General features: G+C 70.7%; 52 protein-coding genes, 3 tRNA genes and 1 pseudogene (1 of these 56 cut by a window edge). 36 read left to right on the top strand and 20 right to left on the bottom strand.

The genetic code is table 11. The annotated features are described in order from the left end of the window. Window positions 1-217 precede the first annotated feature (217 nt). The 8 genes and pseudogenes from ACFWGJ_RS02740 to ACFWGJ_RS02775 all read left to right on the top strand — a co-directional run bounded on the left by ACFWGJ_RS02740 (window position 218) and on the right by ACFWGJ_RS02775 (window position 9,015). The gene (locus ACFWGJ_RS02740) at window positions 218-1,549 is read left to right on the top strand and encodes an acyl-CoA dehydrogenase family protein (RefSeq protein WP_387320427.1); all 1,332 of its coding nucleotides are present in this window, start codon (window positions 218-220) and stop codon (window positions 1,547-1,549) included. A 29-nt stretch (window positions 1,550-1,578) separates the two neighbouring features. Further along, complete coding sequence (locus ACFWGJ_RS02745) at window positions 1,579-2,631, top strand: bifunctional MaoC family dehydratase N-terminal/OB-fold nucleic acid binding domain-containing protein (protein ID WP_387320520.1); 1,053 nt, start codon at window positions 1,579-1,581, stop codon at window positions 2,629-2,631. Beyond that, window positions 2,631-3,671, top strand: coding sequence for an acyl-CoA dehydrogenase family protein (locus ACFWGJ_RS02750; RefSeq protein WP_387320429.1), 1,041 nt, complete (start codon window positions 2,631-2,633; stop codon window positions 3,669-3,671). The genes ACFWGJ_RS02745 and ACFWGJ_RS02750 overlap by 1 nt, the downstream gene beginning before the upstream one ends. Window positions 3,672-3,709: 38 nt before the next feature. Further along, window positions 3,710-4,087, top strand: a pseudogene (locus ACFWGJ_RS02755) (MaoC/PaaZ C-terminal domain-containing protein); the annotation flags it as partial. 131 nt (window positions 4,088-4,218) lie between these two features. After that, entirely contained in the window at window positions 4,219-5,391 is a 1,173-nt protein-coding gene (locus tag ACFWGJ_RS02760) for a lipid-transfer protein (RefSeq protein WP_387320431.1), read from the top strand. A 139-nt stretch (window positions 5,392-5,530) separates the two neighbouring features. Further along, complete coding sequence (locus tag ACFWGJ_RS02765; RefSeq protein ID WP_387320433.1) at window positions 5,531-6,397, top strand: DUF1906 domain-containing protein; 867 nt, start codon at window positions 5,531-5,533, stop codon at window positions 6,395-6,397. 247 nt (window positions 6,398-6,644) lie between these two features. Continuing rightward, the gene (locus ACFWGJ_RS02770) at window positions 6,645-7,190 is read left to right on the top strand and encodes a SigE family RNA polymerase sigma factor (protein ID WP_387320435.1); all 546 of its coding nucleotides are present in this window, start codon (window positions 6,645-6,647) and stop codon (window positions 7,188-7,190) included. 178 nt (window positions 7,191-7,368) lie between these two features. Then, complete coding sequence (locus tag ACFWGJ_RS02775) at window positions 7,369-9,015, top strand: long-chain fatty acid--CoA ligase (RefSeq protein WP_387320522.1); 1,647 nt, start codon at window positions 7,369-7,371, stop codon at window positions 9,013-9,015. Between the two features lie 143 nt (window positions 9,016-9,158). On the opposite strand, the gene ACFWGJ_RS02780 is transcribed toward ACFWGJ_RS02775, so the two are convergent. Beyond that, on the bottom strand, window positions 9,159-13,646 hold the full coding sequence (locus tag ACFWGJ_RS02780; protein WP_387320437.1) for a PAS domain-containing protein: 4,488 nt from the start codon (window positions 13,644-13,646) through the stop codon (window positions 9,159-9,161). A gap of 275 nt (window positions 13,647-13,921) precedes the next feature. Then, window positions 13,922-14,380 carry an SSI family serine proteinase inhibitor gene (locus ACFWGJ_RS02785; protein ID WP_381834366.1) on the bottom strand — a complete coding sequence of 153 codons (459 nt, stop codon included), beginning with the start codon at window positions 14,378-14,380 and terminating at the stop codon, window positions 13,922-13,924. Window positions 14,381-14,591: 211 nt separating this feature from the next. Between ACFWGJ_RS02785 and ACFWGJ_RS02790 the strand changes: the two genes are divergently transcribed. The 11 genes from ACFWGJ_RS02790 (at window position 14,592) to ACFWGJ_RS02840 (ending at window position 26,717) form a co-directional block, all read left to right on the top strand. Further along, window positions 14,592-14,682: transfer RNA gene (locus tag ACFWGJ_RS02790), tRNA-Ser, on the top strand. 240 nt (window positions 14,683-14,922) lie between these two features. After that, window positions 14,923-14,995 (top strand) — tRNA-Arg (locus ACFWGJ_RS02795). Between the two features lie 86 nt (window positions 14,996-15,081). Then, a complete protein-coding gene (locus ACFWGJ_RS02800) occupies window positions 15,082-15,981 on the top strand; it encodes a DUF2797 domain-containing protein (protein ID WP_387320439.1) in 900 nt (299 codons plus the stop codon). 148 nt (window positions 15,982-16,129) lie between these two features. Then, window positions 16,130-16,528 (top strand): antibiotic biosynthesis monooxygenase family protein, encoded by a 399-nt coding sequence (locus ACFWGJ_RS02805; protein ID WP_387320441.1) that lies wholly within the window; start codon window positions 16,130-16,132, stop codon window positions 16,526-16,528. Then, the gene (locus ACFWGJ_RS02810; RefSeq protein WP_387320442.1) at window positions 16,521-17,561 is read left to right on the top strand and encodes an amidohydrolase family protein; all 1,041 of its coding nucleotides are present in this window, start codon (window positions 16,521-16,523) and stop codon (window positions 17,559-17,561) included. The genes ACFWGJ_RS02805 and ACFWGJ_RS02810 overlap by 8 nt, the downstream gene beginning before the upstream one ends. 528 nt (window positions 17,562-18,089) lie before the next feature. Then, window positions 18,090-18,830, top strand: a complete 741-nt coding sequence (locus tag ACFWGJ_RS02815; protein ID WP_210881354.1) for a response regulator transcription factor — start codon at window positions 18,090-18,092, stop codon at window positions 18,828-18,830. Continuing rightward, window positions 18,827-20,500: a sensor histidine kinase gene (locus ACFWGJ_RS02820; RefSeq protein WP_387320445.1), complete on the top strand. Its 1,674-nt coding sequence runs from the start codon at window positions 18,827-18,829 to the stop codon at window positions 20,498-20,500. Before ACFWGJ_RS02815 ends, ACFWGJ_RS02820 begins: the two co-directional genes overlap by 4 nt. 14 nt (window positions 20,501-20,514) lie before the next feature. Next, window positions 20,515-21,993 carry a glycosyltransferase gene (locus ACFWGJ_RS02825; RefSeq protein WP_387320446.1) on the top strand — a complete coding sequence of 493 codons (1,479 nt, stop codon included), beginning with the start codon at window positions 20,515-20,517 and terminating at the stop codon, window positions 21,991-21,993. Next, window positions 21,990-24,224 carry an ArnT family glycosyltransferase gene (locus ACFWGJ_RS02830; protein ID WP_387320447.1) on the top strand — a complete coding sequence of 745 codons (2,235 nt, stop codon included), beginning with the start codon at window positions 21,990-21,992 and terminating at the stop codon, window positions 24,222-24,224. The genes ACFWGJ_RS02825 and ACFWGJ_RS02830 overlap by 4 nt, the downstream gene beginning before the upstream one ends. Before the next feature lie 124 nt (window positions 24,225-24,348). Continuing rightward, entirely contained in the window at window positions 24,349-25,854 is a 1,506-nt protein-coding gene (locus ACFWGJ_RS02835) for an MFS transporter (RefSeq protein ID WP_387320449.1), read from the top strand. 83 nt (window positions 25,855-25,937) lie between these two features. Then, a complete protein-coding gene (locus tag ACFWGJ_RS02840) occupies window positions 25,938-26,717 on the top strand; it encodes a TetR/AcrR family transcriptional regulator (protein WP_387320452.1) in 780 nt (259 codons plus the stop codon). A gap of 141 nt (window positions 26,718-26,858) precedes the next feature. Here ACFWGJ_RS02840 and ACFWGJ_RS02845 read toward each other — a convergent pair whose 3' ends face one another. The 4 genes from ACFWGJ_RS02845 to ACFWGJ_RS02860 all read right to left on the bottom strand — a co-directional run bounded on the left by ACFWGJ_RS02845 (window position 26,859) and on the right by ACFWGJ_RS02860 (window position 31,458). After that, on the bottom strand, window positions 26,859-27,320 hold the full coding sequence (locus ACFWGJ_RS02845; RefSeq protein WP_387320456.1) for a PPOX class F420-dependent oxidoreductase: 462 nt from the start codon (window positions 27,318-27,320) through the stop codon (window positions 26,859-26,861). An 80-nt stretch (window positions 27,321-27,400) separates the two neighbouring features. After that, the gene (locus ACFWGJ_RS02850) at window positions 27,401-28,225 is read right to left on the bottom strand and encodes a YceI family protein (RefSeq protein ID WP_387320458.1); all 825 of its coding nucleotides are present in this window, start codon (window positions 28,223-28,225) and stop codon (window positions 27,401-27,403) included. Window positions 28,226-28,333: 108 nt separating this feature from the next. Further along, a complete protein-coding gene (locus ACFWGJ_RS02855; protein ID WP_387320461.1) occupies window positions 28,334-30,919 on the bottom strand; it encodes an MFS transporter in 2,586 nt (861 codons plus the stop codon). A 23-nt stretch (window positions 30,920-30,942) separates the two neighbouring features. After that, entirely contained in the window at window positions 30,943-31,458 is a 516-nt protein-coding gene (locus ACFWGJ_RS02860) for a MarR family winged helix-turn-helix transcriptional regulator (RefSeq protein ID WP_381833474.1), read from the bottom strand. Between the two features lie 712 nt (window positions 31,459-32,170). Between ACFWGJ_RS02860 and ACFWGJ_RS02865 the strand changes: the two genes are divergently transcribed. Continuing rightward, window positions 32,171-32,368 carry a hypothetical protein gene (locus ACFWGJ_RS02865; RefSeq protein WP_387320464.1) on the top strand — a complete coding sequence of 66 codons (198 nt, stop codon included), beginning with the start codon at window positions 32,171-32,173 and terminating at the stop codon, window positions 32,366-32,368. Between the two features lie 94 nt (window positions 32,369-32,462). On the opposite strand, the gene ACFWGJ_RS02870 is transcribed toward ACFWGJ_RS02865, so the two are convergent. The 7 genes from ACFWGJ_RS02870 to ACFWGJ_RS02900 all read right to left on the bottom strand — a co-directional run bounded on the left by ACFWGJ_RS02870 (window position 32,463) and on the right by ACFWGJ_RS02900 (window position 38,232). Continuing rightward, window positions 32,463-33,284 carry a hypothetical protein gene (locus tag ACFWGJ_RS02870; protein WP_387320467.1) on the bottom strand — a complete coding sequence of 274 codons (822 nt, stop codon included), beginning with the start codon at window positions 33,282-33,284 and terminating at the stop codon, window positions 32,463-32,465. Window positions 33,285-33,345: 61 nt separating this feature from the next. After that, window positions 33,346-34,245, bottom strand: a complete 900-nt coding sequence (locus ACFWGJ_RS02875) for an RNA polymerase sigma factor SigF (RefSeq protein WP_107020512.1) — start codon at window positions 34,243-34,245, stop codon at window positions 33,346-33,348. Window positions 34,246-34,489: 244 nt separating this feature from the next. Continuing rightward, window positions 34,490-35,362: an RNA polymerase sigma factor SigF gene (locus ACFWGJ_RS02880; RefSeq protein WP_387320468.1), complete on the bottom strand. Its 873-nt coding sequence runs from the start codon at window positions 35,360-35,362 to the stop codon at window positions 34,490-34,492. Between the two features lie 238 nt (window positions 35,363-35,600). After that, window positions 35,601-35,894 carry a Dabb family protein gene (locus ACFWGJ_RS02885; RefSeq protein ID WP_387320469.1) on the bottom strand — a complete coding sequence of 98 codons (294 nt, stop codon included), beginning with the start codon at window positions 35,892-35,894 and terminating at the stop codon, window positions 35,601-35,603. Between the two features lie 114 nt (window positions 35,895-36,008). Next, entirely contained in the window at window positions 36,009-36,188 is a 180-nt protein-coding gene (locus tag ACFWGJ_RS02890) for a hypothetical protein (protein ID WP_387320470.1), read from the bottom strand. A gap of 386 nt (window positions 36,189-36,574) precedes the next feature. Further along, a complete protein-coding gene (locus ACFWGJ_RS02895; RefSeq protein ID WP_387320471.1) occupies window positions 36,575-37,384 on the bottom strand; it encodes a protein phosphatase 2C domain-containing protein in 810 nt (269 codons plus the stop codon). Between the two features lie 2 nt (window positions 37,385-37,386). Next, entirely contained in the window at window positions 37,387-38,232 is an 846-nt protein-coding gene (locus tag ACFWGJ_RS02900) for a sigma factor-like helix-turn-helix DNA-binding protein (RefSeq protein ID WP_387320472.1), read from the bottom strand. A 576-nt stretch (window positions 38,233-38,808) separates the two neighbouring features. Here ACFWGJ_RS02900 and ACFWGJ_RS02905 point away from each other — a divergent pair. The 14 genes from ACFWGJ_RS02905 (at window position 38,809) to ACFWGJ_RS02970 (ending at window position 49,101) form a co-directional block, all read left to right on the top strand. Next, the gene (locus ACFWGJ_RS02905; protein ID WP_381834520.1) at window positions 38,809-39,075 is read left to right on the top strand and encodes a DUF6284 family protein; all 267 of its coding nucleotides are present in this window, start codon (window positions 38,809-38,811) and stop codon (window positions 39,073-39,075) included. After that, window positions 39,072-39,515 (top strand): Pycsar system effector family protein, encoded by a 444-nt coding sequence (locus ACFWGJ_RS02910; protein ID WP_381834522.1) that lies wholly within the window; start codon window positions 39,072-39,074, stop codon window positions 39,513-39,515. The genes ACFWGJ_RS02905 and ACFWGJ_RS02910 overlap by 4 nt, the downstream gene beginning before the upstream one ends. Further along, window positions 39,512-39,811, top strand: a complete 300-nt coding sequence (locus ACFWGJ_RS02915; protein WP_387320475.1) for a hypothetical protein — start codon at window positions 39,512-39,514, stop codon at window positions 39,809-39,811. The genes ACFWGJ_RS02910 and ACFWGJ_RS02915 overlap by 4 nt, the downstream gene beginning before the upstream one ends. Next, entirely contained in the window at window positions 39,808-40,698 is an 891-nt protein-coding gene (locus tag ACFWGJ_RS02920) for a DUF2637 domain-containing protein (RefSeq protein WP_387320477.1), read from the top strand. Before ACFWGJ_RS02915 ends, ACFWGJ_RS02920 begins: the two co-directional genes overlap by 4 nt. After that, window positions 40,695-41,087 (top strand): RRQRL motif-containing zinc-binding protein, encoded by a 393-nt coding sequence (locus ACFWGJ_RS02925; RefSeq protein WP_387320479.1) that lies wholly within the window; start codon window positions 40,695-40,697, stop codon window positions 41,085-41,087. The genes ACFWGJ_RS02920 and ACFWGJ_RS02925 overlap by 4 nt, the downstream gene beginning before the upstream one ends. Continuing rightward, a complete protein-coding gene (locus ACFWGJ_RS02930) occupies window positions 41,087-41,404 on the top strand; it encodes a hypothetical protein (RefSeq protein ID WP_387320482.1) in 318 nt (105 codons plus the stop codon). The genes ACFWGJ_RS02925 and ACFWGJ_RS02930 overlap by 1 nt, the downstream gene beginning before the upstream one ends. 113 nt (window positions 41,405-41,517) lie before the next feature. Further along, window positions 41,518-43,635, top strand: coding sequence for an FtsK/SpoIIIE domain-containing protein (locus tag ACFWGJ_RS02935; RefSeq protein WP_387320484.1), 2,118 nt, complete (start codon window positions 41,518-41,520; stop codon window positions 43,633-43,635). A 204-nt stretch (window positions 43,636-43,839) separates the two neighbouring features. Continuing rightward, a complete protein-coding gene (locus tag ACFWGJ_RS02940; RefSeq protein ID WP_387320486.1) occupies window positions 43,840-44,298 on the top strand; it encodes a hypothetical protein in 459 nt (152 codons plus the stop codon). Window positions 44,299-44,383: 85 nt separating this feature from the next. Further along, window positions 44,384-45,112 carry a DNA methylase gene (locus ACFWGJ_RS02945; protein ID WP_387320488.1) on the top strand — a complete coding sequence of 243 codons (729 nt, stop codon included), beginning with the start codon at window positions 44,384-44,386 and terminating at the stop codon, window positions 45,110-45,112. Then, complete coding sequence (locus ACFWGJ_RS02950) at window positions 45,109-46,005, top strand: bifunctional DNA primase/polymerase (protein ID WP_381833008.1); 897 nt, start codon at window positions 45,109-45,111, stop codon at window positions 46,003-46,005. Before ACFWGJ_RS02945 ends, ACFWGJ_RS02950 begins: the two co-directional genes overlap by 4 nt. Beyond that, complete coding sequence (locus ACFWGJ_RS02955; RefSeq protein WP_381833011.1) at window positions 46,002-46,220, top strand: hypothetical protein; 219 nt, start codon at window positions 46,002-46,004, stop codon at window positions 46,218-46,220. The genes ACFWGJ_RS02950 and ACFWGJ_RS02955 overlap by 4 nt, the downstream gene beginning before the upstream one ends. Beyond that, a complete protein-coding gene (locus ACFWGJ_RS02960) occupies window positions 46,217-47,362 on the top strand; it encodes a DUF3631 domain-containing protein (RefSeq protein ID WP_387320490.1) in 1,146 nt (381 codons plus the stop codon). Before ACFWGJ_RS02955 ends, ACFWGJ_RS02960 begins: the two co-directional genes overlap by 4 nt. A gap of 170 nt (window positions 47,363-47,532) precedes the next feature. Next, a complete protein-coding gene (locus tag ACFWGJ_RS02965) occupies window positions 47,533-47,766 on the top strand; it encodes a helix-turn-helix domain-containing protein (protein WP_387320492.1) in 234 nt (77 codons plus the stop codon). A 78-nt stretch (window positions 47,767-47,844) separates the two neighbouring features. Further along, a complete protein-coding gene (locus ACFWGJ_RS02970; RefSeq protein WP_387320494.1) occupies window positions 47,845-49,101 on the top strand; it encodes a tyrosine-type recombinase/integrase in 1,257 nt (418 codons plus the stop codon). Window positions 49,102-49,548: 447 nt separating this feature from the next. Here ACFWGJ_RS02970 and ACFWGJ_RS02975 read toward each other — a convergent pair whose 3' ends face one another. The 5 genes from ACFWGJ_RS02975 to ACFWGJ_RS02995 form a co-directional block, all read right to left on the bottom strand. Then, window positions 49,549-49,779: a hypothetical protein gene (locus tag ACFWGJ_RS02975; RefSeq protein WP_387320496.1), complete on the bottom strand. Its 231-nt coding sequence runs from the start codon at window positions 49,777-49,779 to the stop codon at window positions 49,549-49,551. A gap of 183 nt (window positions 49,780-49,962) precedes the next feature. After that, a tRNA-Ser gene (locus ACFWGJ_RS02980) sits at window positions 49,963-50,047 on the bottom strand. 43 nt (window positions 50,048-50,090) lie between these two features. Next, on the bottom strand, window positions 50,091-50,522 hold the full coding sequence (tadA, locus tag ACFWGJ_RS02985; protein ID WP_387320497.1) for a tRNA adenosine(34) deaminase TadA: 432 nt from the start codon (window positions 50,520-50,522) through the stop codon (window positions 50,091-50,093). Between the two features lie 143 nt (window positions 50,523-50,665). Then, window positions 50,666-51,217, bottom strand: a complete 552-nt coding sequence (locus ACFWGJ_RS02990; RefSeq protein ID WP_387320499.1) for a hypothetical protein — start codon at window positions 51,215-51,217, stop codon at window positions 50,666-50,668. 1,190 nt (window positions 51,218-52,407) lie between these two features. Then, complete coding sequence (locus ACFWGJ_RS02995; protein WP_107020608.1) at window positions 52,408-52,590, bottom strand: hypothetical protein; 183 nt, start codon at window positions 52,588-52,590, stop codon at window positions 52,408-52,410. A 151-nt stretch (window positions 52,591-52,741) separates the two neighbouring features. Between ACFWGJ_RS02995 and upp the strand changes: the two genes are divergently transcribed. Further along, complete coding sequence (gene upp / locus ACFWGJ_RS03000) at window positions 52,742-53,377, top strand: uracil phosphoribosyltransferase (RefSeq protein WP_314416236.1); 636 nt, start codon at window positions 52,742-52,744, stop codon at window positions 53,375-53,377. Window positions 53,378-53,448: 71 nt separating this feature from the next. Here upp and ACFWGJ_RS03005 read toward each other — a convergent pair whose 3' ends face one another. Both ACFWGJ_RS03005 and ACFWGJ_RS03010 read right to left on the bottom strand, forming a co-directional pair. Beyond that, window positions 53,449-54,087, bottom strand: coding sequence for a LytR C-terminal domain-containing protein (locus ACFWGJ_RS03005; protein ID WP_381833096.1), 639 nt, complete (start codon window positions 54,085-54,087; stop codon window positions 53,449-53,451). A gap of 133 nt (window positions 54,088-54,220) precedes the next feature. Then, window positions 54,221-54,517, bottom strand: coding sequence for a type II toxin-antitoxin system VapB family antitoxin (locus tag ACFWGJ_RS03010; protein WP_003999914.1), 297 nt, complete (start codon window positions 54,515-54,517; stop codon window positions 54,221-54,223). Window positions 54,518-54,795: 278 nt separating this feature from the next. On the opposite strand from ACFWGJ_RS03010, the gene ACFWGJ_RS03015 reads away from it, so the two are divergent. Continuing rightward, window positions 54,796-55,477, top strand: partial view of a helicase HerA-like domain-containing protein gene (locus ACFWGJ_RS03015; RefSeq protein ID WP_387320525.1) — the 5' end (the start) only. 950 nt of this gene lie beyond the right edge of the window; only the first 682 of its 1,632 coding nucleotides appear in the window; its start codon is at window positions 54,796-54,798; its stop codon lies off the right edge, out of view.

Here is a 55,477-nt window from a genome sequence, read left to right on the forward strand (position 1 = left end):
CCTAGATCTACACAAATAATATCTTCTAACACGTCAGATCTTCTTTACATAGACATCGCCGCGCAGACGTTTCTGCACGTGGCGGGTGTGGGGTGGGTGCGTGGCCGGTGCGGGATCCGGGCGTGGCCGAGCGACCTTGAGCCTTGACAGAGAAATGTATCTGACGGACAGTCAGAAATCATTGCTCGTACGTACGAGGTCCGGGAGGGACGTCGTCGTGCATCTCGCCCCCACCGAACGCCTGCGACGGCTGCGTGCCGAACTCCGCGTGTACTTCCGGGACCTGATGCCGGAGGGGCCACCTCCTGCCGGTACAGGTGCCGACATGCGCGCCGACACGCGTGCCGGTATGCGTGCCGGTTCCGCGGGGCAGCGGGCACTGCTGCGGCGCATCGGCGCCGACGGCTGGCTCGGTATCGGCTGGCCGGAGGCCTATGGGGGCCAAGGGCGGGGCGCCGACGAGCAGTTCGTCTTCTTCGACGAGGCCTGCCGGGCGGGCGCCCCGATCTCCATGGTCACGCTGAACACGGTCGGACCGACGCTCATGAAGTACGGGACCGAGGAGCAGAAGGATTACTTCCTGCCGCGGATCCTGCGCGGAGAGCTCGTGTTCGCGATCGGGTACAGCGAGCCGTCGGCCGGTACGGATCTGGCCTCGCTGCGGACCCGGGCCGTGCGGGTCGGCGGCCCGGAGGGGCATGCAGGCCAAGAGGGGCGTGGGGGACAAGAGGGATGTGAGGGGCAAGAGGGACGCGGGGGGCAAGAAGAGCGCGCGGGGCTCGACGAAGGGCCCGGCGTGGGGCCCGGCGGCGGGTGGATCGTCGACGGGCAGAAGGTGTTCACCTCCAACGCCCAGCACGCCGACTGGATCTGGCTCGCCTGCCGTACGGATCCCGACGCGCCCAAGCACAAGGGCATCTCGATCCTGCTGGTGCCCACGGACGCGCCCGGGTTCTCGTGGACACCGATCGAAACGGTGGGCGGGCTGACCACGACGGCCACGTACTACGACGGGATCCGGGTCCCGGCCTCCCGCCTGGTCGGTGAGGAGAACGCCGGCTGGGGGCTCATCACCAACCAGCTGAACCACGAACGCGTCGCGCTCGCCGCCCTCGGCATGCAGGCCGAGGACTTCTATCTGGCCGCGCTGGCCGCCGCCCGCGTCCCCGATCGGGTGACCGGGCGGCGCAGGGTTGACGAGCCGTGGGTGCGTTCGAGGCTGGCCGAGGTGCATGCCCGGCTGGCGGCAACACGCCTGCTCAACTGGCGTTTGGTGGGTGATGTGGCGGCCGGCCGGCTGGCACCCGGCGATGCGAGCGGCGTGAAAGTCGTGGGAACCGAATCGGCCGTCGCGGTGTACCGAATGTGTCAGGAAATCGTCGGATCGGACGCGCTGATCCGGGCCGGCTCGCCGGGGGTGTTCGGGGACGGCGAGCTGGAGCGGATGAACAGGGCGGCACAGATCAACACGTTCGGGGGCGGGGTGAGCGAGGTGCAGCGGGAGATCGTGGCGACGATGCGGCTCGGGATGACGAGGGGGCGGCGGTGAGCGGGAGGAGCGTGCCGGGCGAGGGGGCGGTGTCCGTAAGCGTGACCGAGGGCGGATACGAGGACATCCACGCGCGGTTGAAGACGTACGAAGGGCTGACGGCCGTCGGAGGCGTGGGCAAGGACCTGGTCAACGAACCGATGATCCGGCACTGGTGCGAGGCGATGGGAGACACCAGTCCGGCGTATGCGGGAGCGGACGCCGTCGCGCCGGCCACCATGCTCCAGGCCTGGACGATGGGGGGACTCTCCGGCCACGGGGGCCGCTCGGAGGCGTACGTCGAGATGCTCGGGCTGCTCGACGCCGCCGGGTACACCTCGGTGGTCGCCACCGACTGCGAGCAGGAGTATCTGCGGTTGCTTCGGCCGGGGGACCGGATCACCTTCGACTCGGTGATCGAGTCGGTCTCCGAGCGCAAGACGACCAAGCTGGGCACGGGGTACTTCATCACGACGCGGACGGATGTACGGGCGGGGGGCGAGCTAGCGGGGACGCATAGGTTCCGGATCCTCAAGTACGTACCTGCGGGGCGGCGCCGGACAGACGGCGCGACGGGCAGGGCAGCGACCGCGCCTGAGGCCGAGGAGACCGTGACGGACGCCGGGGAGGCTCTGGCGCCCGCCACGAAGGCCGTGGCGTCCACCGGAGAAGCCGCCTCGGCCTCCCGTCCCAAGCGGCCCCGCCCCGTCGTCAATCGCGACAACGCCGGCTTCTGGGAGGGCGTGTCCCGGCACCGGCTGCTCATCCAGCGCTGCGAGAAGTGCGCGACCCTGCGCTTCCCCTGGCTGCCGGGGTGCAACTCCTGCGGCTGCCTGGAGTGGGACACGGTCGAGGCGGCCGGTGAGGGGACCGTCTACTCGTACGTGGTGATGCACCACCCGCCCTTCCCGGCCTTCGACCCTCCGTACGCCGTGGGACTGGTCGAACTCGCCGAGGGCGTCCGGATGATCAGCAATGTGGTGGGGGTGCCGCACGACCGCGTACGGATCGGGATGCCGGTGCGGCTGGAGTTCGAGCGGGTGGACGAGGAGCTGGAACTGCCGGTCTTCCGTGCCGTCGCCGCCGAGGGGAGCGGGGGCTGATGGACTTCACGCCGACGGAGGAGCAGACGGCGGCCCGCGAGCTGGCCGCGCGGATCTTCGGCGACCTGTCGACGCACGAGCGGCTGACCGCCGTGGGGACGGGCAGCGACGGGGAGTTGTGGAAGGCGCTGTGCGAGGCGGGGCTGCCGGCCGCCGTCGAGGACATCGGGCTCCTCGGGCTGGTCCTCCTCCTGGAGGAGCAGGGGCGGACGACGGCCCAGGTGCCGTTCGCCGCGAGCTGTGTCCACGGGCTGCTGGCGGTGTCGGCGCACGGTTCGGCTGCACAGCGGGAGCGACTGCTGCCGGGGATCGCGGACGGTTCGCTCGTGATGACCGGCGTCCTGTCCGACACGGCGGTACGGGCAGGCGAGCGGGGCGAGTTGAGCGGGGTGGCCCCCGTGGTGCCGTGGCTCCGCGACGCCACGCATGTGCTGGTCGCCGACGAGGAGCACCGGTTGTGGCTCGTCCGGGCCGCCGACGCCCGGTGCGAGCCCGTCGAGACGACGGCTCCCTGGTCGGCCGGACGGCTGACCCTGGACGCCACACCGGCCGAACCACTCGGTGGCGTCGACGCGTACGACGACGTGCTGGCCACCGCGCGGACGGCCTTCGCGGGGCTGCAGGCGGGAGTGTGCGCGGGCTCGGTCGCCAGGGCCGTCGCGTACACCAACACCCGTGAGCAGTTCGGACAGCCGCTCGCGGCCAAGCAGGGGGTCCAACTCCGCGCGGCGGACGCTCACATGGACACCGAGGCGATACGGGTCACGGCGTACGAGGCGGCCTGGCGGAGGGACGAGGGGCTGGACTACGCCACGCATGCGCTGACCGCCGCCTGGTGGGCGTCTGAGGCGGGGCAGCGGGTCGTTCACGCGGGCCAGCATCTGCACGGCGGTATGGGGGCCGACCTGGAGCATCCCGTGCACCGGCACTTCCTGTGGGGACGGCAGCTGGACGCGTATCTGGGGTGCGGGAGCGAACTGCTGCAGGAACTGGGGGAGTCGATCGTGCACGGCGAGGGAGAGGGTGAGGGGGACGCATGACCACCGAAGCCGGGCGCTTGACCACCGGGATCGGGCCGGTGCGGGCCGGCGATGTGCTGGCACCGCTGGAGATCGAGATCACCCGCACGCTCGTCGTCGCCGGGGCGATCGCGTCGCGCGACTACCAGGACGTGCACCACGACGCCGAGGCGGCGCGGCAGAAGGGTTCGCCGGACATCTTCATGAACATCCTGACGACCAACGGACTGGTCGGGCGCTACATCACCGACCACTTCGGCCCCGAGGCCGTGCTGCGCAGAGTCGCGATCAGACTGGGCGCTCCCAACCACCCGGGCGACACCATGGTGCTGACCGGGGAGGTGGAGGACGTCCGGGGCGACACGGCGACGGTGCGGGTCGTCGGCGCCAACAGCCTCGGCAACCACGTCACCGGCACGGTGACGGTCACGGTGCCGGCACCGATGCCGCGGACGACGACGGACACCACCCCGGAGGTGACTGCGATCAGCCCCGAGGAGACCACGCTCAGCCCGGAGGTAGCCGCGACCGACCCGGGAGCGACCGCGACCACGCCGGAGGCCCGGTCATGAGCGTGCGGACGAGGGACAGCCTCGGGGGACGGGCGGCCGTCGTCGGGATAGGGGCCACCGAGTTCTCCAAGGACTCGGGGCGCAGCGAGCTGCGGCTCGCGGTGGAGGCGGTGCGGGCCGCGCTGGACGACGCGGGGCTCACACCCGGCGATGTGGACGGGCTGGTGACGTTCACGATGGACACGAGCCCCGAGATCACCGTCGCCCAGGCGGCCGGCATGGGCGAGCTGTCGTTCTTCTCCCGGATCCACTACGGCGGCGGGGCGGCCTGCGCGACCGTCCAGCAGGCGGCGCTGGCGGTGGCCTCGGGTGTGGCCGAGGTGGTGGTCTGCTATCGGGCGTTCAACGAGCGGTCGGGGCGGCGATTCGGTTCCGGGGTCCAGCGCCGGATGCCGTCCGCCGAGGGTGCGGCGCTCGGCTGGGCGCTGCCCTTCGGACTGCTCACACCCGCGTCCTGGGTGGCGATGGCGGCCCAGCGCTATCTGCACACGTACGGGCTGACCTCCGAGGCGTTCGGGCACGTCGCGGTCGTCGACCGGAAGTACGCGGCGACCAATCCTGCGGCGTACTTCCACGGCAGACCGATCTCGCTCGCGGATCATGCGGCGTCCCGCTGGATCGTCGAGCCGCTGAGGCTGCTCGACTGCTGCCAGGAGACCGACGGCGGACAGGCCCTGGTCGTCACCTCGGTGGAGCGGGCACGCGACCTTCCGCGTCCGCCGGCCGTGATCGTGGCCGCCGCCCAGGGTGCGGGGCGGGCCCAGGAGCAGATGACCAGTTTCTACCGGGACGATCTGACGGGGCTGCCGGAGATGAGTGTGGTGGCGCGGCAGCTGTGGCGTACGTCGGGGCTGACGCCGGCCGAGATCGACGTCGGGATTCTCTACGACCACTTCACGCCGTTCGTGCTGACGCAGCTGGAGGAGTTCGGGTTCTGCAAGCCGGGTGAGGCCGCGGACTTCGTGGCGGAGGAGCGGTTGCCGTTGAACACCCACGGAGGACAGCTCGGGGAGGCGTATCTGCACGGGATGAACGGAGTGGCGGAAGGGGTCAGACAACTGCGCGGTTCGGCCGTGAACCAGATACCCGGAGCCCGCAGGGTGCTGGTGACGGCGGGGACGGGCGTTCCGACCTCGGGATTGATCCTGGGATCGGACGACCGGGGCTGATCCAGGGATCAGCCCCGATCCCGGGTTCGGACGATCGGGGCTGATTGCGGGGCGGACGGATGAACGTGGCGCGTGTCCGGGCCCGCCGGCGCGGGCGGGGCCGTTGACTCGGCCTATGCGTTGGCTGCGATGTCACAAGATGATCGTCGGATTCGGGTTCGTGCTGCTCCTGCTGGGGCTCACGGCGGCACCACCGGCTCAGGCGGGGCCCTGGTCGCCGGGTGCCACCGCTCCGGTGGATTCCCCGGACCGGGAGCCGGGTGTCCGGGAATCCGGCGCGAGACCCAAGGCGCTCACGTTCAAGGGCCGTGCGTTCGACACCTGCCGGGCGCCGTCCGCGGACACGATGCGGCGATGGCGGGCGTCCCCCTACCGGGCGGTGGGTGTCTACTTCGGCGGTCGCGGCCGGGCCTGCCGGTCACAGCCCCATCTGAGTCACCGCTGGATGCGGACGGTGCGGGACCAGGGCTGGCGGGTGCTGCCGCTGTACGTGGGCTCGCAGTCGACCTGTGTGTTCGCGCGGCACAAGAAGAACGTACGGATCGGGCGGCATCCCTGGAAGCAGGGCACGGCGGAGGCCCGCGACGCGGTGAAGAGGGCGTCGGCGCTCGGTATGAGGCCCGGCAGCCCGCTCTTTTTGGACATGGAGGCATATGCGTACGGGAACAAGAGGTGTGCCCGCACCACGCTCCTGTTCGTGCGGGGGTGGAACCGTGAGGTGTCGCGCCGGGGATATCTGCCGGGGTTCTACAGCAGCGCCGGATCGGGCGTCCGCCACATGGAGCGCTCGCGGCGGGCCGGGGTGCGGGATCTGCCGGCTGTGGTGTGGTTCGCCCGCTGGGGCGTGAAGAACGGGCTGCACCGTGAGCCCGTACTGCGGAAGACCGCGTGGACGCCCGCGCGGCGCATCCACCAGTACGCGGGGAACGTACGGGAACGGCACGGCGGCCGGACGCTGCTGATCGACCGCAATCTGATGCACGCGCCGGTCGCACGCGTCGAGTGAACTGCCGGGGTGCCGGCCGGAGCGGTCCTCGTCCTCGCTCGTACTACTCCGGCACCATGCCGGGCGCCGGGCTACTGCGGTGGGAGTGCGCGGGGGCCCGTCTCTCAGGGGTGAACCCTCAGGGGTCCTGAGCCCCGTGTCCACCTTCAGGAGGTGGGGCCTGCCCCCCTCCTACAACCTGAGGCGGACAAGGCTTCGGGACCTGCGGCCGATCCGCTGGAGTAGGGGGCGATCCTAGCGTGGAGCCATGACCACACCCGTCTGCACCAGCGCTTCGAACGTGGCGACGCGGACCCATGCGTACCCGTCGTTCTCCTCGTACGTAAGGGCTCGCCAACCTGTGTTGCTGCGTACCGCGCGCTCGCTGACCGCGAACCCGTGCGACGCGGAGGATCTGCTGCAGACCGCCCTCACCAAGACGTATGTCGCCTGGGAGCGGATCGAGGACCACCGGGCGCTCGACGGATATGTGCGGCGGGCGCTGCTGAACACGCGGACGTCGCAGTGGCGCAAGCGGAAGGTCGACGAGTTCGCGTGCGACGAGATGCCGGAGCCGCAGGCGCCGCCGGCCGGGGACCCGGCGGAGCAGCAGGCACTGCACGACGCGATGTGGCGCGCGATCATGAAGCTGCCCGCGCGGCAGCGGGCGATGGTCGTCCTGCGGTACTACGAGGACCTGAGCGAGGCGCAGACGGCGGAGGTGCTGGGCGTGTCGATCGGTACGGTCAAGTCAGCCGTGTCACGCGCGCTGGGCAAGCTCCGTGAAGACCCTGAACTGGGTCCTGTGCGCTGACCCGTGCGGGCGGGTGCGGAGCGGAACACAGAGCGCAGGACTGGGCAAGCAATGCTTGCCGTGATGTGATCGATCGCCCAGGAGTAGTGACATACCGCGCGGTATGTGAGCAGAATCAGCCCAACCCTTACTACCGCGTAGGCAATGTCGCCCCCGGGAGGACGCCGTGCTGAGCACGATGCAGGACGTACCGCTGCTGATCTCTAGGATCCTGACCCACGGGTCGACCATCCACGGGTCGTCCCAGGTGATCACCTGGACCGGGGAGGCCGAGCCGCACCGGCGTTCGTTCGCCGAGATCGGGGCGCGGGCGGCACGGCTGGCACACGCCCTGCGCGACGACCTCGGAGTCCGCGACGACGACCGGGTCGCGACGCTGATGTGGAACAACGCCGAGCACGTCGAGGCGTACTACGCGATCCCGGCCATGGGCGCGATCCTCCACACGCTGAACCTCCGGCTGCCTCCCGAGCAGCTCGTCTGGATCGTCAACCACGCCGCCGACCGGGTCATCGTGGCCAACGGTTCGCTGCTCCCGCTGCTCGCCCCGCTGCTCCCGCACTTCAAGTCGGTCGAGCACGTGGTCCTCTCCGGTCCCGGCGACCGCTCGCTGCTCGACGGGGCGAGTGTCCAGGTGCACGAGTACGAGGAGCTGATCGCCGACAAGCCGGACAACTACGACTGGCCCGCGCTGGACGAACGCCAGGCCGCGGCCATGTGCTACACCTCCGGCACGACGGGCGACCCCAAGGGCGTCATCTACTCGCACCGCTCCATCTACCTGCACTCGATGCAGGTCAACATGACGCAGTCCATGGGGCTCACCGACGGGGACACCTCCCTCGTCGTGGTGCCGCAGTTCCATGTGAACGCCTGGGGCCTGCCGCACGCGATGTTCATGACCGGTGTGAACGTGCTGATGCCGGACCGCTTCCTGCAGCCCGCACCGCTCGCGGAGATGATCGAGAAGGAGCGTCCCACGCACGCCGCCGCCGTCCCCACCATCTGGCAGGGGCTGCTCGCGGAACTCAAGGGCAAGCCGCGTGACGTGAGTTCGCTGACCCAGGTCACCATCGGCGGCTCCGCCTGTCCGCCCGCCCTCATGAAGGCGTTCGACGAGCTGGGCATGCGCGTCTGCCACGCCTGGGGCATGACGGAGACCTCGCCGCTCGGCACCATCGCGCGACCGCCGGCCCACGTCGAAGAGGGATCGGACGAGGAGTTCGCGTATCGGCTCACCCAGGGCCGTTTCCCCGCCGGTGTCGAGCCCCGGCTGACCGGCCCCGGCGGCGAGCGGCTGCCCTGGGACGGCGAGTCCGCGGGCGAGCTGGAGGTGCGCGGCCCCTGGATCGCGAGCGCGTACTACGGCGGTCAGGGCGCCGAAGCGCTGCGCCCCGACGACAAGTTCAGCGAGGACGGCTGGCTCAAGACCGGTGACGTCGGCACGATCAGCCCCGACGGCTTCCTGACCCTGACCGACCGCGCCAAGGACGTCATCAAGTCCGGCGGCGAGTGGATCTCCTCGGTCGACCTGGAGAACGCCCTCATGGCCCACCCCGATGTCGCCGAGGCGGCGGTCGTCGCCGTCCCGGACGACAAGTGGGGCGAACGCCCGCTCGCCACCGTCGTGCTGAAGGAAGGCGCGGGCGCCGACTTCGACACCCTGCGCTCCTTCCTCGCGGACGAGGGCAAGATCGCCAAGTGGCAGCTCCCCGAGCGCTGGACGATCATCGAGTCGGTGCCGAAGACGAGCGTCGGCAAGTTCGACAAGAAGGTGCTGCGCAGGCAGTACGCGGCGGGCGAGCTGGACGTCACCCAGCTCTGACGGGCACGGCAGGCGATATGCACGGGTTGGGGCGTTGTTTAACGTGAAACAACGCCCCAACCCGTTTGTGCGCACGCATGGTTGAGACGACTGTGCGCACGCGTGGTTGAGGCGACCGTGTGCATGCGTGGCTGAGCCGACGCTCAGTTGGTGCCGATGCGCGCCAGCAGATCCACGATCCGGTCCTGCACCTCGGCGCTCGTCGACCGCTCGGCCAGGAACAGCACCGTCTCCCCCGCGGCCAGCCGCGGCAGTTCGGTCTGGTCGACGGCCGCGGTGTAGACGACCAGCGGGGTGCGGTTGAGCTGGCCGTTGGCACGCAGCCAGTCGACGATGCCGGCCTGTCGGCGGCGTACCTGCATCAGGTCCATCACCACGAGGTTCGGCCGCATCTGCCCGGCCAGCGTGACGGCGTCCTCGTCGGACGAGGCCCGTGCGACCTGCATTCCGCGCCGCTCCAGCGTCGACGTCAGCGCGAGCGCGATCTCCGCGTGCTCCTCGATGAGGAGAACCCGCGGCGGGTGCTGCTCGCTGTCGCGCGGCGCCAATGCCTTGAGGAGTACGGCGGGGTCGGCTCCGTACGCCGCCTCGCGTGTCGCCTGGCCGAGACCGGCGGTCACCAGGACCGGCACCTCGGCGGCGACGGCGGCCTGGCGCAGCGACTGCAGGGCCGTGCGCGTGATCGGACCGGTGAGCGGGTCGACGAACAGAGCGGCCGGGAAGGCGGCGATCTGCGCGTCGACCTCTTCGCGTGAGTGCACGATGACGGGCCGGTAGCCGCGGTCGCTCAGTGCCTGCTGCGTGGTGATGTCCGGCGCGGGCCACACCAGCAGCCGACGCGGGTTGTCCAGCGGCTCCGGGGGCAGTTCGTCGTCCATCGGCTGGGGGTGGGGCTGGTTCGCGACCTCCACCGCGCCACCTGGGCCGTCGAGCGGCTCGGGGCCTTCGTCGGCGTTCTGGTCGGGTGCCCCTATGGCGTACGAACGGCCGGTGCCCTCGGTGGTGTGGGCGAGGCGGGACTGCTGGCCGCCACCCGGGTGCGAGCGGGCCGCCGTGTCCGTCTGCTCGGCCGCGGGATCGGGCCGCGTACCGAGCTTGCGGCGCCGTCCGGAGCCGTTGGTCGCGTGCGGGGGAGGCGTGGGCGCCTGGGGCTGCGCCGCGGCGCCCCCCTGCGCCACGGGCGGTGCCTTTGACTGCGCCTGTGCCTGGGGAGCGGGAGACGCCGTCCGGCCGGGCCCCGGCTGCTGGGCGTCGATCATGCGGCGGCCGAACGGGACACCCTGCCCGAGCGTACGGACGCTGATGGCCCGGCCCTGGGTCGAGTTGGGGTCGATGGGAGGCGCCGCGGCCTCCGCGGGAAGGGGCTGTGCGACGCGTTGCTGTTCCTGGGCCGCCGCGGGCTCGGGAGCGGCCGACGCATCGGCCGTGCCCGGCCACGGCTGCGGCGCGGCGGCGTCCTCCGGCTGTACGGGTACTCCGGCGCCGGAGGTGTCGGCCGCGCCGGGCCATGGCTGAGGCGAGGCGGTCGCGTCGGCGTGCGGAGTCCCGGCCGCGGGCGTCTGCGGTTGCTGCTGCGGTTGCGGCCGGCCCGGACCCGCCGCGGGTGTGCCCTGGGCAGGCGTGCCGGGTGCCGGGGCTCCGACGTGGCCCGGGACCCCCTCGGCCGTCGCGGGAGCCGCGAGACCGGCCGGGGCGAGCCCTCCGGGAACAGCCTGCGGCGGCAGGGGCTGACCGGGGAGAGGCGCCGCCTGCGGTGTCTGCGGTGGGAGGGCCTGCCCCGGGACGGCCTGTCCCACGGCAGGGACGGCCGAAGGAGCACCGTGCCCTGGGTTTCCCTGACCAGGTACGGCTACGGGCGCGGGTGCGGGCTGTCCGGGGACGGCCTGCTGGGCAACGCCCTGCGGGGGCACGGCCTCCGGCGGAACGGCCTGCGCGGGAGGCAGATGGCCCGGCATCGGCTGCTGTGCGGGAGCCCCGGCCGCCGCATCCGGCGTCACCTCGCCCGCGCTCACGCCCGCTGCCTCGCCCGCGGCCTGCCGAGCCCGTCGGCGTCCGCCGGGCGCCTGCACCGGATGCGGCTGGGGCGGCGTGTGATCGTCGGCAGGATCGCGCAGGGCAACGTCATGGCGTCCGGCGCCGACGGCTGCCTGAGCGTGGCCATGGCCCTCGGCGGACTGCGCCGCGTACTCCGGAGAGCGGTCCGCCTCGGCGGGCGGCAGCGCGAACACCGCGCGGGGCCCCGCTTCCTGAGCCGCCGCACGCTCCGCCGCGGCGGCCAGCGCACGTCGGCGCCGCCCGGTCGGCTGAGCACCGCCACCGTCGGCGCTCTCACCGGCGTCCCCACCCGAACCCGCACCCGTACCGGGCCCGGAGGGTACGGCCGCGGGCAGTGCGGCCGGCAGGGCCTGCCGGCCGCCGTCCTGCAGTGCTCGGCGTCCGTCGGCGGGCGCGGGCACACCCTGCGGAGGCACGGTCGCCCCCAGTCCGGTGGCCGCGGTACCGGCCGCGTGCTCGGCGGCGGTCACCACCGCGCCCTCGGAGACGCCGCCCTCGACGGGGCTCGGCCGACCACGCCGCCGTCCGGTCGCGCCGTTGCCCTCGGCAGCACCGGCAGCACCTGCAGGACCGGCAGCATGGGAAGTACCGGAAGCACTCTCGTCCCCGGGGGCCTGGGCCGGCAGCGCGGGCTGCCCCGCGGCCTCCGCGGCACGCCTGCGCCGCCCGGTGGGCACGGCCGCCTCCGTCGAGGGCCCCACCTCGCTCTCCAGGAAGGCGTCGACGGACGCGCGCCGGGCCCGCCGCCGTCCGCCCCCCTGCGGGGAAGCCTGCTCGGGCAGCGCGAGGGCGGAACCGACCGCACCGGAGCCCGCTCCTGCTCCCACAGCCGCTTCGGCGGCCGGAGAGCCGTCCGGGCCCGGACCGGCATCGGGAAGGGCGCCCGCACCCGGAACGGCGGCCGGGACCGACCCGGCCCCGCCGCCGATGGGCACTTCGAGAACGAACGCGCTGCCGCTCATCCCGGGGACCTCGTGCGTCTGCAGCACTCCCCCGTGCGCGCGCACGATTCCGCGCACGATGGGCTCGTGCACCGGGTCTCCCCCGGCGTACGGCCCGCGTACCTCGATGCGTACGCCCTCACCGCGCTGCGCGGCCGCCACGACGACCGTGTTGTCCATGTAGCCGCCGGCCGAGGCCGGTGAGTTGCCCGTGGAGTCGACGCCCGCGACGTCCGCGATGAGGTGCGCGAGCGCGGTGGCGAGCCGCTGCGGGTCGACCTCGGCCTCGATGGGCGGCGCGTGCACGGCGAACTGCACCCGCCCGGGCCCGATCAGCTCGACGGCCCCGTCGACCCCGGCCGCGACGACCGCGTCCAGCATCACTTTCGTACGGGTGACGCCTTCGGTCCCGGAGTCGAGGCGCTGGTACGCGAGGACGTTGTCGACGAGTGTGGTGATGCGCGAGTAGCCGGCCGAGAGGTGGTGCAGCACCTGGTTGGCCTCGGGCCACAGCTGTCCGGCGTCGTCCGCGGCGAGGGTCGCGAGTTCGCCGCGCAGCTGGTCCAGGGGCCCGCGCAGGGAGCGCCCCAGAACGGCCAGCAGCTGCTCGTGCCGCGCGGACAGGGCCTCGTAACGGTCCTTCTCGCGCTCGGCGAGGGCCGCGTACCGGTCGTCCCCGGCGGCCAGTTCCTCCGCGTGCTGCTCACGCAGCTCGGCGAGCACCCCGGAGTGCTCCTCCTTGAGGGCGGCCAGCTCCTCGGCGTGCGTCTCGGCGGCCTGCGCGAGTTCCTGCTGATGCCGCTCGGCCTCGGCGTCCTTCTCCTCGGCGAGCGCGTCGTACGGCCGCCGGTCCGTGAAGGTCATCACGGCTCCGACGAGCTGGTCGCCGTCCCGTACCGGCGCGGTGGTCAGGTCGACCGGCACCCGGTCGCCGCTCTTGGACCACAGCACCTGCCCGCGCACCCGGTGCTTGCGCCCGGACCGCAGGGTGTCGGCGAGCGGCGACTCCTCGTACGGGAAGGGCTCGCCGTCCGCGCGCGAGTGCAGCATCAGCGGGTGCAGTTCCTGCCCGCCGAGGTCGCTGGCCCGGAAGCCGAGTATCTGGGCGGCGGCGGGATTGACGAGGACGACCCGTCCCTCGGTGTCCGTGCCGACCACGCCCTCGGCGGCGGCACGCAGGATCATCTCCGTCTGCCGCTGCGAGCGCGCGAGCTCCGCCTCGGTGTCGACGGTGCCGGAGAGGTCCCGTACGACGATCATCAGCAGCTCGTCGCCGGTGTAGCCGTAACCGTCGTACGCCTGCTGCCCGTTCTCCAGGTTCGCGCTGGTGACCTCGACGGGGAACTCGCTGCCGTCCGTGCGGCGGGCGATCATCCGGGTGGGCCGGGTGCGTCCGTTCTCGTCGACGGTGTCGGCCCGCCGCATCGTGCCCGGGATGAGCCGGGAGTCGAACTGCGGCAGCAGATCGAGCAGTCCGCGCCCCACGAGCGCGGTGCCCGGGGCCTCGAAGGCCTCCAGGGCGATGGTGTTGGCGTTGACGACCGTTCCGTTGGCGTTGACCAGTACCAACGCGTCGGGAAGTGCGTCGAGTATGGCTGCGAGGCGAGCAGCGCCTCGGGATGGCCTGCTGCTCACGAGACGCTTCCTCCCTGTTACCGCACCTTGCCGACCGCGGTAGCCATCTTGCCAACGGGGCCGCGACGTGTCACGCGAGGGAGTCTACGGGCAGTGGTTGCGCTCGCGACGCCGGATGAGAGGGAGGTCGCACGTAGAGGGGAAGCAGAACGCACGCAGAAGGCCTGGAGAACCTGTGACCGTGCGATTCGCCGCCCCGGCCGCCGCACCCGGTCCCACGAATGCGCCGGCTCCCGGCCACCCGCCCCGCTCCACGGGTCTGTGGGACTGCGGGTCTACGCGCCGAGATCGGGGAGGACGGGCACGAGGGCGTCCCAGCGCGCGATCTCGCACCCGTCACCGCGCCGGTACGTCGCGTCGACGGGCCGGCCGGCCCAGGTGCCCGTGACGTGCGCGGTGGCCGGACCGCCGTACTGCATCGTGCACATCCCGCGCTCCTGCGCGGGTGCGAACGGGCTCTTGCCCCACGAGGTGTTCCGGTCCAGGTAGTCGCAGGCGTCCTGCGCCCGGGGATGGCTGCCGCCCGCCGGATGGCAGTCGAGCTCGAACTTCCCGTCGCGGCCCTCGCCGGCCCCGCTCACCGTCACCGTGAGGTGGTCGCTGCGGTCCGCACCGCTCACCGGCGGCGGCACGAGGGGAAACGAATCGGCGTACGCGACCGCCGGCGCCCCGGACAGCGCGGCGAAGGAGGCGGCGGCGGAGGTGGCGACGGTGAGGGCGATGCGGCGCAGCATGGTGGATCCCCTGACGACGGTTCTGGTCGACTGCCCTGGCGACAGCCCTGACGCCTGCTCTAACGCCGTCCGAGCCCCGACGTTGCGCGGGGGAGAAGGGCTTTGCCCTCGGGGCTTTCCGCCTAGTACCGTGGGAGGCGATTGGTGACAGCCCGCTCGACTGTGTCATCATCTGCACGCACCATTTCGCGCAGGCGAGGATGGTTGTGCTGGAGGCGTCGCCTAGTCCGGTCTATGGCGCCGCACTGCTAATGCGGTTTGGGACTTCAATCCCATCGAGGGTTCAAATCCCTCCGCCTCCGCAGAAGATCACGAAGCCCCGGTCGTCCACGACCGGGGCTTCGTCGTTCCTTGATCGTTCCTGACGCTCCACGGGGCCGCGCCAGCAGCCGTCCGAGGGCCACCAGGAGGTCGTTTCCGCAGGTCAGGCAGGGTCCGGCAAACGGATTTCGCCTCACGGCGCCAGTCATGTAATGTTGTTCCCGCAACGCCAACCGGGCAGAAAAGTCCGGAAGGAAGAGCAAACACAACAGAACACACAAGCACTCGTAGCTTAACGGATAGAGCATCTGACTACGGATCAGAAGGTTGCAGGTTCGAATCCTGCCGAGTGCACACAGATGAGAAGCCCCGGACCATGGTCCGGGGCTTCTTTCGTCGTGGCGGCCCACTGTCAGTGCCGGGCTCTACGCTCGTCAGTGATGGCACAGGTGTGGAAGTGCAGGGGGCTTCGGTGGGCCGGGTGTGAGCCCGTGCTGGTCTGGGACGGGGGGCGTGACAGTGCGTTGCCGTGGGGGAAGCAGGTCGCGTTCGCCGTCGTGGGCGGGGGTGAGCGGCGGTGCGTGGGGGCGCGCGGGCACAGCTGTTTCGCGGGGGCCGCGGTGTCCGGGCGCAGTGTCGGGGCCCGTTGTGAGGAGTGCGCGCGGCTGGACCGGGCCCATTCCGTCGCGGCGGACACCATCGCCGACGACCCCCGGCCCTACTCCGTCTATCTGGCCTGGTTCGGACCCGGGCTGGTCAAGGTGGGGATCACCGCCGTCGAGCGCGGATCGGCCCGCCTGCTGGAGCAGGGCGCCGTCGTCTTCACCTGGCTGGGGCGGGGGCCGCTGATGTCCGCCCGGCGCAGTGAGGAGCTGTTGCGTACGGCGCTGGGGGTGCCGGACCGGATCGCGTACGACGCCAAGCGGGCCGTTCGGAGCGCGCTGCCGGAGCGGGGCGTTCGGGCGGCGGAGGTGCGGGAACTGCATGCGCGGGCCGTGGGGCTGGACGGGTGGCCGGACGCGTTGCGGCGGATGCCGTTCGAGGCCGTCGACCACACGGACGCGTTCGGGCTCGACGGGCTGCCGCCGGCCGTGGCCGCCGTCGGCGAGCTGGTCCCGGGAGGCGTCGTGCGCGGTGAGCTGGTCGCCGCCGCCGGGCCCGATCTGCATCTGCGGACCGGCCGGGGGGTCGTCGTGCTCGATACGCGCCTCATGACCGGGTGGGAACTGACCGGAGCGGCCGGAGCGACCGGAGAGGTCGGGGCGACCGGGTTGGGGGACCGTGGGGACATCACCGTGCCCGTGCGGGAGTTCGGGGGAGTTCAGGACGGGCTTTTCTGATGGGCAGGGCGGGTGGCAGGGAGCACAGGGGGCCGGGGCGCCCGTGGGCATGTGGGTGTGACCGGATGGTCAAGAGATCGATCCCTTGGAGATCCCCTTCGGTAAACCGTCTGGACTTGGTGCGGCGGGCGGATCGAGGGTGGGCGGTATGAGCCCTCAGGATGCCTCCGCCCCGCTCCCCTCTCCCGCCCCGCACTCGTCCTCCCCCGTGCCCGTCGCCGCGTACGACCCTCCCTACTACGCCGTCGTCTTCACCTCGGTGAAGACGGAGGACGGCGAGTCCGGCGCGTACGGGGAGACCAATGAGCGGATGGAGGAGCTGGTCGGGGAGATACCCGGCTACCTCGGGATGGACCACGCGGGGTCGCCGGGCGGGCTGTCCATCACCGTCGGGTACTTCCGGGACGCGGACGCCGTCGAGGAGTGGCGCAGCAATGCCGAGCACCTGGCGGCGCAGAAGCGTGGGCGTGCCGAGTGGTACCAGCGCTACACGCTGCATGTCGCCAAGGTCGAGCGGAGCCACGGTTTCGAGCTCGGACATGGCTGACGGCACGGAGGAGGGCGTGGACGCTGAGCCGGACGCGGGCGCGAGCGCGGACACTGAACCGGGCGCGGACGCGGAAGCCCTCGGCGTACGGCGGTTCTGGGAAGGCCTCGGTCTTCCCGGGCTCGTCGACGTCCACACCCACTTCATGCCCGAGTCCGTGCTGAAGAAGGTCTGGGCGTACTTCGACGCGCTCGGGCCGCTCACCGGCGGTGTCGAGTGGCCCATCACCTACCGGGCCGAGGAGGACGAACGGGTCGGGATGCTGCGGGAGTTCGGCGTGCGTGCCTTCACCGCCATGCTCTACCCGCACAAGCCGGGCATGGCCGAGTGGCTGAACCAGTGGGCCGTCGACTTCGCCCGCCGGACCCCCGACTGCCTCCACACGGCGACGCTGTTCCCGGAGCCGGGCGTGGCGGAGTACGTGCGCAGGGCGCTGGACGACGGGGCGCGGGTCTTCAAGGCGCACGTCCAGGTGGGGGCGTACGACCCCGCCGACGCGCTTCTCGATCCGGCCTGGGGCGTGCTCGCCGAGGCGGGGACCCCTGTTGTGATCCACTGCGGATCCGGTCCCTCGCCCGGCAAGCACACCGGGCCCGGGCCGGTCGGCCGGGTGCTCGCGCGGCATCCGCGGTTGCGGCTGGTGATCGCGCACATGGGAATGCCGGAGTACGAGGATTTCCTCGACCTCGCCGAGCGGTTCGGGGAGGTGCGGCTGGACACGACGATGGCGTTCACGGACTTCAGCGAGGGGTTCGCCCCGTTCCCCCGGCGCGCGCTCCCCCGCCTCGCCGGACGACCGGGCCTCTCCGCTCGGCCGGGCCTGGCCGGACAGCTCCGCCCTGACGGCCCGCCCCGTCACGCGGATCTCCCCCGGCTCTCCGGTCTCGGCGACCGGATCCTGCTCGGGACCGACTTCCCCAACCTCCCCTACCCGTACGAGCATCAGCTGCGGGCGCTGGAGCGGCTCGGGCTCGGGGAGGACTGGCTGCGGGCGGTCTGCCATGACAACGGGGCGCGCCTGTTCGGGCTGTGAGCGCCCGGACCCGCTCGCGTGAGGCTGGCCCTGCCCGGTGCGAGCCCGGACCTGCCCGTACGAGGCTGGACCGCCCGTGCGAGCCCGGACCCGCCCCTGCGAGGCTGGACCGCCCGTGAGGGCCCGGACCCGCCCCTGCGAGGCTGGACCGCCCGTGAGGGCCCGGACCCGCCCCTGCGAGGCCGGACCTGCCCGGTGCGAGCCCGGACCTGCCCGTACGAGGCCGGACCTGCCCGGTGCGAGCCCGGCCCTGCCCGTACGAGGCTGGCCCTGCCCGTACGAGCCCGGACCCGCCCGTGCGAGCCCGGACCCGCCCGTGCGAGCCCGGACCCGCCCGTGCGAGCCCGGACCCGCCCGTGCGAGCCCGGACCCGCCCCTGCGAGGCCGGCCCGCCCGTACGAGGCCGGACCCGCCCGTACCAGGCCCGAGGAGTCCCCCCGTGTTCCCTGAGAGGCGGCTGTGTGTTTCTCAGGGGATTCACAGGTTCCCGAAAGGGTGCTCTCAGGGCGGGCCACCAATGTGTTGGCTATGACCACGACCTCGCCCCAGGGGCGCACCGAACTGCTGAGGCCGGACGGGAGCCCCGTCCGCGTGCTTGTCGTGGACGACGAGCTGTCGATCACCGAGCTGCTGTCCATGGCCCTTCGCTACGAAGGGTGGCAGATCCGCAGCGCGGCCGACGGGACCGGTGCGGTGCAGACCGCCCGTGAGTTCCGGCCCGACGCCGTCGTTCTCGACATGATGCTGCCCGACATGGACGGTCTCGCCGTCCTCGGCCGGCTGCGCCGGGAACTGCCCGACGTGCCCGTTCTCTTCCTGACCGCGAAGGACGCGGTCGAGGACCGGATCGCGGGGCTGACGGCCGGCGGCGACGACTACGTCACCAAGCCCTTCAGCCTGGAGGAGGTCGTGGCGCGGCTGCGCGGGCTCATCCGCCGTTCCGGCGCCGCCGACCGCCGCTCCGACTCGGTGCTGGTCGTCGGCGACCTCACCCTGGACGAGGACAGCCACGAGGTGTCGCGCGCCGGTGACGGCATCCACCTCACCGCGACCGAGTTCGAGCTGCTGCGGTTCCTGATGCGCAATCCGCGCCGGGTGCTCAGCAAGGCGCAGATACTCGACCGCGTGTGGTCGTACGACTTCGGCGGTCAGGCCAACGTCGTCGAGCTCTACATCTCGTACCTGCGCCGCAAGATCGACGCCGGCCGTGAGCCGATGATCCACACCCGGCGCGGCGCCGGTTACCTGATCAAGCCCGCGACGTCGTGAGCGGGCGACGACGGCCGCGTACGCAGCGGCGCCGACCGTCCGGGGCCCCGCGCACGCTGCGGCGCCGGCAGCCTCGGACCCTGCGGACGCGGCTCGTCGTCTCGGCGGTCGCGCTGATCGCGGTGGTCTGCGCGGTGATCGGCACGGTGACGACGATCGCGTTGCAGCAGCACCTGTACAAGCAGCTGGACAGCCAGGTCACCGACGCCGCCGAGCGTGCCGGGGGCCCGCCACCGGGGGAGCTGCCCCGGAACCCGAACGGGGGCGGCTCGTCCCCGGTGTACTCCGGCGGCTCCTCGACGGATGACAGGCTCGTGGACTTCGTCACCAAGGGGCCGACGCAGAAGGACACCATCGCCGCCGAGGTCGGCAGCGACGGCGGAATCACCAGGGCTGTCGTGGCCGTGGAGAAGTCCTCGGACGGCGCCTTCGACCAGATGGCCTCCAAGAACCTCAGCGACGCGGCGAAGGCCGCGCTCGGTTCCGTGTCCAAGACCGGCAAGCACACCGTCGACATCCCGGGCATGGGCGAGTACCGCGTCATGTACGTCAGCGGCGGCAAGGGCAGTTTCTACATCGCCCTGCCCACCGAGTCCGTCACCAGCACCATCAACACCCTGATCCTCGTCGAGGTGAGCGTGACGGCGGCCGGCCTGATCGCCGCCGGTATCGCCGGCGCGACCATCGTCACCGTGGCCCTGCGCCCCCTCCGCAAGGTCGCCTCCACCGCCACCCGTGTCTCCGAACTGCCGCTGCACACCGGCGAGGTGACCCTCAACGAACGGGTCGCCGAGTCCGAGACCGACCCGCACACCGAGGTCGGGCAGGTCGGGGCCGCGCTCAACCGCATGCTCGACCACGTCCACGGCGCCCTGCACGCGCGCCAGGAGAGCGAGACCCGCGTACGGCAGTTCGTGGCGGACGCCAGCCATGAGCTGCGTACCCCCCTCGCGTCCATCCGCGGATACGCCGAGCTGACCAGACGCGGACGGGAGGAGACCGGGCCCGACACGCGGCACGCGCTGGGCCGGATCGAGTCCGAGGCCGGCCGTATGACGGGCCTCGTCGAGGACCTCCTGCTGCTCGCGCGCCTCGACGCGGGACGGCCGCTCAGTTACGAGCACACCGACCTCTCCCCGCTGGTCGTGGACGCCGTGAGCGACGCCCGCGCGGCCGGCCGCGAGCACAACTGGCGCCTCGAACTACCCGACGAACCGGCGCTGGTACTGGCCGACGCGGCCCGGGTGCAGCAGGTCATGGTGAACCTGTTCGCGAACGCGCGTACCCACACCCCGCCGGGCACGACCGTGACCGCACGCGTGCGCCGCCAGGGAGCGTGGGTGTGCGTGGACGTCCAGGACAACGGTCAGGGCATCCCGCCGGACCTGCTCCCGCACGTCTTCGAACGGTTCGCGCGCGGCGACTCCTCGCGCTCGCGCGCCTCCGGTTCGACCGGGCTCGGGCTCGCCATCGTGCAGGCCGTCGCGGCCGCGCACGGCGGTGCGGTGACCGTCGACAGCGTCCCCGGACACACGGTCTTCACCGTGCATCTGCCCGCGCTGGCCCCGCAGGCGCCTCATTCTCATGAGGCGTTCATTTCCGAAACACATTCAAAACCGTACTCACAGGCACAGCACAGCACGACCACATGGGTGCAACAGGGCGCTTGACGACAGTCGTTGTCATGCGAACCGAACCTTCTCCCGGCAACCTGCCGGCGCGGGAGCACCTCCCGGCCGGACATGCCGGTACGCCTGTCCTGGACGTAGTGATCCCCGTCTACAACGAGGAGAAGGACCTCCAGCCGTGTGTGCTCAGACTCCACGAGCACCTCTCCCGCACCTTCCCGTACGCGTTCCGCATCACCGTCGCGGACAACGCGTCCACGGACACCACTCCCCTGGTGGCGGCGCAACTGGCGGCGGAGCTCCCCGAGGTCAGATCGTTCCGGCTGGAGCAGAAGGGCCGCGGCCGGGCGCTGCGGACCGTCTGGTCCGCCTCGGACGCCCCGGTCCTCGCCTACATGGACGTCGACCTGTCCACCGACCTGAACGCGCTGCTCCCGCTGGTCGCGCCGCTGATCTCCGGTCACTCCGACCTGGCGATCGGCTCGCGGCTCGCCCGTAGTTCGCGGGTGGTGCGGGGCGCCAAGCGGGAGTTCATCTCCCGTACGTACAACCTGATCCTGCGGGGCTCCCTGCAGGCCCGGTTCTCCGACGCGCAGTGCGGCTTCAAGGCCATCCGGCGCGATGTCGCGCAGGTGCTGCTGCCGCTCGTCGAGGACACCGGATGGTTCTTCGACACCGAGATGCTGGTCCTCGCCGAACGGGCAGGGCTGCGCATCCACGAGGTGCCGGTGGACTGGGTCGACGATCCGGACTCGACCGTGCACATCGTGAAGACCGCGACCGACGACCTCAAGGGCGTGTGGCGCGTGGGACGCGCCCTCGCCACCGGCTCGCTGGCGCTGGACCGGCTCGCCCGGCCGTTCGGGGACGACCCGCGCGACCGCGAGATCAGCGGGGTACCGAAGGGCCTGGCCCGCCAGCTCGTCGGATTCTGTGTGGTGGGCGCCCTGTCCACGCTGTTCTACCTGGTGCTCTACAGCGGCTTCCGGACGTTCTCGGGTTCGCAGATCGCCAACGCGCTCGCCCTGCTCGTCTCGGCGGTCGCCAACACCGCCGCCAACCGCCGGCTGACCTTCGGTGTACGCGGCAAGGGCAGCGCGGTCCGCCATCAGGCGCAGGGCCTGGTCGTCTTCGGTATCGGACTCGCCCTCACCAGCGGCTCGCTCGCCGCCCTGAACGCGGCGACGGACGAGCCGGCGCACGCCACCGAACTCGCGGTGCTGATCGTCGCCAACCTCGCGGCGACCGTGCTGCGGTTCCTGCTCTTCCGGGCCTGGGTGTTCCCGGACCGGCACGACACGTCACCGTCGACCGTCGTCGCCTCTCACACACCCGCCGTGCCGAACGTGCCGCCGACCGTCCCGACCGGACCCGCCTCGCCGGTCTACGCGACGGCTCCGCGGGCCCCGTACGGCACGACCGACTCTTCCTACGGCACGACAGATTCCTCGTACGACCACCAGACCTGGGGGGACCCGACGATGCAGCTGCAGCCGGTGCGCCCGAACGATCATGATCCGAGGGACCCGCGATGACGACGACTCAGCACGAACAGCCGGATACGGGGGCCGCCGACCCCGGTTGGAGGCCACCCGCGTCCACAGCCGTACAGGAACCGGTCGTTCCGGCGGAGCCGGCCGCGGAGCGGACCGTCCCCGAGGACGGCAGTCCCAAGCAGCCCTTCGCGCGCCGCCTGTGGCGCGGACGGCCCGAGGACAACCGCTGGGTGCGCCCCGCGTTCCTCGGCGCGCTGCTGCTGATCGGCGCGCTCTACACCTGGAACCTCACGGCCTCCGGGTACGCCAACTCCTTCTACTCGGCGGCGGCCCAGGCCGGCAGCCAGTCCTGGAAGGCCTTCTTCTTCGGCTCGCTCGACTCGGCCAACGCCATCACCGTCGACAAGCCCCCGGCCTCCCTGTGGCCGATGGCCCTGTCGGTGCGGCTGTTCGGCCTGAACTCCTTCGCGATCCTGTTCCCGCAGGTCCTCATGGCCGTCGCCACCGCCGGAGTGCTGTACGCGGCCGTGCGCCGCCGGTTCACCCCCGCGGCAGGCTTCCTCACCATGGCGGTGTTCGCGCTCACGCCCGTCGCCGCGCTGATGTTCCGCTTCAACAACCCGGACGCGGCTCTCGCCCTCCTGATGGCCGTCACGGTCTACTGCGTCCTGCGCGCCATGGAGAAGGCCGAGACGAAGTGGCTGGTCTGGGCGGGTGCGGCCGTCGGTCTCGCCTTCCTGGTGAAGACCCTCCAGGCCTTCCTGATCCTGCCGCCCCTCGCGATCATCTATGTCGTCTTCGCGCCGACCACCCTGCGCCAGCGCATCGGACAGGTGCTGCTCTCCGGCCTGGCGATGATCGTCGCGGGCGGCTGGTGGGTGGCCCTGGTCGAACTGTGGCCCGCCTCCTCCCGCCCCTACATCGGCGGCTCACAGAACAACTCGTTCCTCGAACTCACCTTCGGCTACAACGGACTCGGCCGCATCAACGGCGAGGAGACCGGCAGCGTCGGGGGCGGCGGCGGAGGCGGCGGCTGGGGCGAGACCGGCTGGGACCGGATGTTCAGCTCGTCCATCGGCGGTCAGATCTCCTGGCTGATCCCGGCCGCGCTGATCGTGCTCGCCGCGGGCATCGCGCTGACCTGGAAGGCGAAGCGGACCGACACGGCCCGTGCCGCGTTCCTCGCCTGGGGCGGCTCGCTGCTGATCACCATGGTGGTCTTCAGCTTCATGCAGGGCATCTTCCACGAGTACTACACCGTGGCCCTCGCCCCGTACGTCGCCGCCGTGATCGGCATGGGCGCGAGCGTGCTCTGGGAAGAGCGCGGCCGGATGTGGATCTCGCTCACCATGGCGGCCGCGGCCACGGCCACCGCGGTCTGGGGTTACGTGCTCCTGAACCGTTCCTCCGACTACCTGCCCTGGCTCAAGTGGCTGGTCCTGGTCGGCGGGCTGGTCACGGCGCTCGGCCTGATCTTCATCGCGCGGCTCGGGCGCAGGCTGTCCCTCGCGGTGGTCGGGCTCAGCTTCGTCGCGGCGCTCGCGGGCCCGACGGCGTACACGCTGACCACGCTGAACGAGGGCCACAGCGGCTCGATCGTCACGGCGGGGCCCGCGGTCTCGGGCGGTCGCGGCGGCCCCGGCGGTGGCATGGGCGGCGGTCCCGGTGGCGGCGGTGGCGGTATGCCGGGCGGCAACCGGCAGGGCGGCACCGGCCAGAACCAGCAGGGCGGCGGCATGGGCCAGCCCCCGACCGGCGGCTTCCCCGGGGGCGGCCAGCAGGGCCAGCAGAACGGCAACGGTCAGACGGGCCAGAACGGCCAGACCCAGCCGGGCGGCGGCACGGCCGGCGGCACCGGTGACGGTGGCGGCATGGGCGGCGGAGGCGGTGGCGGGATGGGCGGTCTGCTCAACGGCGCGACCGTCAGCTCCGAGGCCAAGGCGCTCCTGGAGAAGGATTCCGGTGACTACACCTGGGTGGCCGCGGCCATCGGCTCGCAGAACGCGGCGAGCTACCAGCTCTCCACCGGCGACCCGGTGATGGCGATCGGCGGCTTCAACGGCAGCGACCCCTCGCCGACGCTGGCCCAGTTCAAGAAGTACGTGGCGGACGGGAAGATCCACTACTTCATCTCGTCCGGCTCGATGGGCGGTGGCAGCGACAGCTCCGGCACCGGGACCCAGATCAGTGAGTGGGTGCAGAAGAACTTCAAGGAGGTGACGGTGGGTTCGTCCACCTTCTACGACCTGACGCAGGCGGCGAGCAGTTGACGGTTCGCCCTTGTGGGGCGGTGGCCGGGGCGGAAGTGCCCCGGTCGCCGCCCCTTCGGCGTGCGTGCCGGGCGACCCGTAACTGCGTTGTACGCCGTATAAGACGTGTTCTACGGTGTATGGCATGCCAACTTCCCAGGGCCGTCCGCCGGGCCTTGCCCAAGGCCACCCCCAGCGGTGGCTGATCCTCGGTGTCATCTGCCTCGCCCAGCTCACCGTGCTGCTCGACAACACCGTGCTGAACGTCGCGATCCCCACCCTCACCGAGGAACTGGGCGCCGGCACCGCCGACATCCAGTGGATGATCAACGCGTACTCGCTGGTGCAGTCGGGGCTGCTGCTCAGCGCGGGCAGCGCGGCCGACCGCTACGGCCGCAAGAAGATGCTGGTCGCCGGTCTCGTGCTCTTCGGCGCCGGCTCGCTGGTCGCCGGACTCGCCGACACCACCGGGCAGTTGATCGCCGCCCGCGCGGGCATGGGCGTCGGCGGCGCGCTCCTGCTCACCACCACGCTCGCCGTCGCCATGCAGATCTTCACGCCCGACGAGCAGCCGAAGGCCATCGGCATCTGGAGCGCCGTCAACGCCCTCGGCTTCGCGACCGGGCCCCTGCTCGGCGGGTTCATGCTCGACCACTACTGGTGGGGCGCGATCTTCCTCATCAACCTGCCCGTGGTGGCCCTGGCCCTCACCGCCGTGATCAGCCTCGTACCGGAGTCGAAGAACCCGCGCGGCGACCGCCCCGACCTCCTCGGCGCCCTGCTCTCCACCATCGGCATGACCGCCCTCGTGTACGCGATCATCTCCGGCCCGGAACACGGCTGGACCTCCGCCCGCGTCCTCACCACGGCCGCCCTGGCGCTCCTCGTCCTCGCCCTCTTCGCCCACTGGGAGAGCCGGATCCCGTACCCCATGCTGGATCTGCACTTCTTCCGGGACCGGCGCTTCACGGGGGCCGTCGCCGGCGCCGTACTGATCACCTTCGGTATGGGCGGCGCGCTCTTCCTGCTGACCCAGCACCTCCAGTTCGTGCTCGGATACGGGCCCCTGGAGGCGGGTCTGCGCACGGCGCCGCTCGCCCTGACCGTGGTGGCCCTCAACTTCACCGGCCTGTCCGCGAAGTTCACCGCGAAGCTCGGCACACCCGTCTCCATCGCCCTCGGCATGGTGCTGATGTCCGGCGGCCTGGTGTCGATCGCGACCCTCGCGTCGAGCGGCTACGCCGGCACCCTGCTCGGTCTGCTCCTCATCGGCGCGGGCTGCGCGCTCGCCAACCCCGCCATGGCGCACGCCATCATGAGCGCGATCCCGCCGGAGAAGGCGGGCGTGGGCGCGGGGATCAACGGCACGCTGGCCGAGTTCGGCAACGGTCTCGGCGTCGCCGTCCTGGGCGCGGTCCTCAACGCCCGCTTCGCCGCGCTGATCCCGTTCGCTGCGGCCTCGCTGCCCGCGACGCTCGCCGCCGCGGACTCGGCGGACGAGCGCGCGCGGATCACGGACGGGTTCGCGTCGGGCCTGGAGACCAGCCAGCTGGTGGGCGCGGCGGCCGTCCTCCTCGGCGGACTGCTGGCCGCCGCGTTGCTTCGGCGGGCCGAGAGGGCAGACTCCGCGGTGGCGGCGGTGCCGATGTGAGGGCCGCCCGGTAGGAATCAGGGCTGGGGCGGACCTCGATGGTCCGAGGCGTCCCGGTGCGGAAGTGTCGAGGAAGGTGCGCCATGGTGAGGGCAGTCGACCGGGCCGAGCGCCCGGCACGGACCAGCGTGTGGCTGGAGGGCAAGGCCCCGCGAGGCGGTGGCGCCCGGGGCGGCCAGCCGGCCTCGCTCGACCGGGACCGGATCACCGGGGCGACGGTACGGCTGCTCGACGCGGACGGGCTGGCCAAGTTCTCCATGCGACGGCTGGCCGCCGAGCTGAATGTGACCGCGATGTCCGTCTACTGGTACGTGGACACGAAGGACGACCTTCTTGAACTCGCGCTCGACGCGATCCACGGGGAACTGGAACTGCCCGATCCGGAGGCGGACGAGGACTGGCGGGATCAGCTTCGCGCGCTCGCCTCCGGCTACCGGGCGCTGCTCGTACGGCACCCCTGGGCCTCGCCGCTCGCCGGGACGTTCCTCAACATCGGACCCAGGTCGGTCGCCTTCTCACGGACCGTGCAGCGGGTGATCCGCAGGACCGGACTGCCCACGCACCGGCTGGCGGGGGCCATCTCGGCCGTCCTCCAGTTCGTGTACGGGTTCGGCACGATCGAGGGGCACTTCACCGCGCGGTCCGCGGAGGCGGGGATGAGTCCTGACGCGTACTTCCAGCAGGCGCTGAGCACGTTGCGGGGGGCGCCCGAGCTCGATGACGTGCTGGAGGAGAGCGCGGAGATCATGCGGGCGCGTGGGGGGAGCACGCTGGGGGACATGTACGAGCGGGACTTCGGGTTCGGGCTGGATCTGGTGATCGCGGGGATCGAGACGGTGGTGCTCCGCGGGGGTGAGGGGTAGGGGTGCGGGTTTGTTGCCCGCGACCCCCTCAAGACGAAAAGATTGCGCCGTTCCCCGCGCCCCCGAAAAGCAGAAGATTGCGCCGTTCCCCGCGCCCCCGAAAAGCAGAAGACTGCGCCGTTCCCCGCGCCCCTGGAACCGCTAGGCCAGTCTTGCGGGGAAGCCGCCCGTTGCCACCGGGCCCCATTTTTCCGGGGTGATGCGGATGATCGACTTGCCTTGCTTGATCATGGCCTGGCGGTACTCGTCCCAGTCCGGGTGTTCGCCCGAGATGTTGCGGAAGTACTCGACCAGGGGTTCCACCGAGTCGGGGGAGTCGATCACCTCGGCCGTGCCGTCGATCTGGACCCAGGGGCCGTTCCAGTCGTCGCTCAGGACGATCAGGCTGACCCGCTCGTCGCGCTTGGCGTTGCGGGTCTTGGCGCGCTCCGGGTAGGTGGAGACGACGATGCGGCCCGAGTCGTCGACTCCGCAGGTCAGGGGCGACCCCTGCGGGCTCCCGTCGGCCCTGCGGGTCAGCAGGATGGCGCGATGACGGGGACGTACGAAGTCGAGCAGCTCGGCCGACGATACGGAGGTGTTCGTAGCGATGTTCGGTGCCATGGGGGCAGCCTAGGGGTACAACCGCCCGCCCAGGCTGACCCTGCCGTGCCTACGCACAGGTCTGTGTCCGTACCGGCGGGCTAGACCTGCGGGAGCGTCTCCCCCTGCACCGCCTGGATGTCCAGCTCCACCTTGAGCGTCGTGCCGATCGCCGCGATGCCCGCCTGGACGACCTGGTTGTAGTTCATCGCGAAGTCCTCGCGGCGCAGTTCCGTGGTGGCGCGGAAGGCCGCCCGCGTGCCGCCCCAGGGGTCGGCGCCGGTGCCGAGGTAGGCGAGGTCCAGGTCGACCGGGCGTACGACCCCGTGCAGGGTCAGGTCGCCGTGGACCGTCCAGCGGTCGCTGCCGGTGGCCGGGGTCAGGCCCGTCGAGACGAACGTGATCTCCGGGTGGCGCTCCACGTCCAGGAAGTCCGGCGACTTCAGGTGCCCGTCACGCATGGCGTTGCCCGTGTCGATCGAGTCGGCCCGGATCACCGCCTCCACCCGGGACTTTGCGACCTCGTCCGGGGCGATCTCGATCGACCCGGCGAACCGTGTGAACCGGCCGTGCACGCTGGAGATCCCCAGGTGCTGGGCGACGGCGCCCACGGACGAGTGCGCCGGATCCACCGTCCACGGGCCGGGCGGCGGCAGCTCGGTGCCGCCCTGCCGGGCGAGGGTCACGGTGCCGATCTCGGCCCGGCCGCTCGCCGTCACGATGGCGCTCGACGCGACGGGCGCGTACCCGACGGCCGTGACGATCACCGTGTACGCGCCGGGCACGAGGACGACCGCGTCCCGCACGGTGCCTTCCTCGTCGGCCTCGGCACGCACCACCTGGGCGCCCGTCATGTCGGTCACGGTGACGACCGCGTGCGACACGGCCCAGCCGTCCCGCGTACGGATCCGCGCGGTCAGTCCCATTGCTCACAACCTCATCTCATGAAAACCGGCCCGCGGAGCACGCCTCCGCTCGGAACGCGCCCCACGGGCCGGGGTCTTCGACTGCTGTTTCCTGAAGCGGCCCGGTGACTACTCGCCGGGGTGGGCGAGCTTGATGTCGTGGCCGTCCACGCCGCCGCCGCTCACGGTCAGGGCCGTGGCCACCGGCGGGTAGCCGGTCGCGATGACGGTGTACTCGCCGCTGTCCAGGTCGGCGAAGGCGTACGCCCCGTCCGCCCCGGTGGTGGCGGTGCCGACCACGTTGCCCGCCGCGTCGACGAGCGTGACCCGGGCGTCGCCCAGGGGTCCTGCGGGTGCGTGCACCACGCCCTGGAGCTGCGCTCCGGCGGTCAGTTCGACCTCGACCCGGGTGACCCCGGTGCCGCCGACCTCGACGGGCAGGGCGCGGGGCCGGTGTCCGGCGGCGTTCACCGCGACGGTCACGGCACCGGGCACCAGCTCGGCGAAGGTGAACTCGCCCTGCTCACCGGTGGTCCCGGTGGCCAGCACGTCACCGCGCACATCGGTCACGATGACCATCGCGCCCACGACCGGCTGCTCGGTCCCGGCGGCCTTCACCGCACCGGCGAGCCCGCTCGTGCCGCTCAGCAGGATGTCGTACGCGAGCGGCTCACCGTTCACGACGACCGTGGAGGCCTGCGGCTGGAACCCGTCCGCGGAGGCGATCAGCACGTACGAACCCGTGCCGGGCGCGTCCACGGCGTAGGCCCCGTCGGCCTGGGCGACCGAGCGGCCCAGCTGACGGCCCGCGAGGGAGATCAGCGTGACGGCGGCCCGGGGCACGGGCGCGCTCTCGGCGCCGCGCACGAACCCGTGGACCGGTACCCCGCCGGAACCGGCACTCGCGGCGGAGTCGGTACCGGCCGCCAGGGTGGCGACGGCCGCGAGCCGCTGGGTGCCCGCGGGGCCCTGCTCAGGGCCCGCACCGTTGCCGGTGTCGGCGACCGCCCAGCTCGGTACGCGCTCGTCGGCCCCGTTCGGGAAGGTGTCGGCCGAGCCAGCCGCCGCGGGGGAGTCCGCCGCCGGGGCGGTCTCGGCGACAGCGGCCGTACCGTCCGCCTGGGCGGCCTCGGCGGCCTGCGCCAGCCCGCCCGAGGTACGCAGCGGGACCTCCTTGATGAACAGCGTGATGAGGAAGGCGAGCAGGGCCAGGGCGGCGGCGATCAGGAAGACGTCCGCGATGCCGTGCCCGTACGCGCTCTCCATGACCGTGCGCAGCGGCGCGGGCAGCGAGTCCATGTCCGGGATGCTGCCGGTCGAGTGGCTGGCCGCGGCGGCGTACTTGGGGTCGATGCCGGTGAGGCCGTCCTTGACGTAGTCGGTGATGCGGTTGGCCATCACCGCGCCGAGCGCCGAGACGCCCATCGCGCCACCGAGGGAACGGAAGAAGGTCACCGTGGAGCTGGCCGCGCCGAGGTCCTGGGGCGCCACCTGGTTCTGCGTGGAGAGCACCAGGTTCTGCATCATCATGCCGATGCCGAGACCCAGCAGCGCCATGAAGATCGCGGTCTTCCAGTAGTCCGTGTCGTAGCGGATGGTGCCCAGCAGACCGAGGCCCGCCGTGATGAGCACGCCGCCGCCGACCAGCCATGCCTTCCACTTGCCGGTCTTGGTGATGATCTGGCCGGAGACGGTGGAGGAGACGAACAGACCGCCGATCATCGGGATCGTCAGCACACCGGACATGGTGGGCGACTCGTCCCGGGCCAGCTGGAAGTACTGGCTGAAGAAGACGGTGCCGGAGAACATCGCGACACCGACGAAGAGCGAGGCGAGGGAGGAGAGCGCGATGGTCCGGTTGCGGAAGAGCCGCAGCGGGATGATCGGCTCCTTGGCCCTCGACTCGATGAACACGAAGATCAGTCCGAGCGCGATCGAGCCGCCGACCATCGCGTACGTCTGCCACGACACCCAGTCGTACTTGTCGCCCGCGAAGGTGACCCACAGGAGCAGCAGCGAGACCGCGGCGGAGATGAAGAACGCGCCGGCCCAGTCGACCTTCACGTCCCGCTTCACGACGGGCAGGTGCAGGGTCTTCTGGAGGACGATCAGCGCGATGATCGCGAAGGGGACACCGACGTAGAAGCACCAGCGCCAGCCGAGCCAGCTGGTGTCGGTGATGACACCGCCGAGCAGTGGGCCGCCGACGGTCGCGACGGCGAACGTGGCGCCGAGGTAGCCGGAGTACCGGCCGCGCTCACGCGGGGAGATCATCGCGGCCATGACGATCTGCGCGAGGGCGGACAGACCGCCCACGCCGATGCCCTGCACGACGCGGCAGGCGATCAGCATGCCCGCGTTCTGCGACAGACCGGCGGCGGCCGAGCCCAGGACGTAGACGACGAGGGCTATCTGGACGAGCGCCTTCTTGCTGTACAGGTCCGCGAGCTTGCCCCACAGAGGCGTGGTCGCGGTCATCGACAGCAGGGCGGCGGTGACGACCCAGGTGTAGGCGGACTGGCCGCCGCCCAGGTCGCCGATGATCTCGGGCAGGGCGTTGGAGACGATCGTCGACGACAGGATCGCGACGAACATGCCGAGCAGGAGCCCGGACAGGGCTTCCATGATCTGCCGGTGCGTCATCGGAGCGCCGTCGGGGACGCCTCCGTGCTTGGCGTGTGAGCCCCGCACACCGGCTGGTGTGGTCGTTGCCATGGGCTTCCTTTTCTTGTGTTGCGTCATACGGGTGTACGGGTGGTCCGCTCGGCGGGCGCTGCGTCGGGCCTGGCCGCTCCGGCCGCGGAGGCCGGTACGGGAGTCGGGGCCCGGCAGTCGCCGAAGCTGGCGCGCAGTCGGCCGAGCAGGGTGTTGAGCTGGTCGACCTCGTCGTCGGACCAGTCCGCCAGGTAGTGGGCGAGCGCGTTCATGTAGCGCTCGGAGAGGTCGGCGAGCATGTCGCGTCCGGCGGGGGTGAGCCGCAGGATGCGGGAGCGCTTGTCGGCCGGGTCGGGGGACCGGTCGATCCAGCCGTGCTCGGCGACGTGCGCCACATGCCGGCTGGTCACCGACATGTCGATGGCCATCAGCTCGGCGAGACGGCTCATCCGCATCTCACCGTGCCGGTCGAGCAGCGTGAGCACCGCGGCGGAACCCGCCGGGCACTCGTGCGGGAGGATCCGCCCCAGCCCCCGCTTCACGGCACCGATGGCGCTCAGCTGCTGGGCCAGCTCCTCGTACTGCCGTCGAGCGGCCATCGCACCTCCCTCATGTTCTTTTGTTGCTTGAGGCAACCATAAATACTGTTGGTTGCTGCAGGCAAACGAAATGGGGCCCTGCGGGCTAAAACCTTGGCAAAGGCAAGTATTGGCGAACGTAAACTCGCAGCTCAGGCGGGTTTGCGGGGTCTCCGGGCCGCTTCCGATCGCCGCTGGCCCTGCTCGGTGCCTGGGGCGGCGGCCCTCACTCCGCCCGATGCCTGAGGCGGCGGCCGCTCGCCCGCCGGATGCCTGAGGTGGCGGCCCTCACTTACTCGCCCGCCGGATGCCTGGGGCGGCGGCCCTCACTTACTCGCCCGCCGGATGCCTGGGGCGGCGGCCCTCACTCACTCGCCCGCCCGATGTCTGAGGCGGCGGCCCTCACTCACTCGCCCGCCCGAATCCTGAGGCGGCGGCCTGCAGATCGGGAGGCTCGATGTGCAGATCGGCAGGCTCGATGTGCGGGGCGATCGGTCCCTCAGTCGCTGCCCGGCCCGCTCGGCCCGCTCGGCGTCCGAGGTGGCGGCCATCGGCCGGCCCCGGCCCGCTGCTCGGTGGCCGGGGCCGACTGCCCCCTTCAGCCCGTCCGGCGCTTGAGGACGAGGCCGCAAGGCCGATACGGGGGTCCGGGGGCGGAGCCCCTGGGCGGTGCCCAAGAGATAGACGGCCCCAAAACTTGGGGCCACCGAACGCACCCGATAGGGTCACGCGCATGGCAAACACCCAGGGCCCCGAGGGCAACTACGACCCCGCGGGTAGCACCCAGATGTTCCGAGCGTTCGTCGACGACCCGCAGAGCCGTCAGCAGCAGCAGGCGGCCACCACCCGGGGTCCCCGGGTCGGCCTGATCGTCGGTGTGATCGCGGCCGTCGCGATCGTCGCCGTGGTCGCCTGGCTCGCACTCAAGTAGCCGCCCGAGCGGTCGCCGCGAGCAGCCGTTCCAGCGGCTGCTCAAGCGATTGCTCAAGCGATTGCTCAAGCGGCCGGGGGCGCCACCGGGCGCCCTACTCCCACCGGACGGACACGTCCCGCGTCTCGACATGCATACCGAGAGGTACGCGCCACGCGTCGACGCACACCGTCCAGGTCTTCTCCGTCCGGCTGCCCGGCGCGATCGGCACGGGCAGCCGTTCGGCCGACTCGACGGTCGCCCAGTCGATCCCGAGCGCGCCGATGACGTGCGTTCCGAAGGTCACCGTGCCCGAACGCACCGCGGTGCCCCCGGTGTTGCGGAACCCGACGGTGACCTTCTCGCACCACCTCTTGTCGGCGGGCTCCCGCTCGGGCTCACCGACGACCAGCACGGCGGGACCGGCGGGCGTGCCCGCCCCCGAAGTGCCGCCGTCCCCCGGACTCCCGTCAGCACCACCGGCGTTGCCCGTGCCGCCCGTACCGGCGGAGCCGTCGCCGCCGCCCGGGGCCGGGCTCGTACGACCGCTGCCGTGCGCGCCGGACGTACCGGCGGCCGGGGACGAGCCCGCGCCGCTCCCGCCCGGGCCGGTGCCGGCGCGTGTGTCCGCGCCCGGGTCCGTGTCAGGCCGGGTGCCGTCGTCGCCCGACGCCGAACCCGGTTGCCCCGCGGCCCCCTTGGCCGCGGACGCGCTCTCCAGCGGCACCAAATTCACGTCTCCGGTGGGCGCGACGGCCTGCGCGGACGAGGAGGGCCGCTGCACGGCGACGTATCCGTCACCGCCGCCTCCGCCACCACCGATGCCGCTGCCGCAGGCGGCCAGCGTCACCGCGCCCAGACAGACCACAGCCGCCGAGGCACCCCCAAGGGCCCCTCGGCGACCACGTATCGACTGCTGTCCCACCGGTCGACGCATCGCGCCAGTGTGGCTGACGACCCGTCAATTATGAACCCCTCGCGAGGCCCTGGCCGGTGGCTCAGTCGGAGATGAGACCTTCCCGCAGCTGGGACAGCGTCCGCGTGAGCAGCCGGGAGACGTGCATCTGCGAGATGCCGACCTCCTCGCCGATCTGCGACTGCGTCATGTTGGCGAAGAAGCGGAGCATGATGATCTGCCGCTCGCGGGGCGGGAGTTTGGCGAGCAGGGGCTTCAGGGACTCGCGGTACTCCACGCCCTCAAGCGCCGTGTCCTCGTAGCCGAGGCGGTCCGCGAGGGAGCCCTCGCCGCCGTCGTCCTCGGGGGCCGGGGAGTCGAGGGACGACGCCGTGTAGGCGTTGCCCACCGCCAGGCCGTCGACCACGTCCTCCTCGGACACGCCCAGTACGACGGCGAGTTCGGCGACGGTCGGCGAGCGGTCCAGCTTCTGGGAGAGCTCGTCGCTGGCCTTGGTCAGCGCGAGCCGCAGCTCCTGGAGCCGGCGCGGTACACGCACCGACCACGACGTGTCCCGGAAGAAGCGCTTGATCTCACCCACGACCGTCGGCATCGCGAACGTCGGGAACTCCACGCCCCGTTCGCAGTCGAAGCGGTCGATCGCCTTGATCAGGCCGATCGTGCCGACCTGGACGATGTCCTCCATCGGTTCGTTGCGCGACCGGAACCGGGCGGCCGCGTAACGCACCAGCGGGAGGTTGAGTTCGATGAGGGTGTCCCGTACATAGCCGCGCTCGGGGCTGTTCTCGTCGAGAGCGGCGAGCCGCAGGAACAGGGAGCGGGACAGGGTGCGGGTGTCGATCACTTCCGGGGTCGGGGGGAAGGCCGGGGCTTCCGCGGCCGGGATGGCCGGAACCTCGACAACGACACTGTGAAGCACGTCTGGCGCGGATTCGCTCTTCGTGAGCGTGAGCACCTTCGAGCTGCCCTGGTCTGCGGACATGCCACCCCCTTTGGGTCGCGGACGGTCGCGGCGGACGCTCCCGTCGAAGGAACGCAGCCTCCACCTGAATACCGGAGGCGGGGCTGCGGCAAACGCGTCACCGGAAGAATGTCACATGTCGGCAACACGCTGTAGTGACATGTCGACACAAGAGGGGTGAATAGGCCCTGGAAAAAGGGGGTCTGACGGTTTTTCGGCGCAGAAATGACGGGAAAAGTCCTTGGAGGCGATTCGCTCCCCGGAGCTACGCCTCGATCCTGTTTGCGGATCGGAGCCGAGCGAAACTTCGGGCGAGGAGCCTTGACACATGCATCTGCGAGACGCCCAGCTCAGCGCTGATCTGTGACTGCGTCAGATTGCTGTAGTAACGGAGCAGGAGGATGCGCTGCTCCCGCTCGGGCAACTGGACGAGCAGATGCCGTACGAGGTCCCGGTGCTCCACGCCGTCCAGCGCGGGATCCTCGAAACCGAGCCGGTCGAGGAGCCCCGGCAGCCCGTCGCCCTCCTGGGCGGCCTCCAGGGAGGTCGCGTGGTAGGAGCGTCCGGCCTCGATGCAGGCCAGCACCTCGTCCTCGGTGATGCGCAGCCGTTCGGCGATCTCGGCGGTCGTGGGCGTGCGCCCGAAGGCCGTCGTGAGGTCCTCGGTGGCGCTGTTCACCTGCACCCACAGCTCGTGCAGCCGGCGCGGTACGTGGACCGTGCGGACGTTGTCGCGGAAGTACCGCTTGATCTCGCCGATGACGGTGGGCATCGCGAAGGTCGGGAACTGCACGCCCCGGTCGGGGTCGAAGCGGTCGATGGCGTTGATCAGCCCGATGGTGCCGACCTGGACGACGTCCTCCATGGGCTCGTTGCGCGAGCGGAAGCGGGCGGCGGCGTACCGCACGAGCGGGAGGTTCGCCTCGATCAGCGCGGCCCGCACCCGGCCGTGCTCGGGGGTGCCGGGCTCCAGGTTCTTGAGCTCGCCGAAGAGGACCTGGGTGAGGGCCCGGGTGTCGGCGCCGCGGCGCCGCTGCGGGCTCTGGTCCGGGGAATCGCCCGGTTCGTCGATCCGTTCGAGGGCCTGCGGCTTCTGCTGGGGAGGTGCAGGTGCTTGAGGCGCGGTACTGGCCGGCACGGTCAACTCCACCTCTGGGTCCGTCAACCCGTGAAAACACAAGTCCGAACGACGTCCGTCAGACACATGCGTCAACTCATCGGTCAAAAGCGGTCATAGCATCACAAGACATGTGCACTGTGTGCAAGCACCTCATCACTCCGTGTTGAACCCTGGCCGGGATCCGGGGCGTGGGAGCGCGCGAAAAACCCCTCGCCGTCAGGACGAGGGGCCGGTGTTCCGCGTGCCGTGCGGCGGCTCAGAACGCGTAGTCGGCGATCACCCACGTGGCGAACTCACGCCACAGGGCGACGCCCGCCTGATGGGCGGGGTGCTCGATGTACCGCTTGAGCGCGTCCGTGTCCTCGACCGCCGAGTTGATCGCGAAGTCGTAGGCGATGGGGCGGTCGGTGATGTTCCACGCGCACTCCCAGAACTGCAGTTCGGGAATCGTGTCGCCGAGCGCACGGAAGGCGGCGACGCCCTCGACGACGCGGGGTTCGTCCCGCTCGACACCTTCGTTGAGCTTGAAGAGGACCAGGTGGCGGATCACGTGCACTCCCAGGACGAACGGGGATACGGGGAACGGGACACAGGGATACGGGGATGCGGCGACGCGGGGATACGAAAGGGGGCGGGGGACGGCGGTGGTGGGGCCGTAGGGCCGCTAGTCCTTGGCCCCGTCGGCGATCCAGGTCATGAAGTCACCGACGGACTGGGCGGCGTTGGAGATGCCCTCGAAGCCTATCTGGACGTAGTCCGCCGCTCCTTCGGGGTCGGTGATGATCACGTACAGCGCGAAGACCACGACTACGTAGACGGCGACCTTCTTCGAATTCACCGCCATCGCGGCCTCCCCGTATGCCTGCTGCCTGTGCCCGCTTGTGCCCCTGTGGCTGCTGTGCCTGTGGGGACCCCTGGTGTCGGCGGCGAGTGTAACCCCGGGCAGTTGATCTGACGATCTTTCAACGGTCCGCACCGGAACAGCACGAAGGGCCCGGTCCAGTGGACCGGGCCCTTCATCTATCTGCGGTAGCGGAGGGATTTGAACCCTCGGTGACTTGCGCCACACTCGCTTTCGAGGTCTGTTCGTGCTGGTCAGAGCGCGGTATAAGGCCGTTCAACCTCGTTCATTCCCGTACTCCGGCCCGCCGCGTGAACCCTCGTGAACGCCTTCGGACGGGGGTGAATGAGACGGAAACTGAGACGGAGCGCGCGAGCGCTGACCAGCCGTTATCCCCACTCGCAGAAGGCAACGGACGCGTCATCCCCGGACTTGTAGCGCGGCCATCGTTGCCCATGAGGGTCTGAGGCCTCCACCTTACGAACCGCGTCGATCAGCTCGCGCGGCCCCCCGGCGCGGAGCGTCCTGAAGACTTCGGACCAGGTCGCCATCGAGTAGTCCGTCACGAGGCATGCCGCACCGTCGGACAAGAGCGCGGCGGCGCGCAGATCCTCGGCGGGAGCGCTGCCGGTCAACGCATGTTCTGCGGCTTCGGGCCCGGAAGCCGCGACCCAATACCCGGTTGCCGTGTTGCGGGTCTCTCGCTGCGCGAGCACCAAGCGGCGCAGAGCCTCTTTGTGCTCTGCCGTATTGGTCTCGTACCGATCAACTTCCGCTTTCAACTCCGGAAGGATCTCCTTCACGCGTAGGTCAGTGATCACGGAGAAGCCTTGGCGACCTTCGAGCACGATCGGTGAGTCAGCCAAAACAAGGTGATCAAAGAAGTCTTCGCGCTGCCGGAGGACGGCCACCGTTGCGGATGGAGTCCCCGGATTCTTCAGGTCGCATTCGGGGTGCTCGCCCGCCACGCGTTCGAGGGCATCAGCCAAACCGCTCGACAGTGAGCGCTCCGGGTCGACTAGTGCGGCCACGAGATGACTGCCCAGGTGCTCGACGTACCACGGAACGCCGTGGTGGCATCCCGTGTCCAGGCCCGCAGTGCTGAGCCCGTCCAGCACAACGGCAAGAGCCGGAGTGCCGGCCACCCAATCTTCGTTGGGGGCGGTTCCGCCGGGGCGGGTGTCGATCGCGACGCGCATGCTCAGCCTTCGTGTCGGTACAGCGGAGTGACGCGTCGACTCTCCAGCACTTCGAGCGTCGTCGGGTCGTAACGGCACGAAATCAGAGTGGAGAAGCGGCGCGTGCGGACCTCTCTGTAAAGCTCTGCCAGGTTGTTCTCCAGGTAGTGAACGACGCCGTTCGCTCCAATGGAGTGGATACCGGCGATGTAGAGGAACGTCCCCTTTCCGTCCAGGCGGGGGAGGCGTCCCAGGTAACCGACGTCGCCGGCCGATCCGTCCTCATCCTGTGGGGACCGGAACTCTTTCCCGGCCACCTGGTCGACCAGGTGCCACGCGTGATCCTTGGCAAACCGAAGGTTGTCGTCCCCTTCGAGCACCTGCGCCACGATCGGGGACAGGCGGGGGCCGCAGACAACGACGTGGTTGTCCCGGTTGAGGTTGACGATTCCACTCGGTGGGATCACCTCGTACTGAGCGTCCAGTTTCATGCCGCCCAGCAGCTTGCGAAGGTGTTCGAAGTTGTTGAGGTCTTCCCGCGTGACCACCTCACTGGGGTTCTGGTCGGGCGCCTTCCCTGCTTCGTACTTGCCCCCTAGCGAGACCGTCACCAGGTCCGTGCCGAAGAAGGCGCGCTCGGGTGGGGGCCCGGATGACGCGAGCTGACCGACGCGCCCGCGGCTGACTCCGAGTCGCTTCGCAATCTCGGCTTGGGTCATGCCCGACGCCTGCGCCTCTTCGATCGCTTCCCGGCGGATGCGGGACAGCTCGTTCACGTGGCTCTGATACCGCGCCATCAGGTCGATTGCGGCTTTGGCGCGGTCTACGGGGTCCGCGATCCCAGGGACCTGCTCCATGTCGTAGTGCACGACTCTCCGATCATCGCCTAGGGGGGATAGCAAACTCTACCGCGAGAGGGGGTTGCGCGCAGCCTTCGGTTTGCCTACCGTACCTATCAAGCGAGACGGCAACCCCCCCTAGGCAATGCAAGGGTGTGGCTGTTTTGGCTGCTTGACCTGCAAGAACGCTTAGGGCGGGGACGCTGCAATCCCGCTAAAGGCCAGGTGGAACAGGGTTTCGGCCCGTACTGGCGAGGTGGCCCGGCGACCGCGAGCAACGGCCGGCGTGTGGGGACGTGGTCCCCCTTGCAGTGCTGGTTCTTGTTCCTTCGATCTTCGGGAGTTCTCGTGCGTCAACGAATGCTTTGGGCGTCGCCGTGATGGACCGGCCGACGGCGCCTGTACAGCCCACCGGTCCGTACTCGGCTCGCAGCGCCTCAATGCTGCGGCCGGTTGCCTCTCCCGCCCGTCCGGGTCCGCTTGCTGCGGTGGCCGTACGGGTGGGAGTGCGGGGAGCCGGTAGCGACTTCAACGGCAAGTGGTCCCCGGGGGGCAACCCGGGGACCGCGTTCGGGCCGTTCCACCTTGCGAGAGGAACCACGACCCATGGTGTTCATCGGTGCTGTTCAGGCGGTTGTTACCGCCGACGTTTTCGACCGTGAGCCGACGGCTGCGGAGCTGGACGCGATCGAGCAGGAGATGCCCGTCATCGTGGCGGACATCGACCTGCTCGACGCGCAGATCATCACCCTGGACCGGACGCCGACCGAGCTGGACGCGCGGCGTATCCGCCGGGCCCACCGCAAAGTGCTGACCGCTCGCCGCGTGCTCGCCAACACCGCCGCGACGCGGGCCCCGGGGGTGTCCGCATGAGCACCCCGCAGAGCATCGCCGCCGCGCATGCGGAGGTGAAGGCGGAAATCGCGCGGACCGACACCAAGACCGGTCTGCTGCTGGCGTTCGTCGGCGCGGTCCTCGCCGGATCATGGACGGTTGCCAAGGACGTGCCCCTGACCGTCCCCGCATACGTCGCGGGTGGTCTCGGCATGGGGCTGCTGGTCGTGGCGGCGGGTCTGTTGCTGCGGTCGGTCCGGCCGAACCTGCGGGGCCGCCACGGTTTTCCGCTGTGGGCCACGCTCACCGCCGAGCAGATCACCGCCACCCTGTCCGAGGATCGGGCGGCGGACATCGCGGGGCTTTCCCGTCTCGCGGTCGTCAAGTTCACCGGCCTGCGTCGCGCGGTCGACCTCACGTGCGCCGGCGGGGCGCTGCTGATTCTGGCCGCGCTGCTTGCCCTCGGGGGTGCGGCATGAGTGCCGACTTCTCCTCGCCCCGGGGTGTTGCCCTGGTGCTGATCGTGGCGGGTGCGCTGGTCATGGTGGCCGCCACCGTGGCCCTGCTCGTGACGCACGAACCGCTTGTGCGGTTCGTGGTCGCCGCGGGCGGGGCCGTCCAGATCCTCGGATGGCTCCTGCATCTCCGCCCTCGCCCCCGGCCGACGGTCGTGTGGGAGATCGGGCCGGACGACGGCGATGCGGACGAGTGGATGGGTGAACGGTTCATCTGGGAGCCGGGCGACCGTGACGAGCACGGGAGGACCGGGCGATGAACCGCAAGGGAAAGATCCTGCTGGTGGCCGCGCTGGTCGCGGTCGTCGCCATGGCATTCCGTGTCTCCTGGAATGCGTTGCGGGACATCGCGAGCGCAGTCGGCGCGGACGAGACGGCAGCGACGCTGTACCCGTTCGTGGTCGACGGCCTGATGGCCCTCGCCCTGATCGCGACCCTCGTGCTCACCGACGACGCGCGCAAGTTCGCGCTGCGGGTGCTGGGCACCTACACCCTCGCCTCCCTCGTCCTCAACTACGTACACGGCCTGGTGCCCGCACTGCACGCGGACGGCGTCGCGGTCGACTGGACCCGCCTCGCCGACTGGGACCCGGCGAACTGGGCGCTCGTCCTGCTCGCCACCTCGCTTCCGGTCGGCTCGATCTACTTCGGATCCGACCTGGTCGCCAAGGTCCTCCACCACCGACCCACCCCGATTCCCGCCCTGGATGCGAATGCGGAGGAATCCACCGAGACCGAGATGATTCGGTCTACGGCTGACCTCGCAGAATCGACCCCCGCACCGATCACCGTGGCGCCGCTTCGGATGCCCGACCCGGTCATGGTCGAGTTCGTGAAGTCGACCGTCCCGCTCAAGCCGATCCCGGCGGTGGCTCCGGCTCCGGTCGCCTCGATCGCCCCGCGCCCGGTACCGGCTGAGTCGACCCGCCCGCGTCGGGCGACCGGCCGACTCCCGCAGGCCGCCCGATCGACCCGACCGAAGCGCACCGCGGCCGAACTGCTCGCTGAGGCGCGGAAGGCGACGGCGGGTTGGCCGGACGGAAAGGTGACGGCTGAGGGCATTCGCCGGGAGGTCCACACCTCCCCGGTCAACGCCCGGATGCTGCGCGACACCCTGCTTGCCGAACGCGTCACCCCGGCTCCGTGAGCGGCGGGTCGTTCGGCAAGTGCTTCGACCCGAACGGCGCCCGCCACGGGATACCGACCTTCCCGTGGCGCTGCGCCCCCGACGGCTACGCCACCTTCCGCCAACTGAGGTTGCGCGGTTTGCGCCCCGGCGGGCAGCCGGTTGCGGCGCAGGTGCTCAGGCCTCGCTTTCGGCGGGGGCCGCTGGTCGCCTACCTCTATCGCGTCGACTGCGCCAAGCCGGTCCGGCCGATGACGGCGGCGCGGTGGGCGGCTCTGGCCAAGGCCAACGCGGCTCGCCGCACCTGCCCCGCCTGTCGGCGTGATGCCGGATACGTGATCCCGCTCTCGCTCGGCATGTGTGTGCCGTGCGCCTACCCCGACCCGCCCGCACCGGAAGGGACCACCTGATGGGCAACTCCGAACTGCGCCGTCTGGAACGCGAGATCGAGAAGACCAGCAAGAAGCTGGAAGCGGTCCAGCGGGGTGAGTGGTGGCCGCTGAACAGCCGCGAGCGCCGCGCCATCGCCGGGGCCCTGGTCGGCGGCTCGTATCAGGTCGCCCGTGGCCGGAGTGCTGGCCGTGCGGACCAGCGGTTGGAGACGGCCGGCACGGCTGCACAGATGCGGCTGACGGCGGAGTTGACCGCGTTGCACGGGGAGCGTCAGCGCCTGATCACCGAGGCCGCCCGCGCCAAGGCCAAGAAGAAGGCTTCCGGCTGGTTCTGACCAGCCACACCACCTCATCCGCCGGGGTGTCCGGGACTTTCCACGGACACGGACACCCCGGCTCTCCCTCGAACTTCCGCCCCCTGAGAGGGGCAGTCAGGAGCAGTCCCAGCATGTCTGAGAACGTCGTGCACCTCCACAAGCACACCGACCCGCCCGCCGACGACACGGCGCCTACCGTGCTCACCGTGGTCCCCGACCCGGCGCCCGCGCCGCTCGTGCCGTTGTGGGTGCGCTCCGGCCGCGCCGTGAGGACCGCCGCCACGCACGAGAAGACCAAGACCGCCGCCCGCGCGGTGGCCCGGCACAGCCTCTACACCGTCAATGGGGGTCGGATCGTGGCCCGTCGGACGTGGGACGGGAAGACCGGGGCGCGGTACGAGCGGATGATCCGGGCGGCGGAGGTCGCCGGGAACCTGGAGGTCGCGGAGGAGTGGGAGGAGCGGTTGCAGCGCTTCCGCGCTGCCCGCCACCACCGCCGCATGGACCTCCTGCACTCGCCCGTGGAGGCCGCCAAGGGCGTTGCCGTGGGTACCGGGATGGGGATCGGCGCGCTGGTCGCGCTCGGGGTCGTGATGGCGATCAACAACGGTGACATCGCCGATGTCATCACCCCGCTCGCGGCCACCATCGAGTTCATTGCCACGGTGATCCGGATCGTGCAGATCGTGTGGGGTCCGGCGCTCACGATCGGGCCGTTCGTGGCGTTGCTCGCGCTGTGGGCGGTCGGCAGCAAGCAGCAAGCGGCCCCGGCATGGTCGATGCCTGACCACGTCCGATCGGGCGAGGGCGAACCCATTACTCCCTCGATCGTCGTCAAGGCCCTGCGGGACCTCGGGGTGCCCGCGCTGCGCAACGCCATCAAGGAGATGGGCGACGCGGGCGCGAGCATGTTGGGGCCGATCCGGATCGCCGGATGCGGCGTGGAAGTCGACGTGACCTTGCCGTCGGGGGTGGCGACGAACGAGGTGCAGGCCAAGCGCCGCAAGTTGGCGGAGAACCTGACCCGGCACGAGCACGAGGTGTTCATCACCATCCCGCAGGCTGCGCGCACGGTGCGGCTGTGGGTGGCCGATTCCGGGGCGCTCGACGAGCCGATCGGGCCGTCTCCGCTGGTCACGGACGAGACGATGACCGCCGACTACGGCAAGGGCCGCGCCCCCTGGGGTCAGGACCTGCGCGGGGATGCGGCAGCGCTGAGCCTCTACCAGCGCCACCTGCTCATCACGGGTCTGTCGAACCAGGGCAAGACCGTTGCGCTGCGCTCGCTGGCCCTGTGGCTATCGCTGGACCGCTCCGTGCAGTTCCTCATGGGCGACCTCAAGGGCGTGGGCGACTGGGCCATGTTCGACGGCCTCGCCACCACCCTCATCCAGGGTCCGACGGATGAGCACGTGATCCAGGTGACCGAGATGGTGGAAGGTGCGGTGGAGGAGATGAACCGCCGCATCCAGGCTCCGCCCGGCACCACCTTCCCCGCGCTGATCGTGCTGGTGGATGAGGCGCAGGTGGCGTTCATGTGCCCGGCCAAGGACGAAGACCGGCGCCCTTACGGCGGGTCCAAGGCCAACTCTCGGTACTTCATGGCCGTGCGCAAGATCCACAACCAGGGCCGTGCAGTGAACGTGCTGATGTGGCAGGGCACCCAGGACCCCACCAACGAGAACCTGCCCAAGCTGGTCCGCGAGGGTGCCCACACCCGCGCTTCCCTCGCGCTCGGCACTGAGCAGCAGGCCCGTATGGCGCTGGGGGACAAGGCCGTGGACGGCGGGGCGGCGCCGAACCTGCTGCGCCCGGGCCTGGACCGGGGAACCCTGGTCGTCGCCTCCGACGGCATCACCATCCCGGCCGGCCAGGCGTCCATCACGGTGCGCACGCACTACATCGACGACGACGCGGCCACCGCCATCACCGACCGGGCCAAGGCCCTGCGTGACGGCGTCAACACCCTGCACGCCATCGACCGCGACCAGGACCGTGACCCGCTCGCGGACATCGCATCCGTGATCGGCACAGCGGAGCGGGTCCGCACGAAGGACGTTGTCGCCCGGCTCGGCACCCTCAACGCGGACGCCTACGGCGGCTGGTCGTTCATCGACCTCAAGCGCGTTCTCGACGGCACCGGAGCCGAGCCCTACAAGTCCGACGGGGTCATGGTCGTGGGCCGTGACCGGCTCACCCGCGCGCTCGCCAACCGCGACGGCGAGGGTTCCGCTTCCGTCGCTGAGTGACAGGGAGTTGATCTGTGGCGGGTCAGGGAGGCAGGGAGAACTCCCTGACGTCCTCCCTGACCCGCCTCCCTCCACCTGACCTGCACAAATGATCGTTCAGGGAGGCAGGGAGGCACCCCAGGTCAACCCCTGGAAACCCCCTCCACAGCGCACCCCCAAGGGGGTGCCCAAGCCTCCCTGACCCACCGCCGGAAGGGATTCCGCATGTACCCCGAACACTCCGGTCACCGGCCCGTCGAACGGGCCGTGACCATCCACCAGCCCACCCCCCTCACCCACCCGCCGGCCGGTCCGCTCGTACCCGCCCAGCCGGGCACCGTTCCGACCGTGGCGAGCATCGTCCTGCCCGACGGGCGGGTCGTCACCGGCTACGCGATCAGCGCCATGCAGCCCGAAACCCTCGCCGTGAAACCGGCCGTGTCCCGGACGGCGGTGAACGTCGCGCTCGGAGGGGTCGGGTTCCTCGCGGTGTGCGGCGGGCTGCTGCTCCTCACGTCGTTCATCGCCGCGTTGACCGCGTTCATCACGCAACTGATCACCCTCGCGGCTGTGATCTTCGGCGGCTGGATCGCCGTACAGATTTTCAGCACGAGCGGCCACAGCGGCGGCAACACCTTCCACATCCGCAAAGCCGTGATCAAGCGCAACCACTTCCACGGCTAGCTACGCCAAGAGCGGCCCCCGTCTCGGCAAAGTCCGGGGCCGCTCTTGTCTCCAGTCCTCAACAGACCTGTGGAGGTCTCCCAGCATGACGCAACCCACCGACATCCGGCGAGGGCGCGGCGAACGGCCGCGTGTGCTGGACGTGTTCTCGTGCGCCGGCGGGGCCGGTACCGGCTACCACCGGGCCGGTTTCGCCGTGGACGGCGTCGACATCGCCGACCGCTCGAACTACCCGTTCCCCTACCACCGGGGCGATGCCCTCGCCTACCTCGCCCACCTGATCGCCACGGGTGAGATCCGCCGGTACGCGTTCGTCCACGCCTCCCCGCCCTGCCAGGACCAGTGCACGTTGACCGTGGGCACCAACCGGTCCCAGGGATGGGGCGGCACCCATGTGGACCTGGTCGCACCGACCCGGGCCCTGCTCGACCGAACCGGCCTGCCCTACATCATCGAGCAGCCGAACGGCCGCGCGAAGATCCGTAAGGATCTGACCCTGTGCGGGGAGATGTTCGGGCTCGGGGTGATCCGGCATCGCAACTTCGAGTTGGGCGGTTGGACGATCGACCGGCCGGCGCACGTCGCCCACCGGGGACGGGTGCGCGGGTGGCGGCACGGCGAATACTTCGACGGCCCGTATGTGGCCGCGTACGGCAACGGCGGGGGCAAACCGTCCGTGCCGGAGCTACAGGCCGCAATGGGCATCGCCTGGACCGATGTCCGCGAGGAACTGACCGAGGCCATCCCGCCCGCCTACGGCGAGTTCATCGGCCGCGCCTTCCTTACCCGCACCGCGCTGGGGGTGGCGGCGTGAGCGCACATCTGTTGAACGCGGCCCTGTCAGCCGCCGAGCGCGGTTGGCACGTCTTCCCGCTCCGGCCCGGCACCAAGCGCCCCGCCCTGCACGGACAGGCCGCCTGCCCCGGCACCGGCCCGTGTGCGGGCGGGCACCGCAAGTGGGAACAGCGCGCGACCACGGACGCGGACCGCATCCGCGCGACGTGGGCGCGCGGTGCGTTCAACGTCGGTATCGCCACCGGTCCGTCCGGGCTGGTGGTCGTCGACCTGGACATGCCCAAGGGCAACAGCAGTGCGGGCACGCCTGACGGCGTGGCGACCTTTGAGGCGCTCTGCGAGCGCACCGGTCATACCGTCCCCGACACCTACCGGATCCGGACCGCGAGCGGCGGGACGCATCTGTACTTCGCCGCGCCGGCAGACGTGCGGCTGGTCAACACGGCGGGCACCCTCGCCCCGTTGGTCGACACCCGCGCATGGGGCGGCTACGTCGTCGCTGCGGGCAGCATCACCCCCACCGGACCGTACGAAGCGCTGAGCGGCTCTGTGGCGGCCCCTCTGCCCCTGTGGCTGCAAAGCATCCTGCGACCGGCCCCCAAGGTGTCTCAGGCGCCCTCAGTGGCCGTAGCGGGGCAATCGCGTCGATATGCGAATGTAGCGCTTGCCGCTGAGGCGAGCAACGTCCGTGCGGCCCAACTCGGCGCACGCGAGGCCGCGTTGTTCCGTGCCGCGCGCGCCCTGGGACGGTTCGTCGCGTGGGGCGACCTCCCCCGGCACGTGGTGGAGGACGCTCTTCAGGAGGCGGGAGAGGCGACCGGACTCACCGCTGCCGAGTGCCGCTCGACCCTGCGCAGCGCCCTCAACTGGTCCGTTGCCCACAACCAGCAGCGCAGGGGGAACGCGGCATGAGCACCCCGCCCCGCCCCCTCTTGAAGAGCATCACCACCACCCCGACCGACCCGGTAGGCGCTCCACAGCCTGTGGACGCACCGGCCGTGGGCGCCCCGAAGGGCGTCGCCGAAGGCGTCCCCCGCGCACGGGTGCTGGCCCTGATCACCGACCACGAAGCGCACCGCGACCTCTGCCCGCTCCGCACCCCCCAGGAAGAGAGGGCCGCCGCATGAGCGACACCATCGACGGCGCGACGCTGCTCAACGAGGTGGAAGCCTTCCACCGCCGGTTCAACGTCTTCCCGCACGAGGCCGCCTACGTCGCGGTCGCGCTGTGGGACGCGCACGCACACCTGCTCGACTGCTTCGACTCCACCCCGCGGCTCGCGTTCCTGTCCCCGGAACCGGGGTCGGGGAAGTCACGGGCGCTGGAAGTGGTGGAAACCCTCGTTCCGCAGCCGATGACGGCCGTGAACGCGTCCGCCGCCGCACTGTTCCGCTCCGTGTCCAACCCCAACGGGCGGCCCACGATCCTGTTCGACGAGATCGACACGATCTTTGGGCCCAAGGCAGGCGACAACGAAGAGTTGCGCGGGTTCCTGAACGCAGGCCACCGGCGGACCGGGGTCACCTACCGGTGCATCGGCGACGGCGGCAACCAGACCGTTCAGGCGTTCCCCTCGTACTGCGGTGTCGCGGTCGCCGGACTCGGCAACCTCCCCGACACGATCATGACCCGCTCCATCATCATCCGCATGCGACGGCGTGCCCGCAACGAACGCGTCGAAGCCTTCCGGGCCCGCCTCCACGAGGCGGAGGGAAACGCCCTGCGCGACCGGCTAGCCCAGTGGGCCGAACACGCCCGCGGGTTCGTCATGGGCGCCTGGCCGGAGATGCCCGACGGCGTCTCCGACCGGCCGGCGGACGTGTGGGAACCCCTGCTCGCCATCGCCGACGCCATCGGCGGACAGTGGCCCGAGCGGGCACGCGCAGCCTGCGTGACACTCGTAACCGCCTCACGCGCCAACGACAAAGGCAGCCTCGGTGTCCGACTGCTGACCGACCTGCGCGACCACGTCATGGTCGGCATCGACCGCCTACCCACCGTCGCCATCCTCGACCGGCTCAACGCCCTCGACGATGCCCCGTGGGCGGACCTGCACGGCAAACCGCTCGACAACCGGCGCCTGTCCAAGATGCTCGCGGAGTACATGACGGCCGACAACGAGCCCATCGCCTCCCGCAACATCAAGACCGCCGGGAGCGTCCTCAAGGGCTACTCCGCCGCCGATCTGTGGGACGCGTGGGCCCGCTACTGCCCCCCACCCCCGGAAAGTCCGCTACCTCCGCTACCCGGCATGGAAAACACAGTCTGACCAGCGATAACGCGGTAGCGGCAACCACCCCCGGTTGCCGCTACCCATCCGCTACCGCTACCCCTTCCCGCTACCTCCAACAGGCCCCTGAACTGCAAGGTAGCGGCGGTAGCGGAAGTAGCGCCCCTCAGAGGGACCCCCCGAAGGACAGTCCTAGAGGAGACCTTTCGATGAGCATCGCCGCTGTGGACATCGCACCGCTCGCTGAGGTCGGCGACCCGGCCCCGGTTCTCCTGACCGTCGAAGAGGCCGCCCGCTGCCTCCGCGTCGGTCGCACCACCTGCTTCGCGCTCATCCGCACGGGAGAGCTGGAGTCCCTGACCATCGGCGGACTCCGGCGCGTCCCCGCCGACGCTCCGGCCGCTTACCTCGCACGCCGCCGCGCTGAGCAGCGCGCTGCCTGATCGCCTCACACCGGGACGCCACCTCGCCACGAGGTGGCGTCCCGGGCTGTTTCCACACCAACCCGAAGGAGTCCGCCCGTGGCGGAGGACAAGAAGCGCACCCGGCAGCCCAACGGCCGGTCGTCCATCTACCAGAGCAAAGACGGCAAGTGGCACGGCCGCGTCACCGTCGGCATCCGCGACGACGGCAAGCCCGACCGCCGCCACGTCGAACGCAAGACCCGCGCCGAAGTGACGTCCGCCGTGCGGGAGCTGGAGAAGCAGCGCGACAGCGGAGCCATGCGCAAGGCGGGCCGGGCCTGGACCGTGGAGGCGTGGCTGACGCACTGGGTCGACACCATCGCGCCGCTCGCGGTCAACGAAAACACGATGGTCGGATACGGCGTTGCCGTGCGGAAGCACTTGATCCCGGCGCTTGGGGCCCATCGTCTCGACAAGCTCGGTCCCGAGCACATCGAGCGCTTCTACGGACGAATGCAGGCGGACGGCCGTCGCGCTGGCACGATTCACCAGATCCATCGCACCTTCCGTACCTCGCTCAATGAGGCGGTCCGGCGTGGCCACCTCGCGAGGAACCCTGTGCAGCTCGCCAAGGCACCGCGCCTGCGGGAAGAGGAGGTAGAGCCGTACACCGTCGAAGAGGTGCAGAGCCTCTTGCGTGCGGCTGACAACCGCCGGAACTCCGCCCGGTGGGCCGTGGCGCTCTCTCTCGGACTCAGGCAGGGGGAAGCGCTCGGACTCAAATGGGCCGACGTGGACCTGACGCGGGGCGCACTGATGGTCCGTCGGAGCCGCCGCCGACCGCGCTACGCCCACGGATGCGGCGACACCTGCGGAAGGAAAGCCGGGTACTGCCCCCAGAGGCAGCGAACCAATCCGGAGACGGCCGATACGAAGTCTCGCGCGGGTCGGCGGGCAGTCGGACTGCCCGCACAGCTTGTGGACCTGTTGTGGACGCACCGGACCAAACAAGAGGCCGAACGCGCGGCGGCCGGAGACGACTGGACGGATGAGGGCTGGCTCTTCGCGACGCGGACCGGTCGGGGCACATCACCCCGTACGGACTACGACGACTGGAAGGAACTCCTCGACGACGCGAAGGTACGGGACGGTCGTCTGCATGACGCTCGTCACACCGCCGCCACGGTGCTGTTGATCCTGGGAGTCTCCGAGCGAGCCGTCATGGGGCTCATGGGTTGGTCCACCACGGCCATGGCCGCGCGGTATCAGCACATGGTGGATTCCGTGCGAAACGATGTTGCTCGACAGGTCGACGGGCTGATCTGGGACCCCAAGTCGGTTCGCGCTGACGACGATTCGCACCCGACGGAATGAGCTGTTCACGCATCTGCCTGCCGAGGCAGATAGACGCGTGAGTCGTTTTACGCGACTGCCCGTTTCCACAGGTTAGGTCCGGGAGTCGTTTCGCGGACGTATCGATGGAAGGGCGTCCCGGCATGCAAGTTTTGTGACTCTTCCTCCCTCGCAAGGGAGGAAGGGCCGCTACGCTGACGGTGCAAACCTCGTGTCACCTGCATTGCATATCCCTGGAGAGCAACCAGGGACCACCCGAATGAAGGAGCACCCGCTGTGGATCGGCTTCGGTTCGCCACCACGCTAGTACTTCACGTCACTCCGGTCCCGCTCTCCCTGAAGACGGAGGCCGCAGCACCGTTCGATGCTGCGGCCTCCGGTACGTCGGACTAGGACGTACCGCCCTGCCGAGAGGCAGGGAGGCTGCTTACGCAGCCCTATGTGGGAGGGCCTGAACTGAGGTCGTGATCACTCACCGCTGTTCATCCAGTCGCGCCAGGTGCGCCACAGGTTGAGCGCGAATGAGCCCGCGGCCCAGTTCGGGCCCTTTTTCGTCTCCTCTGCCAACTCGGTCTCCCGACTCGGCTTGGGAACGGGGTGTTCGTAACGCTTGCCTTCCAAGACCACCTCCAGATCAATGCCCGTTAAGTAGGGCGTGAGACGTGATCTGAGGGGCAGGTTGGCATGGCCCACGGCCACCCAGCGAAAGCCTATGGGCTGATAGATCGGGAGTGGCCCAGAATCCGATATTCGGTAGACGCGCTCTCTGTGATCACGGCGCCGGGACGCTCCGACGGGCACGAGAGGTGCCTAATGAGACGGAAACTGAGACGGAGCAGCACGAAGGGCCCGGTCCATCGGACCGGGCCCCTCATCTACCTGCGGTAGCGGAGGGATTTGAACCCTCGGTGACTTGCGCCACACTCGCTTTCGAGGCGAGCTCCTTCGGCCGCTCGGACACGCTACCGAGAGAGATCCTAGCCCAAGATGGGCCGTGCTCGGAAATCGGTTCAGCGGTCCCTGAAGAACTCCGTGAGCAGCCGGGCGCACTCCTCGTCGAGCACGCCGGCGATCACTTCTGGGCGGTGGTTGAGCCGGCGGTCGCGTACGACGTCCCAGAGGGAGCCGGCCGCGCCCGCCTTCTCGTCCCGGGCGCCGTAGACGACCCGGTCCACACGGGACTGGACGAGCGCGCCGGCGCACATCGTGCAGGGTTCGAGGGTGACGACGAGCGTGCAGCCGGTGAGCCGCCACTCCCCGGTCCTCGCGGCGGCCCGGCGGATCGCCAGCACCTCGGCGTGGGCGGTCGGGTCACCGGCCGCCTCACGCTCGTTGTGCCCGGTGGCGAGCACCGTCGTGCCGTCCGGGGCCAGCACCACGGCGCCGACGGGTACGTCCTTGCCGCGGCCCGCGAGCCCGGCCTGTTCCAGGGCGAGCCGCATCGCGGGCCGCCAGCGGTCACGTACAGGGTCTTGTACGGAATCTCGTACAGGGTCATGTACGGGGTCATGTACGGGAACGGGTACGGGACCGTCGGTGGGGTCCTGTCCGGCGGGGTCCTGTTCCTCCTGCGTGTTCGACGGAGTCAGCGGACGGTCTCCAGGACCTCTGCCGCCCCGAGGACCTCGGCGATCTCACCGAGTGCGTCGGTGCTGTCCAGGGCCAGCAACTCCTTCTCGCTCACACCGAGATCGCTGAGGACCTCGCGGTCTCCGATGGGTCCGGACGGCACGGTCTCACCTTTGGAGGTGGTGCCGACGTCGTCCTCTTCGTCGTCGGTCTCGTCCTCGGGTTCACCGTCCTCCGTGCCGTCGAGGTCGAGGGAGTCCAGGTCGGCGACATCGTCGTCGCCGGGCTCCCGTCCGAGCAGTTCGTCCGTGAGCAGGATCTCGCCGTACGAACTGCGGGCGGCGGCCGCGCCGTCCGAGACGTAGATGCGAGGGTCCTCCTCGCCGTCCACGCGGACGACTCCGAACCACGCGTCCTCCTGCTCGATGAAGACGAGCACCGTGTCGTCGTCGACCGAGGCTTCGCGGGCCAGGTCGGCTAGATCCGACAGGGTCTCCACATCGTCGAGCTCTGTGTCGCTCGCTTCCCACCCGTCTTCGGTGCGCGCGAGCAGTGCGGCGAAGTACACCGTGACTCTCCCACTGGTCCTAGGCGTGCCGGTTGGGGGTCCCCCCGGCGGAGGTTGTGGGCGGGGGATACGTGCTCCGAGCCCCGCCCACTCGGAATCGTGGCAGAAACAGAGCGTTCAGGAGAGGTCTTCGGCTCGCTGTGTCCCGGTCGCGTTCCCACGCCCGGTCGCGCGACGCGTGCGTCACACCGCCGCATGGCCTCACCTGGGCGCCCGGCGCCCACCGACAGCGGGATCGTACGCTGCCGGCTCCCGGCTTCGTACGCGCCTGTCCGAGGGCTGCCCGGCGGGTCGCGCCGCGATGCCCCTACGGGCGGGTCGCCGGGCGGACGCGGGCGCTGCTCAGGCGCCCTCGGCCGGGCAGCCGGCCCTCTTCGACGTCTTCGACGAAGGTCCTCCGGCCCGCCCGCCGACGAGCCATCCGCCCGACCTGCGCCGCCTGCGGTCTGGCTTGCGCCGCCTGCGGTCTGGCCTGCGCCGCCTGCGGTCCTTGCGCAGCCTGTGGCCCGGCTTGCGCAGTCTGCGGTCTGGCCTGCGCCTCCTGTGGCGCGGCGGGCGGCGGGCGGCGGGCATCGGGCGGTTGGGCATCGGACGGCTGGGAGGCTCCCGGCTTGCATTCGCCGGTCGTGCGGGCGCTCGCCCGACCGCGGCCGGCGCGGTGTCCGGCAGCCGGCCCACGGCGGCGGGCCCTGCCGGCGCCCCGACCCGCGGTACCCGGGCCTGCGTATCTCGGCGAGTGGCGCTCCGGCCTGCGGTATCTCGGTCAGTCGCGCCCGGCCTGCGGTATCTCGGTCAGTGGCGCCAGGCCTGCGGTGCCCCGGCCAGTCGCGCCCGGCCTGCGGTGCCCCGGCCGATGGCGTCCGGCCTACGGTGCCTCGGTCAGTGGCGTCCGGCCTGCGGTATCTCGGCGAGTGGCGCTCCGGCCTGCGATACCTCAGCCAGTCGCGCCCGGCCTGCGGTGCCCCGGCCGATGGCGCCCGGCCTGCGGTACCCCGGCCAGTCGCGTCCGGCCTGCGGTATCTCGGCGAGTGGCGCTCCGGCCCGCGGTACCCCGGCCAGTCGCGCCCGGCCCGCGGTACCCCGGCCAGTGGCGCCCTGCCTGCGGTACCTCAGCCAGTCGCGCCCGCCCGCGGATCCCGGCCAGTCGCCCCCGCCCCGCCGCTGCCGCCCGCGGAGCCGCCCCGGCGGCGCTACCAGCGGAACGTGCGCATGCGCATGGCGTGCCGCAGGCGGGCCGTTTTCGCCCGGCGCGGCTGCACCCTGTCGCGCAGCTCGCGGGCCTCTGTGAGCTCACGCAGGAACTGGGCCCTGCGCCTGCGGCGCTGGGCGTCGCTCTCCAGGTCTTCCCGGTTCTGTCGCTCCGGGTCCGGCATCGGCAACACCCCCAGTCGGTCATTCCCACTTTCCCCCCGACGGGCGGTTTGATGCCAGCGGAGGTTTGCGCGGTGGCATCGGCGAACTGTTCCCGACCCAGGTGGCGACGGGCGACGGGCGCCCTGGACGGGCCCGGATACCCTGGTGGACATGCGTCTCCACGTCGTCGACCACCCCCTGGTCGCCCATAAGCTCACCACGCTGCGCGACCGCCGCACCGACTCCCCGACCTTCCGTCGGCTCGCCGACGAGCTGGTCACCCTGCTCGCCTACGAGGCCACGCGGGACGTGCGCACCGAACAGGTCGACATCGAGACCCCGGTGTCCGCCACCACGGGCGTCAAGCTGTCCTACCCGCGCCCCCTCGTCGTACCGATCCTGCGGGCCGGCCTTGGCATGCTCGACGGCATGGTGCGGCTGCTGCCGACCGCCGAGGTGGGTTTCCTCGGCATGATCCGCGACGAGGAGACGCTCCAGGCGTCCACGTACGCGACCCGGATGCCCGAGGACCTCTCCGGACGCCAGGTGTACGTCCTGGACCCGATGCTGGCCACCGGTGGCACCCTCGTCGCGGCGATCCAGGAGCTGATCAAGCGCGGCGCCGACGACGTGACGGCCGTGGTCCTGCTCGCCGCGCCCGAGGGCGTCGAGGTCATGGAGCGCGATCTCGCGGGCGCCCCGGTGACCGTCGTGACCGCGTCGGTCGACGAGCGCCTGAACGAGAACGGCTACATCGTCCCGGGCCTGGGCGACGCGGGCGACCGTATGTACGGCGCGGCCGAGTAGCGGGACCGACCGGACCGCCTGCCGCAGCGGTCCTCGTCGGTCCTCATCGGTCCTTGTTCAGCGGTTCTTCCTCAGCAGTCCTTCTTCGTCGAGGGCGCCGGTTCGGGCCTGGCCAATGCGGTCAGTGCCTTGTCGGCGTCCTCTTTCGCCGTCAGGGCCTTGTACCCCTTGCCGAGGATCAGGTCGACCTCCGTGGGCCTGGCCCGCGTGTCGGTCTTCTGCTCGGCACCGGCGAGCTGGGTCGCGAGGACGGGCAGGGCGCCGTCGGTGGCCGCCTTGGCGCCGAGCAGGATGCCGGGCCCGTCGACCTTCTTGTCGTACGCCTTGGTCGCGTTGCCCACCGCGCCGATCTTGAAGCCGCGCTTCTTCAGCACGTCCGCGGTGTCCTTGGCGAGGCCCTTGCGGGCCGTGGCGTTGAGGACGTTCACGGTGATCCGGCCGGGCTCGGGCAGGGCCTTGAACGGGCTCGCGGAGGGCGAGGGGGACGCCTTGCAGCCAGGTCCCGACCCCGCCGCGGACGCCTTGTCGCCGCCGCCCGTGAAGACGTCGATGAGCTGCAGGGTCCCCCAGCCGGCCAGTCCGAGCGCGGTGACGGAGGCGGCGACCGCGAGCACGATCCTGCGGCGCCCCCGGTTTCTGCGCATCCGTGGGTACTTGTCCCCCGTGATCCGGTACTGGCCGCCCATGCCAGGGGGAGTGAGCATGCTCATGGGCGCAGCGTAGTGCGCCGGAGCGACGATGCCTACTAGATGATCATTGACCGGGGTCCAGTCCAACCCAAAAGGGCCAACCCGGGCAGGCGTCACCCACCCAGGGGTGAACCGGGCCGGGTGCGGGAGGGGCTCAGTCCAGTTCGAGGACGCGGGCGTGCAGCACCTGGCGCTGCTGGAGCGCGGCGCGGACGGCGCGGTGCAGGCCGTCCTCCAGGTACAGGTCGCCCTGCCACTTCACGACGTGCGCGAAGAGGTCGCCGTAGAACGTGGAGTCCTCGGCGAGCAGCGTTTCCAGGTCGAGCTGGCCCTTGGTCGTCACCAGCTGATCGAGGCGGACCGGGCGCGGCGCGACATCCGCCCACTGCCGGGTGCTTTCCCGGCCGTGGTCGGGGTACGGCCGTCCGTTTCCGATGCGCTTGAAGATCACACGGAAAGCCTACCGGCCAAGAGCTTCCGGGCGCAGCCATGGCGCCGGAGTGCGACGCTGGAAATGACGTCGTAAATATGGGCAAACCGGTAATTCTCCCAGATCACCCGTTCATGATCCGTTAGGAAACGGCCCGAGAACGGTCTCGGGAAACCCGGGAACAGGGGCCTGAAATGACTGACAGTGAAGCGCGGCGGGCGGGGACGGCGGAGGCCACGGCATCCGGGTCCGTGACACCCGGGTCCGCGGCACCCGGGTCCGCCACCCCCGGGGTCGGCATGCCCGGCGCCGGAGCGGCGCCCGGCTCCGGCACGCCCGGCGCCGCCTCCTCCCTCCCTCCGGAAGCCCTGGAGATCGCCTCCGGGTACGCCTTTCCGGGCGCCGCGCTCGATCTGGGGGCTCTGCTCTGGGACGGGCGCTGTCTGCCGGACGCGCAGATCCGGATCCCGCTGGGGATGCTGAACCGGCACGGCCTGGTGGCCGGCGCCACCGGTACCGGCAAGACCAAGACCCTGCAGCTCATCGCCGAGCAGTTGTCGGCGCAGGGCGTGCCGGTCTTCCTCGCGGACGTGAAGGGTGACGTCTCCGGGATCTCGGCGCCCGGCGAGGAGAACGACAAGGTGCGGACGCGGGCCGCGGAGGTCCGCCAGGAGTGGACGCCGGCCGGTCACCCCTGCGAGTTCTACGCCCTCGGAGGCATGGGCCACGGCATCCCCGTACGCGCGACCGTCACGAGTTTCGGCCCGGTCCTGCTGTCCAAGGTGCTCCGGTTGAACCAGACGCAGGAGCAGTCGCTCGGCCTGATCTTCCACTACGCCGACCAGAAGGGGCTTGAGCTGGTCGACCTGAAGGACCTGCGGGCCGTGGTCACCTTCCTCACCTCCGACGAGGGAAAGTCCGAGCTGAAGGGCATCGGCGGGCTCTCCACGGCCACCGCCGGGGTGATCCTGCGCTCGCTGA

The organism is Streptomyces sp. NPDC060205 (genome assembly GCF_042728395.1).
In the GTDB taxonomy this organism is placed as follows: Bacteria; Actinomycetota; Actinomycetes; order Streptomycetales; family Streptomycetaceae; genus Streptomyces.

What these genes read in the sequence shown, in the direction of transcription:
- ACFWGJ_RS02940 (WP_387320486.1), top strand. Translation starts at nt 43,840, where the DNA reads ATGTACCCCGAACACTCCGGTCACCGGCCCGTCGAACGGGCCGTGACC.
- ACFWGJ_RS02875 (WP_107020512.1), bottom strand. Translation starts at nt 34,245, where the DNA reads ATGTCCGCAGACCAGGGCAGCTCGAAGGTGCTCACGCTCACGAAGAGC.
- ACFWGJ_RS02870 (WP_387320467.1), bottom strand. Translation starts at nt 33,284, where the DNA reads ATGCGTCGACCGGTGGGACAGCAGTCGATACGTGGTCGCCGAGGGGCC.
- ACFWGJ_RS02945 (WP_387320488.1), top strand. Translation starts at nt 44,384, where the DNA reads ATGACGCAACCCACCGACATCCGGCGAGGGCGCGGCGAACGGCCGCGT.
- ACFWGJ_RS02920 (WP_387320477.1), top strand. Translation starts at nt 39,808, where the DNA reads ATGAACCGCAAGGGAAAGATCCTGCTGGTGGCCGCGCTGGTCGCGGTC.
- ACFWGJ_RS02775 (WP_387320522.1), top strand. Translation starts at nt 7,369, where the DNA reads ATGCAGGACGTACCGCTGCTGATCTCTAGGATCCTGACCCACGGGTCG.
- ACFWGJ_RS02785 (WP_381834366.1), bottom strand. Translation starts at nt 14,380, where the DNA reads ATGCTGCGCCGCATCGCCCTCACCGTCGCCACCTCCGCCGCCGCCTCC.
- ACFWGJ_RS02765 (WP_387320433.1), top strand. Translation starts at nt 5,531, where the DNA reads ATGATCGTCGGATTCGGGTTCGTGCTGCTCCTGCTGGGGCTCACGGCG.
- ACFWGJ_RS02825 (WP_387320446.1), top strand. Translation starts at nt 20,515, where the DNA reads ATGCGAACCGAACCTTCTCCCGGCAACCTGCCGGCGCGGGAGCACCTC.
- upp (WP_314416236.1), top strand. Translation starts at nt 52,742, where the DNA reads ATGCGTCTCCACGTCGTCGACCACCCCCTGGTCGCCCATAAGCTCACC.
- ACFWGJ_RS02850 (WP_387320458.1), bottom strand. Translation starts at nt 28,225, where the DNA reads ATGGGACTGACCGCGCGGATCCGTACGCGGGACGGCTGGGCCGTGTCG.
- ACFWGJ_RS02815 (WP_210881354.1), top strand. Translation starts at nt 18,090, where the DNA reads ATGACCACGACCTCGCCCCAGGGGCGCACCGAACTGCTGAGGCCGGAC.
- ACFWGJ_RS02835 (WP_387320449.1), top strand. Translation starts at nt 24,349, where the DNA reads ATGCCAACTTCCCAGGGCCGTCCGCCGGGCCTTGCCCAAGGCCACCCC.
- ACFWGJ_RS02960 (WP_387320490.1), top strand. Translation starts at nt 46,217, where the DNA reads ATGAGCGACACCATCGACGGCGCGACGCTGCTCAACGAGGTGGAAGCC.
- ACFWGJ_RS02760 (WP_387320431.1), top strand. Translation starts at nt 4,219, where the DNA reads ATGAGCGTGCGGACGAGGGACAGCCTCGGGGGACGGGCGGCCGTCGTC.
- ACFWGJ_RS02810 (WP_387320442.1), top strand. Translation starts at nt 16,521, where the DNA reads ATGGCTGACGGCACGGAGGAGGGCGTGGACGCTGAGCCGGACGCGGGC.
- ACFWGJ_RS02840 (WP_387320452.1), top strand. Translation starts at nt 25,938, where the DNA reads ATGGTGAGGGCAGTCGACCGGGCCGAGCGCCCGGCACGGACCAGCGTG.
- ACFWGJ_RS02965 (WP_387320492.1), top strand. Translation starts at nt 47,533, where the DNA reads ATGAGCATCGCCGCTGTGGACATCGCACCGCTCGCTGAGGTCGGCGAC.
- ACFWGJ_RS02865 (WP_387320464.1), top strand. Translation starts at nt 32,171, where the DNA reads ATGGCAAACACCCAGGGCCCCGAGGGCAACTACGACCCCGCGGGTAGC.
- ACFWGJ_RS02800 (WP_387320439.1), top strand. Translation starts at nt 15,082, where the DNA reads ATGGCACAGGTGTGGAAGTGCAGGGGGCTTCGGTGGGCCGGGTGTGAG.
- ACFWGJ_RS02770 (WP_387320435.1), top strand. Translation starts at nt 6,645, where the DNA reads ATGACCACACCCGTCTGCACCAGCGCTTCGAACGTGGCGACGCGGACC.
- ACFWGJ_RS02890 (WP_387320470.1), bottom strand. Translation starts at nt 36,188, where the DNA reads ATGGCGGTGAATTCGAAGAAGGTCGCCGTCTACGTAGTCGTGGTCTTC.
- ACFWGJ_RS02905 (WP_381834520.1), top strand. Translation starts at nt 38,809, where the DNA reads ATGGTGTTCATCGGTGCTGTTCAGGCGGTTGTTACCGCCGACGTTTTC.
- ACFWGJ_RS02750 (WP_387320429.1), top strand. Translation starts at nt 2,631, where the DNA reads ATGGACTTCACGCCGACGGAGGAGCAGACGGCGGCCCGCGAGCTGGCC.
- ACFWGJ_RS02955 (WP_381833011.1), top strand. Translation starts at nt 46,002, where the DNA reads ATGAGCACCCCGCCCCGCCCCCTCTTGAAGAGCATCACCACCACCCCG.
- ACFWGJ_RS02895 (WP_387320471.1), bottom strand. Translation starts at nt 37,384, where the DNA reads ATGCGCGTCGCGATCGACACCCGCCCCGGCGGAACCGCCCCCAACGAA.
- ACFWGJ_RS02915 (WP_387320475.1), top strand. Translation starts at nt 39,512, where the DNA reads ATGAGTGCCGACTTCTCCTCGCCCCGGGGTGTTGCCCTGGTGCTGATC.
- ACFWGJ_RS02935 (WP_387320484.1), top strand. Translation starts at nt 41,518, where the DNA reads ATGTCTGAGAACGTCGTGCACCTCCACAAGCACACCGACCCGCCCGCC.
- ACFWGJ_RS02805 (WP_387320441.1), top strand. Translation starts at nt 16,130, where the DNA reads ATGAGCCCTCAGGATGCCTCCGCCCCGCTCCCCTCTCCCGCCCCGCAC.
- ACFWGJ_RS02910 (WP_381834522.1), top strand. Translation starts at nt 39,072, where the DNA reads ATGAGCACCCCGCAGAGCATCGCCGCCGCGCATGCGGAGGTGAAGGCG.
- ACFWGJ_RS02855 (WP_387320461.1), bottom strand. Translation starts at nt 30,919, where the DNA reads ATGGCAACGACCACACCAGCCGGTGTGCGGGGCTCACACGCCAAGCAC.
- ACFWGJ_RS02995 (WP_107020608.1), bottom strand. Translation starts at nt 52,590, where the DNA reads ATGCCGGACCCGGAGCGACAGAACCGGGAAGACCTGGAGAGCGACGCC.
- ACFWGJ_RS03005 (WP_381833096.1), bottom strand. Translation starts at nt 54,087, where the DNA reads ATGAGCATGCTCACTCCCCCTGGCATGGGCGGCCAGTACCGGATCACG.
- ACFWGJ_RS02930 (WP_387320482.1), top strand. Translation starts at nt 41,087, where the DNA reads ATGGGCAACTCCGAACTGCGCCGTCTGGAACGCGAGATCGAGAAGACC.
- ACFWGJ_RS02830 (WP_387320447.1), top strand. Translation starts at nt 21,990, where the DNA reads ATGACGACGACTCAGCACGAACAGCCGGATACGGGGGCCGCCGACCCC.
- ACFWGJ_RS02860 (WP_381833474.1), bottom strand. Translation starts at nt 31,458, where the DNA reads ATGGCCGCTCGACGGCAGTACGAGGAGCTGGCCCAGCAGCTGAGCGCC.
- ACFWGJ_RS02845 (WP_387320456.1), bottom strand. Translation starts at nt 27,320, where the DNA reads ATGGCACCGAACATCGCTACGAACACCTCCGTATCGTCGGCCGAGCTG.
- tadA (WP_387320497.1), bottom strand. Translation starts at nt 50,522, where the DNA reads ATGCGGCTCGCCCTGGAACAGGCCGGGCTCGCGGGCCGCGGCAAGGAC.